The 57,145-nt window shown below is 42.8% G+C and carries 62 protein-coding genes and 8 pseudogenes (1 of these 70 cut by a window edge); 61 read left to right on the forward strand and 9 right to left on the reverse strand.

The features are described from left to right. The 22 genes from JCM19033_RS23590 to JCM19033_RS14960 form a co-directional block, all read left to right on the forward strand. The coding region (locus JCM19033_RS23590) for an LPXTG cell wall anchor domain-containing protein (RefSeq protein WP_157049904.1) at nt 1-392 on the forward strand (392 nt) is incomplete at its 5' end. Between the two features lie 167 nt (nt 393-559). Beyond that, complete coding sequence (locus JCM19033_RS14875) at nt 560-1,249, forward strand: class D sortase (protein WP_269758257.1); 690 nt, start codon at nt 560-562, stop codon at nt 1,247-1,249. Between the two features lie 406 nt (nt 1,250-1,655). Beyond that, the gene (locus tag JCM19033_RS14880) at nt 1,656-3,065 is read left to right on the forward strand and encodes a hypothetical protein (protein ID WP_054636863.1); all 1,410 of its coding nucleotides are present in this window, start codon (nt 1,656-1,658) and stop codon (nt 3,063-3,065) included. 322 nt (nt 3,066-3,387) lie between these two features. Further along, on the forward strand, nt 3,388-3,762 hold the full coding sequence (locus JCM19033_RS14890) for a response regulator transcription factor (protein WP_083465484.1): 375 nt from the start codon (nt 3,388-3,390) through the stop codon (nt 3,760-3,762). A 328-nt stretch (nt 3,763-4,090) separates the two neighbouring features. Then, entirely contained in the window at nt 4,091-4,492 is a 402-nt protein-coding gene (locus JCM19033_RS14895; RefSeq protein ID WP_083465485.1) for a DUF192 domain-containing protein, read from the forward strand. A 17-nt stretch (nt 4,493-4,509) separates the two neighbouring features. Next, nucleotides 4,510-4,623, forward strand: coding sequence for a Flp family type IVb pilin (locus JCM19033_RS28310; RefSeq protein ID WP_374701255.1), 114 nt, complete (start codon nt 4,510-4,512; stop codon nt 4,621-4,623). A 154-nt stretch (nt 4,624-4,777) separates the two neighbouring features. Next, the gene (locus JCM19033_RS14905) at nt 4,778-5,296 is read left to right on the forward strand and encodes a prepilin peptidase (RefSeq protein WP_054636866.1); all 519 of its coding nucleotides are present in this window, start codon (nt 4,778-4,780) and stop codon (nt 5,294-5,296) included. Further along, entirely contained in the window at nt 5,290-5,661 is a 372-nt protein-coding gene (locus JCM19033_RS14910; protein WP_054636867.1) for a TadE/TadG family type IV pilus assembly protein, read from the forward strand. The genes JCM19033_RS14905 and JCM19033_RS14910 overlap by 7 nt, the downstream gene beginning before the upstream one ends. Nucleotides 5,662-5,769: 108 nt before the next feature. Continuing rightward, nucleotides 5,770-6,054: a pilus assembly protein TadG-related protein gene (locus JCM19033_RS26075; protein WP_269758258.1), complete on the forward strand. Its 285-nt coding sequence runs from the start codon at nt 5,770-5,772 to the stop codon at nt 6,052-6,054. Nucleotides 6,055-6,057: 3 nt separating this feature from the next. Further along, entirely contained in the window at nt 6,058-6,582 is a 525-nt protein-coding gene (locus JCM19033_RS26080; protein ID WP_269758259.1) for a hypothetical protein, read from the forward strand. An 8-nt stretch (nt 6,583-6,590) separates the two neighbouring features. Further along, entirely contained in the window at nt 6,591-7,433 is an 843-nt protein-coding gene (cpaB, locus tag JCM19033_RS14920) for a Flp pilus assembly protein CpaB (RefSeq protein ID WP_054636868.1), read from the forward strand. After that, complete coding sequence (locus tag JCM19033_RS28315; RefSeq protein WP_198153530.1) at nt 7,381-7,518, forward strand: SH3 domain-containing protein; 138 nt, start codon at nt 7,381-7,383, stop codon at nt 7,516-7,518. The genes cpaB and JCM19033_RS28315 overlap by 53 nt, the downstream gene beginning before the upstream one ends. Nucleotides 7,519-7,530: 12 nt before the next feature. Then, complete coding sequence (locus tag JCM19033_RS14925) at nt 7,531-8,112, forward strand: AAA family ATPase (RefSeq protein ID WP_054636869.1); 582 nt, start codon at nt 7,531-7,533, stop codon at nt 8,110-8,112. Nucleotides 8,113-8,182: 70 nt separating this feature from the next. Further along, complete coding sequence (locus JCM19033_RS28320) at nt 8,183-9,007, forward strand: ATPase, T2SS/T4P/T4SS family (RefSeq protein ID WP_374701256.1); 825 nt, start codon at nt 8,183-8,185, stop codon at nt 9,005-9,007. Further along, nucleotides 8,961-9,503, forward strand: coding sequence for a CpaF family protein (locus JCM19033_RS27585; RefSeq protein ID WP_374701257.1), 543 nt, complete (start codon nt 8,961-8,963; stop codon nt 9,501-9,503). Before JCM19033_RS28320 ends, JCM19033_RS27585 begins: the two co-directional genes overlap by 47 nt. Continuing rightward, nucleotides 9,461-9,787, forward strand: a complete 327-nt coding sequence (locus JCM19033_RS27590) for a hypothetical protein (protein ID WP_306301364.1) — start codon at nt 9,461-9,463, stop codon at nt 9,785-9,787. The genes JCM19033_RS27585 and JCM19033_RS27590 overlap by 43 nt, the downstream gene beginning before the upstream one ends. A 3-nt stretch (nt 9,788-9,790) precedes the next feature. Then, nucleotides 9,791-10,723 carry a type II secretion system F family protein gene (locus JCM19033_RS14935; RefSeq protein WP_054636870.1) on the forward strand — a complete coding sequence of 311 codons (933 nt, stop codon included), beginning with the start codon at nt 9,791-9,793 and terminating at the stop codon, nt 10,721-10,723. A gap of 82 nt (nt 10,724-10,805) precedes the next feature. Then, nucleotides 10,806-11,024, forward strand: coding sequence for a hypothetical protein (locus tag JCM19033_RS14940; protein WP_054636871.1), 219 nt, complete (start codon nt 10,806-10,808; stop codon nt 11,022-11,024). 31 nt (nt 11,025-11,055) lie between these two features. Beyond that, entirely contained in the window at nt 11,056-11,709 is a 654-nt protein-coding gene (locus JCM19033_RS14945; protein WP_054636872.1) for a type II secretion system F family protein, read from the forward strand. A 425-nt stretch (nt 11,710-12,134) separates the two neighbouring features. Next, on the forward strand, nt 12,135-12,884 hold the full coding sequence (gene chbG / locus JCM19033_RS14950) for a chitin disaccharide deacetylase (RefSeq protein ID WP_083465487.1): 750 nt from the start codon (nt 12,135-12,137) through the stop codon (nt 12,882-12,884). A gap of 285 nt (nt 12,885-13,169) precedes the next feature. Then, on the forward strand, nt 13,170-13,457 hold the full coding sequence (locus JCM19033_RS14955; protein WP_054636873.1) for a hypothetical protein: 288 nt from the start codon (nt 13,170-13,172) through the stop codon (nt 13,455-13,457). A gap of 122 nt (nt 13,458-13,579) precedes the next feature. Beyond that, a complete protein-coding gene (locus JCM19033_RS14960) occupies nt 13,580-14,791 on the forward strand; it encodes a hypothetical protein (RefSeq protein ID WP_157049905.1) in 1,212 nt (403 codons plus the stop codon). 70 nt (nt 14,792-14,861) lie between these two features. Here the strand turns inward: JCM19033_RS14960 and JCM19033_RS14965 are convergent. Next, nucleotides 14,862-16,156, reverse strand: a pseudogene (locus tag JCM19033_RS14965) (D-serine ammonia-lyase). A 126-nt stretch (nt 16,157-16,282) separates the two neighbouring features. On the opposite strand from JCM19033_RS14965, the gene JCM19033_RS28325 reads away from it, so the two are divergent. The 7 genes from JCM19033_RS28325 (at nt 16,283) to sda (ending at nt 22,752) form a co-directional block, all read left to right on the forward strand. Continuing rightward, nucleotides 16,283-16,462, forward strand: coding sequence for a glycerol-3-phosphate responsive antiterminator (locus JCM19033_RS28325; protein WP_054636875.1), 180 nt, complete (start codon nt 16,283-16,285; stop codon nt 16,460-16,462). Nucleotides 16,463-16,464: 2 nt separating this feature from the next. Beyond that, a complete protein-coding gene (locus JCM19033_RS14975) occupies nt 16,465-16,863 on the forward strand; it encodes a glycerol-3-phosphate responsive antiterminator (RefSeq protein ID WP_054636876.1) in 399 nt (132 codons plus the stop codon). A gap of 277 nt (nt 16,864-17,140) precedes the next feature. Then, on the forward strand, nt 17,141-18,628 hold the full coding sequence (locus JCM19033_RS14980) for a PTS mannitol transporter subunit IICB (protein WP_054636877.1): 1,488 nt from the start codon (nt 17,141-17,143) through the stop codon (nt 18,626-18,628). 27 nt (nt 18,629-18,655) lie between these two features. Then, nucleotides 18,656-20,758, forward strand: coding sequence for a BglG family transcription antiterminator (locus tag JCM19033_RS14985; protein WP_054636878.1), 2,103 nt, complete (start codon nt 18,656-18,658; stop codon nt 20,756-20,758). A 17-nt stretch (nt 20,759-20,775) separates the two neighbouring features. Next, complete coding sequence (locus JCM19033_RS14990; RefSeq protein ID WP_054636879.1) at nt 20,776-21,210, forward strand: PTS sugar transporter subunit IIA; 435 nt, start codon at nt 20,776-20,778, stop codon at nt 21,208-21,210. A 1-nt stretch (nt 21,211) separates the two neighbouring features. Continuing rightward, a complete protein-coding gene (locus JCM19033_RS14995) occupies nt 21,212-22,354 on the forward strand; it encodes a mannitol-1-phosphate 5-dehydrogenase (RefSeq protein ID WP_054636880.1) in 1,143 nt (380 codons plus the stop codon). Between the two features lie 221 nt (nt 22,355-22,575). After that, on the forward strand, nt 22,576-22,752 hold the full coding sequence (sda, locus tag JCM19033_RS22460) for a sporulation histidine kinase inhibitor Sda (RefSeq protein WP_083465489.1): 177 nt from the start codon (nt 22,576-22,578) through the stop codon (nt 22,750-22,752). A 65-nt stretch (nt 22,753-22,817) separates the two neighbouring features. On the opposite strand, the gene JCM19033_RS15000 is transcribed toward sda, so the two are convergent. Next, nucleotides 22,818-23,327 carry a sigma-70 family RNA polymerase sigma factor gene (locus JCM19033_RS15000; protein ID WP_054636881.1) on the reverse strand — a complete coding sequence of 170 codons (510 nt, stop codon included), beginning with the start codon at nt 23,325-23,327 and terminating at the stop codon, nt 22,818-22,820. Between the two features lie 462 nt (nt 23,328-23,789). On the opposite strand from JCM19033_RS15000, the gene JCM19033_RS15005 reads away from it, so the two are divergent. The 6 genes from JCM19033_RS15005 (at nt 23,790) to JCM19033_RS15020 (ending at nt 27,154) form a co-directional block, all read left to right on the forward strand. After that, a complete protein-coding gene (locus JCM19033_RS15005) occupies nt 23,790-24,854 on the forward strand; it encodes an ATP-grasp domain-containing protein (RefSeq protein ID WP_054636925.1) in 1,065 nt (354 codons plus the stop codon). Between the two features lie 244 nt (nt 24,855-25,098). Beyond that, nucleotides 25,099-25,362 carry a Bax inhibitor-1/YccA family protein gene (locus tag JCM19033_RS26085; RefSeq protein WP_269758260.1) on the forward strand — a complete coding sequence of 88 codons (264 nt, stop codon included), beginning with the start codon at nt 25,099-25,101 and terminating at the stop codon, nt 25,360-25,362. Nucleotides 25,363-25,379: 17 nt separating this feature from the next. Further along, complete coding sequence (locus tag JCM19033_RS15010) at nt 25,380-25,898, forward strand: Bax inhibitor-1/YccA family protein (RefSeq protein WP_269758270.1); 519 nt, start codon at nt 25,380-25,382, stop codon at nt 25,896-25,898. A 154-nt stretch (nt 25,899-26,052) separates the two neighbouring features. Then, entirely contained in the window at nt 26,053-26,193 is a 141-nt protein-coding gene (locus tag JCM19033_RS23595) for a hypothetical protein (protein ID WP_157049906.1), read from the forward strand. Nucleotides 26,194-26,318: 125 nt separating this feature from the next. After that, entirely contained in the window at nt 26,319-26,618 is a 300-nt protein-coding gene (locus tag JCM19033_RS15015) for a hypothetical protein (RefSeq protein WP_054636882.1), read from the forward strand. Nucleotides 26,619-26,695: 77 nt separating this feature from the next. After that, on the forward strand, nt 26,696-27,154 hold the full coding sequence (locus tag JCM19033_RS15020; RefSeq protein WP_054636883.1) for an SGNH/GDSL hydrolase family protein: 459 nt from the start codon (nt 26,696-26,698) through the stop codon (nt 27,152-27,154). Between the two features lie 50 nt (nt 27,155-27,204). Here the strand turns inward: JCM19033_RS15020 and JCM19033_RS15025 are convergent, their stop codons facing one another. Next, entirely contained in the window at nt 27,205-27,753 is a 549-nt protein-coding gene (locus JCM19033_RS15025) for a hypothetical protein (RefSeq protein ID WP_157049907.1), read from the reverse strand. 160 nt (nt 27,754-27,913) lie between these two features. Here JCM19033_RS15025 and JCM19033_RS15030 point away from each other — a divergent pair, with 160 nt between their 5' ends. Next, nucleotides 27,914-28,456 (forward strand): YdcF family protein, encoded by a 543-nt coding sequence (locus JCM19033_RS15030; protein ID WP_054636885.1) that lies wholly within the window; start codon nt 27,914-27,916, stop codon nt 28,454-28,456. A 436-nt stretch (nt 28,457-28,892) separates the two neighbouring features. Here JCM19033_RS15030 and JCM19033_RS15035 read toward each other — a convergent pair whose 3' ends face one another. Continuing rightward, complete coding sequence (locus JCM19033_RS15035; RefSeq protein ID WP_054636886.1) at nt 28,893-29,294, reverse strand: single-stranded DNA-binding protein; 402 nt, start codon at nt 29,292-29,294, stop codon at nt 28,893-28,895. Next, nucleotides 29,295-29,867 (reverse strand): transposase, encoded by a 573-nt coding sequence (locus JCM19033_RS15040; RefSeq protein ID WP_054636887.1) that lies wholly within the window; start codon nt 29,865-29,867, stop codon nt 29,295-29,297. It abuts the gene before it with no gap. A gap of 286 nt (nt 29,868-30,153) precedes the next feature. Here JCM19033_RS15040 and JCM19033_RS26090 point away from each other — a divergent pair. The 3 genes and pseudogenes from JCM19033_RS26090 (at nt 30,154) to JCM19033_RS15060 (ending at nt 34,858) form a co-directional block, all read left to right on the forward strand. Then, nucleotides 30,154-31,703: pseudogene (locus JCM19033_RS26090) on the forward strand (efflux RND transporter permease subunit). 8 nt (nt 31,704-31,711) lie between these two features. Beyond that, a complete protein-coding gene (locus tag JCM19033_RS15055; RefSeq protein WP_269758271.1) occupies nt 31,712-33,223 on the forward strand; it encodes an efflux RND transporter permease subunit in 1,512 nt (503 codons plus the stop codon). 368 nt (nt 33,224-33,591) lie between these two features. Then, nucleotides 33,592-34,858: pseudogene (locus JCM19033_RS15060) on the forward strand (M20 family metallo-hydrolase). Between the two features lie 196 nt (nt 34,859-35,054). On the opposite strand, the gene JCM19033_RS15065 reads toward JCM19033_RS15060, so the two are convergent. After that, nucleotides 35,055-35,300: a DUF3953 domain-containing protein gene (locus JCM19033_RS15065; RefSeq protein ID WP_054636891.1), complete on the reverse strand. Its 246-nt coding sequence runs from the start codon at nt 35,298-35,300 to the stop codon at nt 35,055-35,057. A 498-nt stretch (nt 35,301-35,798) separates the two neighbouring features. Further along, a pseudogene (locus JCM19033_RS15075) lies at nt 35,799-36,436 on the reverse strand (YigZ family protein). 248 nt (nt 36,437-36,684) lie between these two features. Between JCM19033_RS15075 and JCM19033_RS15080 the strand changes: the two are divergent. The 14 genes and pseudogenes from JCM19033_RS15080 to JCM19033_RS15145 all read left to right on the forward strand — a co-directional run bounded on the left by JCM19033_RS15080 (nt 36,685) and on the right by JCM19033_RS15145 (nt 49,931). Beyond that, complete coding sequence (locus JCM19033_RS15080) at nt 36,685-37,827, forward strand: histidine kinase (protein ID WP_054636893.1); 1,143 nt, start codon at nt 36,685-36,687, stop codon at nt 37,825-37,827. 262 nt (nt 37,828-38,089) lie between these two features. Further along, complete coding sequence (locus JCM19033_RS15085; RefSeq protein WP_054636894.1) at nt 38,090-38,848, forward strand: response regulator transcription factor; 759 nt, start codon at nt 38,090-38,092, stop codon at nt 38,846-38,848. Between the two features lie 412 nt (nt 38,849-39,260). After that, nucleotides 39,261-40,112, forward strand: a complete 852-nt coding sequence (locus JCM19033_RS15090; RefSeq protein WP_054636895.1) for a DegV family protein — start codon at nt 39,261-39,263, stop codon at nt 40,110-40,112. Nucleotides 40,113-40,402: 290 nt separating this feature from the next. Next, nucleotides 40,403-41,741, forward strand: a pseudogene (locus JCM19033_RS28330) (DEAD/DEAH box helicase). A gap of 401 nt (nt 41,742-42,142) precedes the next feature. Next, nucleotides 42,143-42,994 carry a ComF family protein gene (locus JCM19033_RS15100; protein ID WP_054636896.1) on the forward strand — a complete coding sequence of 284 codons (852 nt, stop codon included), beginning with the start codon at nt 42,143-42,145 and terminating at the stop codon, nt 42,992-42,994. 38 nt (nt 42,995-43,032) lie between these two features. Beyond that, nucleotides 43,033-43,455 carry a TIGR03826 family flagellar region protein gene (locus tag JCM19033_RS15105; RefSeq protein WP_054636897.1) on the forward strand — a complete coding sequence of 141 codons (423 nt, stop codon included), beginning with the start codon at nt 43,033-43,035 and terminating at the stop codon, nt 43,453-43,455. Nucleotides 43,456-43,549: 94 nt separating this feature from the next. Beyond that, the gene (flgM, locus tag JCM19033_RS15110) at nt 43,550-43,813 is read left to right on the forward strand and encodes a flagellar biosynthesis anti-sigma factor FlgM (protein WP_054636898.1); all 264 of its coding nucleotides are present in this window, start codon (nt 43,550-43,552) and stop codon (nt 43,811-43,813) included. Between the two features lie 166 nt (nt 43,814-43,979). Continuing rightward, nucleotides 43,980-44,477, forward strand: coding sequence for a flagellar protein FlgN (locus JCM19033_RS15115; RefSeq protein WP_054636899.1), 498 nt, complete (start codon nt 43,980-43,982; stop codon nt 44,475-44,477). A 112-nt stretch (nt 44,478-44,589) separates the two neighbouring features. Next, on the forward strand, nt 44,590-46,185 hold the full coding sequence (gene flgK, locus JCM19033_RS15120; RefSeq protein ID WP_054636900.1) for a flagellar hook-associated protein FlgK: 1,596 nt from the start codon (nt 44,590-44,592) through the stop codon (nt 46,183-46,185). Nucleotides 46,186-46,422: 237 nt separating this feature from the next. Next, nucleotides 46,423-47,581: pseudogene (gene flgL, locus JCM19033_RS28335) on the forward strand (flagellar hook-associated protein FlgL). Nucleotides 47,582-47,611: 30 nt separating this feature from the next. Beyond that, nucleotides 47,612-48,193 carry a DUF6470 family protein gene (locus JCM19033_RS15130; protein WP_054636901.1) on the forward strand — a complete coding sequence of 194 codons (582 nt, stop codon included), beginning with the start codon at nt 47,612-47,614 and terminating at the stop codon, nt 48,191-48,193. A gap of 24 nt (nt 48,194-48,217) precedes the next feature. Next, nucleotides 48,218-48,646: a flagellar assembly protein FliW gene (fliW, locus tag JCM19033_RS15135; RefSeq protein ID WP_054636902.1), complete on the forward strand. Its 429-nt coding sequence runs from the start codon at nt 48,218-48,220 to the stop codon at nt 48,644-48,646. A 19-nt stretch (nt 48,647-48,665) separates the two neighbouring features. Then, the gene (gene csrA, locus JCM19033_RS15140; protein WP_054636903.1) at nt 48,666-48,893 is read left to right on the forward strand and encodes a carbon storage regulator CsrA; all 228 of its coding nucleotides are present in this window, start codon (nt 48,666-48,668) and stop codon (nt 48,891-48,893) included. Nucleotides 48,894-49,151: 258 nt separating this feature from the next. Beyond that, nucleotides 49,152-49,931, forward strand: coding sequence for a response regulator transcription factor (locus JCM19033_RS15145; RefSeq protein ID WP_054636904.1), 780 nt, complete (start codon nt 49,152-49,154; stop codon nt 49,929-49,931). Nucleotides 49,932-49,985: 54 nt separating this feature from the next. Here JCM19033_RS15145 and JCM19033_RS23600 read toward each other — a convergent pair whose 3' ends face one another. Both JCM19033_RS23600 and JCM19033_RS15150 read right to left on the reverse strand, forming a co-directional pair. Then, nucleotides 49,986-50,138 carry a hypothetical protein gene (locus JCM19033_RS23600; RefSeq protein ID WP_198153532.1) on the reverse strand — a complete coding sequence of 51 codons (153 nt, stop codon included), beginning with the start codon at nt 50,136-50,138 and terminating at the stop codon, nt 49,986-49,988. Nucleotides 50,139-50,495: 357 nt separating this feature from the next. Beyond that, a complete protein-coding gene (locus JCM19033_RS15150) occupies nt 50,496-50,984 on the reverse strand; it encodes a competence protein ComK (RefSeq protein ID WP_054636905.1) in 489 nt (162 codons plus the stop codon). 311 nt (nt 50,985-51,295) lie between these two features. On the opposite strand from JCM19033_RS15150, the gene hag (JCM19033_RS15155) reads away from it, so the two are divergent. The 8 genes and pseudogenes from hag (JCM19033_RS15155) to JCM19033_RS26115 all read left to right on the forward strand — a co-directional run. Continuing rightward, entirely contained in the window at nt 51,296-52,216 is a 921-nt protein-coding gene (hag, locus tag JCM19033_RS15155) for a flagellin Hag (RefSeq protein ID WP_054636906.1), read from the forward strand. A gap of 71 nt (nt 52,217-52,287) precedes the next feature. After that, a pseudogene (gene hag / locus JCM19033_RS15160) lies at nt 52,288-53,151 on the forward strand (flagellin Hag). A 304-nt stretch (nt 53,152-53,455) separates the two neighbouring features. After that, nucleotides 53,456-54,730, forward strand: coding sequence for a flagellin (locus tag JCM19033_RS15165; protein WP_054636907.1), 1,275 nt, complete (start codon nt 53,456-53,458; stop codon nt 54,728-54,730). A gap of 234 nt (nt 54,731-54,964) precedes the next feature. Continuing rightward, nucleotides 54,965-55,699, forward strand: a complete 735-nt coding sequence (locus tag JCM19033_RS15170) for a hypothetical protein (RefSeq protein WP_054636908.1) — start codon at nt 54,965-54,967, stop codon at nt 55,697-55,699. After that, complete coding sequence (locus JCM19033_RS15175) at nt 55,663-55,884, forward strand: HNH endonuclease (RefSeq protein ID WP_083465492.1); 222 nt, start codon at nt 55,663-55,665, stop codon at nt 55,882-55,884. Before JCM19033_RS15170 ends, JCM19033_RS15175 begins: the two co-directional genes overlap by 37 nt. A 126-nt stretch (nt 55,885-56,010) precedes the next feature. After that, a complete protein-coding gene (locus JCM19033_RS26105; protein ID WP_269758261.1) occupies nt 56,011-56,274 on the forward strand; it encodes a LytS/YhcK type 5TM receptor domain-containing protein in 264 nt (87 codons plus the stop codon). Further along, on the forward strand, nt 56,271-56,723 hold the full coding sequence (locus tag JCM19033_RS26110; RefSeq protein WP_269758262.1) for a LytS/YhcK type 5TM receptor domain-containing protein: 453 nt from the start codon (nt 56,271-56,273) through the stop codon (nt 56,721-56,723). Before JCM19033_RS26105 ends, JCM19033_RS26110 begins: the two co-directional genes overlap by 4 nt. Before the next feature lie 335 nt (nt 56,724-57,058). Then, nucleotides 57,059-57,145, forward strand: a pseudogene (locus JCM19033_RS26115) (histidine kinase); its annotated part runs 917 nt beyond the window's last position; the annotation flags it as partial.

Below are 57,145 nucleotides of genomic sequence, written 5' to 3' on the forward strand. Positions count from 1 at the left end.
ACGACGATGACGATGATGATGATGTAGTGGACGACGACGATGACGACGATGATGATGTAGTGGACGACGATGACGATGACGATGACGATGATGATGTAGTGGACGACGATGATGATGACGATGATGATGTAGTGGACGACGACGATGATGATGACGATGATGATGTAGTGGACGACGATGACGACGATGACGACGATGATGACGATGATGATGAGTACGATGAAGACACTGACACTGATGCAGACGATGCCTACGGCGATGACGAGCATACTGGTGAAGGTGAAACACTTCCTGATACTGCAGCAGGGATCTTTAACCTAGGTGCTATTGGTATTGCAGCGCTAATGGCAAGCTGGGCTGGAAGAATCTTTGGTAAAAGAAGAGAAGAGTAAGATAAAATAAGTGATAGTAATCGCCCCCACTAGCTGCCTAGTGGGGCTTTTTTCAAAATGTATCCTACATATATTTCTATTACTCCAAGAAAGGGGAAAAGGTTATGTAATGAATGATTAGAAAACATTCTTCCTGATCAGGAGAACTGAATGTGTAAGGAGGAGAAATGATGATAAGAAAAATATCGAATTGGCTTTTTGTGATTGGCATTGTCCTTATCTCAGCCAATATCTTTTTATATTTGAACCAAAGTAACAGTACATCTGGTGCTTTAGGAGATGCTGAAGCTTTGCTGGGAGGAAGTGACAATTCCTACGAGGAAGAAGCTCAGGATGAGACTTTACAAAGACATGACGATAGTGCGACTCACACGGAAGATGAGTTTGAGGAAAATAAACCCCCTCATATGATTAACGAAGAGCCTCCTTCGATGACAAAAGAAGAATTTGAACCACAAGTAAATGAAGTGATAGGACTTTTACACATCCCTAAGCTGGATGAGTCTCTTCCCATCATCGGTGGTGTAGATGATGAACAGCTTGACAGGGGTGTCGGTCATCTTCCTAGTACAGTTCTTCCTATGGATGGGGATCAAATTTTGTTATCCGGTCATCGTGATACAGTTTTTACTAACTTTGACGAGCTGGAAAAAGGAGATAACTTTATCGTTGAGCTTCCTTATGGAAAGTTTGAATATGAAATGAAAGAAACTGAAATTGTCGACAAGGACGATACAAGCGTCATCCGTTCTATGGATGAAGAAGTATTAACTTTGTCTACTTGTTACCCTTTCAGCTATCTTGGAAATGCACCGGAAAGATACGTTATCTATGCTTATCCAGTAGAACAGGAATAACCTTTAGGGCGCTCCCTGCATTGGGAAGCGTTCTTTTATTGTTGCGGTAGTAAGCGGTGCCTGGCACCTAAAATGTAATTATATAGTAAACCCTTTGGCAACAAGGGTTCCGAGGTTGAATGTATGACAGCAGCGTTACAGCGGGTAGGGGTGCCAGGCACCCCAAAATGGGAGTAACAGGTAAATGCTTGGGTGGCAAGGGGTACGGGCCTGAATGTGTTACAACAGAGTTACAACGGGTAGAGGTGCCAGGCACCCAAATGGTATAAAAAGGATTTTTGTGATAATATAGTAATAGGTATTTTTATACAGTTTTTGGTGTAGCGATGTAATTCAGGACTTGGTATTGGTAGGGTTTCATCATGAGTTTTTGTAATTTTTAGAGAGAAGTAAGGCTGGTGAATATATGAGTACACCTATTAATCTTGTTGAAGAAACTCAAGAAGCGTTCGCAGCTAAATACGGTTTAACCATAGTTATGATGGATGAATTTGGCGAGCCCCTTACTCCGTCGAAAGGGAGTAATGAGTTATATGAAGAGCTTTCTACTCACCAAAATGTAAGAAGAATGCTTAAGGAAAGCCTAAATGAAAAGTGGCTCATTTCCAGTCCTGTCATGTTAGAGATCCTTCCAGGTATTAACGTAATTATTGCTCCTCTTCAAACTATGACTAAATCCTATTATTTAGCAATGGGTATGATTGTTGAAGAAAGAACCAGAGAGCTTGTGGCTGATCAGCTGACACCTAAATCCGGTAGCAATAAAGATAAATTAAAGTGGGAAATCATTTTAAATAAAGCTCATAAGCTCACACAAGAAAATAAAAATGAGTGGCTGGATAAAGCAAAGAACCTATCAATGATTTTGATGCTCTGTTTGGAAGAACTAGAGAAAGAAGAAGCTAGAAAGAAAGAAGCACGGTTATTTCGGGAAGCTGCTAATGAAGAAGATATAAAACGTCTGTTTCACTATTTCATAAATGTCAGCAACGAATTAGATTTCATGGGTTTTGCGGAAAAGAAAGATAATGAAGCATATGAATGTACTGCGTTAGCAGGGGAAGGAACAGAAGTGTTTAGCGAGGTGAAATTCTATCCAGGAGAAGGCCTTCTTGGTCGAGTGCTCTTAACAGGAAGAGCTGATAGCTGGGAAAACATAGAGGAGGATCCTCGGTCTTTTTTCTTTCATTCTTATAGCTTTCTTCCTAAAGCACTATACTGTTTTCCTGTCCAAAGAAGAGATGGACAATTATCACTTATGTTTGGTGGTACCCGAAAGAATAAAAAACTGTCGAAATCTGTTTTAGAGCAAGGAAGTACACTAGCTGCCTTACTGGAAAAGAATTTATTTACTCGTGATCTACATAACGAACATGAACATAAGAGTAATCAATTGGTGTCTATTATGGAAATATGTTCATTCATGAGCCCGGGTACAGAGGGAAAAGAAATATTATATATTCTTGTAGATATAGGTATAACAATGTTTCAAAATTCATTTTCCTATGTGGTCTACAAAGAGGAGAAAAGTGACAATTTTCAACTTATTTCCCGGGGAATGAGCGGGGAGAACGTAGAGAAATATGCCCAGAAAGCAGCAGAAGGGTTTTCGTGGATTGAAAAAGTAGAGTCTTCCACCCCCAGATATAGAGAAACCCAAGAAGGATATAGCTTGATCGAAGTACCCATCCTATATCAGGAAAACCTATTAGGTATTCTATGTGTTGGGTCTTCTTCAGTGGACAAGGAAACCCTTGAAAAAGAGTCTCCTTTTTTGCAAGCATTGTCCTTAGTGTCAGGAGCTTCTATTTTTTAGCAATGAATCATACTGAGAAAGCTGAGGATAAAAAAGTTTCTACCCTTCACAAAGCAGTAGAGGATTTTGATAGAGAGGCTTATTCTATATCACAGAACATGGCTGACGTGGCAACGGAATTTAGCAGGTTTGCAGGGCTTGAAAAACAAACCAGAACTGACCTCCTGCACGCTTGTCTTCTACAAAGCTATTCTGCGGACTTTATTAAAGAAACATTCCCTCACAGTAATGTTCCTGCCCTTTTAGAGGAGGCAGAGTTCATTGTTTCTTCTAAAAAAAGCCAAATGATGTCGGACAGAAGGCAGAACTTCTGGCGATTCTTATGGTCTATGGTAAAGGGGAAGAAAAGGGAGAGGCGCTTACTAAATTTCAAGATACTGATTGTGTAATCAGCCAGGAACTGATTGTTTTTCTCTCAGAAAAGAAGGTAATAGAGCAAGAAATGACTATCTCTATAAATCCTGAGGCGAAAGAGAGCAATACTCTAAAGGATTTGAAGAATACTTATCATCTCTCTCCAAGGGAGATTGAGGTATTGGAGCTTATGTCAGAAGGATGTAATAACAAGGAAATTGCCAACAAGCTGTTTATTAGTGACCATACGGTGAAAAATCACGTCACTAAAATTTTCCATAAGCTTGAAGTCTCAGACCGGGTTCAAGCGATATCAAAAGTCTACCAAATTAAGTATGAGTAGGATCCAAAAAGCTGTGCCCTGACTAACAGGGTGCAGCTTTTTTGAATGAACAGGCTGCAAAAAATCCATGGTGGAGTCAGTAGGTCTCTATTAAAAAAAGCCTCTCCTTGACGCTAAGGACGACCCAAATTAACATCTATAACCTTTTACCTAAGAGTAAAGTTGTGTGTCAATAGGAGTGGTTTCTTATAACGAACAAAAACGACAATAGGAATGATAGGGGATAGGCCGATTTGCCTAATCGTTGCATAATAAGGCTATCAAGTTGTTCTCTAGAAAGAACGAAAGGTTCTCTGGAGAATAACAAAAGGCAAGGGGTGCCAAGAACATGAAAGTGATTGATCGTCACACAAGGCAGGTGATAGCGAACGAAGGAAAGGAGGCTTCTACCTTTTGGAAAAGATTCAAAGGACTTATGTTCACTAAAAGCATCCCTGATCATTTTGCTCTTCATATCACGCCTTGTCCATCCATTCATACGTTCTTTATGAAGTATCCGATTGACGTTATCTACCTCAATCATAACAAAGAAGTAATAGGAATGGAAGAAAACCTTAAGCCAGGACGAGTAGGAAAAAGGGTTCCTGGTGCAAGGTCAGTTCTCGAACTTCCAGCAGGAAGAATAAGAAAGACAGCAGTAACAAAAGGACAGTCTTTAGTCCTGGTAAGAGACAACACTAATAAGGAAGTCGGCACACTTGCTGATGAAAAATCTATTAAAAACATTTAACTAAAGGAGAGATTACTATGATGGAAAAATTTAAAGGTCTGGTTGTTGAAGAAGAAGGTCAAGGCATGGCGGAGTACGGGTTAATTCTTGGGTTAGTTGCAGTTGCAGCAGTAGGAGCCTTACGGCATTAGGTGGTGGGATAAGTGAACAGTTGAACGACATAGTTGGAAAGCTAGGAGGAGGAGAATCTACAGAAGGTTAAATGAAATTATTTACTTTTCCAGGACCTTCCCTAGTAGGAGAGGGGTCCTGTTTTACCAAAACTATCAAAATTCGAATGAAAGGATGGCCGTTTTGGTTGATATTTTCTTACTTATCATTCTTGTCATTTGTGTCATCACTGATATAAAAAATAGAAAAATCTACAATAAAGTGATTTTTCCAGCACTTCTCGCTGCCTTTGTCTTCCACTTTGCAAGCGGCGGCTGGGAAGGGTTAAGCCATTCCTTCATTGGGTTTTTGATAGGATTGGGCTTGCTTCTTATCCCTTATCTTCTCGGGGGCATGGGAGCTGGAGATGTTAAACTTCTCGCGTTAATCGGAGCGCTTAAAGGCGGTTCCTTTGTGTTTCAATCATTTCTCTACATTGCTATCTTTGGGGCACTTATGGCGCTGGCCATTATCTTATTTCGCAAAGGTGTTCTCACATCTATTCTCTATTATTTTGCCAGCTTAAAAGGCGGAGTGAGACTCCCTGGGGGAATTTCCAAAGGATCACTAACAGCAACGTACCCATACGGCGTTCCGATCGCTGCCGGGGTGATTGCCTGTATGTTTGTGAATGGGTGGACCGTTCTATGGTAAAGAGAGAAGATGGACAGTCTCTTGTTGAATTTGCCTTAGTTCTGCCCATTCTCCTTCTCCTTGTTGTTGGTATTTTTGATTTTGGAAGAGTTATGTACACGTACCTACAGATGGAGCTGGTCACTCAGGAATCTGTAAGGATGGGAGGGCTGGGCCAGTCTGATGCTGAAATCGAGGACTTTGCCAGAAATCAGTTCAGCGGAGACAGCTCAAAGCTCATGGTATCTATTTCTCCAGGGGGAACAAGAGAAGCCGGCACGTATGTAACCGTGGAAATGTCTTATCCGGAAGAGTTACTCAAGCCATTAGGAGGGGCATCCATTTCTCATACATTAACAACCAGTTCGACGATACGTGTGGAGTGAGGGAAGGAAAATGAGAACTTTTTTAAAGCACATGAAAAAAAGTGAAAAGGGTGACGCCCTGGTGTTACTCACCCTTGCCTTTGGTGCGATGCTTACGATGACAGGCTGGTGATCGATGGAGGACACCTGTTTGCAACGAAAAGCCATCTGCAAAAGACGGCTAATGCAGCAGCTCTTTCTGGGGCCCAGGAGATTCCTAATGCAGAATCAGCCGTGTACGGTGTGGTCGATGAGGTCCTTTCTTCTCATGGGGAAACAGACAGTCTCCTTCAAGCAGCTGTCCAGGGTGACAAAGAGCTGCTGGTAAAGCTGGAGCGGGAGGTTCCTCTCTTTTTGCCGCCTTGTTCGGACAAGACTCTTTGCCAGTCAGCGTTCAGGCCAAAGCGGCTCTAAACTATGGGGGAAACGAGTGGTGTCGTGCCTCTTGGCATTGAAGAAAGCATGCTGCCACTAAACCACGGAGAAGAGTACGAGCTGAAAGTAGACAGTGGTGATTCAGAATCTGGTTTTTTTGGGGTGCTGGCTCTTGTCGGCTCTGGGGCAAATCTGTATAGAGATACGTTGACCAACGGTTACGAGGAGAACGTAAAGGTGGGAGACATTATACCTACAGACAGGAATATGGCCGGTCCAACAAGAAGTGGTGTGAATGCTCGTATTAATAACTGCCCATCCGGTGATATGGAAGATAGAAACTGTTCCAGAGTGATGCTTGTCGTTATTTATGAACCCTATGAACAATCCGGCAACCAGTTGAAAAGCATAAGGGTAACAGGGTTTGCCTACTTTTATATTTCAGAACCTATGGCAAACAATGATGATTCTATAAGAGGGACGTTTATCAAAAGAACCGGTTCCGGTACGGCTGGAACAGGAACACCGGTAGACGGCGGAGCGTATACGATCAGACTAACAGAGTAGGTGAGTGAATGAAACCAAAGAAACTAGTGGTCCTTGCGTTATTGTCAGGGATTATTACAACAATCATGTTCTATATAGTGATTAACATGGAAAGTGTAGACACGGCCGCTCAATCAACAGAGATGGTTGAGGTCATAGTGGCAAATAAGGACATTGAAAAAAATGAGCAGATTACAGAAGACAGTATCACGTACAAGGAATTGCCGGAAGACCAGGTGCATACACAGGCTGTGAAAGATCCGGATATACTTATCGGAAACTTTACTTCTGACTCCATGAAAGAAGGTGAAGTAATTATGCTTCATCGTATGTATCAAGAAGGAGAGGAATCAGAATTTATCTCGAAAAAAGTAGGGGACGGGAATCGGGCCATTTCCATTGGGGTGGACTATGTGCGTTCGGTGTCAAATTTAATTCAGCCAGAGGATATCGTGGATGTGGTGGTAAGTATTGACGAGGACCCGGTACAGACGGAAGTTGTGATAGAAAAAGTAAGAGTCCTTGCAGTAGGTGAAAGAATGATTGAGCCAGGCAATGAAGAAGGGGAGGACCAGGAATACCATGCCGTCACACTCGAGCTTGCACCGGAAGAATCCGTGGAAGTCATTAATGCAAGCGAGCGAGGAACCCTTCAGTTAGCTTTGCACAGTAAGCTTTTACAAGATGAAGAAAATGAAGATAAGGAAGACAAAAAGGAAAAAGGAAGCGGGGAAGCAGTGGGAAGATGGTTTACCACCATGCCTTCAAGCTCTATGATCCGGTCAGGTCCTTCCTTAAACCGCTTCGATCATTACAACAGTGGACGAAGGCACCACTCTTGCTTTTCTGGAAGAAGAAGAAGAGGACAATGAAGGACGTAATTGGTACCTGATTGAAACACCTGACAGTCAGGAAGGCTGGATAAGCAGCCGGATTGTGAATGAAAAAAGTGAGTAAGGGGGAGGAAACGTGGCATCTTATGGACCGGCTCAAGCATCTCCAGATCAACAGAGCAAAGGGAAAGTAATTGTAGTATGCAGCGCCTCAGGGGGAATGGGAAGAAGCTCAGTGACTTTGAACCTGGCTGCGTTGGCAGCAAGGCAAAGTGTAAAGGTTGATGTAATAGATGGAGACCTTCAGTTTGGGGATCTGGCTCTTTCTCTCAACCTGCGGCCTTCTCTTTCTATCGAAGAAGCTGCGGAAAGAAAAGATGTGAGTAATATTAGAGAGTACTGTATAGCTCATGAATCTGGATTACAGCTTCTTGCAGCACCGTCACGGCCGGAATTTGCCGACCTGGTATCTCCAGAATTTGTCACATCTGTGCTGGAAGAGCTTTCGCGTGATTCCGGGGCAGTCATTCTTGAAACACAGGCCGGGTTAAATGAGGACAACCTCCAGTTCATGGAGCTGGCAGACAGCATTATTGTCGTCGCTTCTACAGGAATGGCAGCGATAAAAAATACAAAGTTGATGATTGAAACAATCAAAGCCTTAGGCATGAAAGAAAAAGTCATAGTGGTAGTTAATAAATGCACGGACCTTCCCTGATACACAAAGGGATGATACCGGAGTTAGTAGATGAGGAAAAGGTCTTTTTTTACCAAACATAAAAAAACAAATGTCTCATTCGCTGGATTTAGGAAAGCCATTTGTCGCTGAAAAGCCAAAGCACAAGTACGCCAGACAGCTGGTAAAGGTGAGTAATGAACTATTTTTGCCAGAGTCTGCAGAGAAAATGAAAACCAACAGGTTCAGCCTGAAACAAAAGCTTTCAAAAGAGAGGGGTGGGAGCACCATGAGCTTGCTGGCGAGACTACAGTCAAAAACCCAGGAGGAAATAAAACAAGATAATCTAACTGGGGAGGAAGAGGTCGAAGTTTCACAAATCCAAAAGCTGCCCCAGGAAGATCTTCCTCGTCCCGACAGAGAATCAGAGCCTTCTCCAAAGAAAGTACATCCAAAGCAAATGAGGTCACAGGATTACGTAAAAGTAAAGAGCCTGACTCTTAAATATATTTTAAAAGAACGAAAGGATGAAGAAGTAGAAGAAATTGTGGCCGATCTGGATTCTATCATTCAAGTAATACTGGATGAAAATGAGAATTTACAAGTGATGACAGAATGGGACGCGTTAAAAGAGGAGCTGACTAATGATCTCATAGGGTACGGACCAATCAATCCTCTTCTCCACGATGAAACCGTAACTGAAATTATGGTAAATGGAGCGGAGAACGTGTACGCAGAGGTTGGAGGAAAGCTGCAGCTTACCAATATTTCATTCCGGGATAATGAACATGTAATGGCAGTTCTTGAAAAAATTGTAGCTCCTCTTGGGAGGAGAATTGATGAAAGCAGCCCGATGGTAGACGGAAGGCTGGATGATGGTTCACGTGTGAATGCCATCATCCACCCTTGCATTAGACGGTCCAACCATAACGATTAGAAAGTTTGCCAAGGACCCTTTTTCTATCCATGATTTGATTCGCTTTGGCACACTCACGCAGAAAATGGCGGACTTTGTGAAAGCCTGTGTTCAGGCAAGGCTCAATATATTTGTCAGTGGAGGGACAGGGTCTGGGAAAACTACGACTCTAAACGTGCTTTCTTCCTTTATTTCAAATGAGGAAAGAATTGTCACCATTGAGGATGCCGCCGAGCTGCAATTAGGCCAGGATCACGTGATTTCTTTAGAAACTCGCCCGGCCAATATTGAGGGAAAAGGAGAAATTACAATACGTGATCTTGTGAGAAATACACTTCGCATGCGCCCGGACAGAATTGTCGTAGGGGAAGTCAGAAGCGGGGAAGCTCTGGATATGCTACAGGCGATGAATACTGGGCACGATGGCTCTTTAGCCACCGGACATTCTAACAGCCGCGGGATATGGTGGCCCGTTTGGAAACCATGGTACTCATGGCAGGCATGGACCTTCCGGTAAAAGCGATCCGCGAGCAAGTTGCCGGCGCGATCGATGTCATTATCCAGCAATCACGCTTAAGAGACGGGACCCGGAGAATTACCAGCATTACTGAAGTGCAAGGACTCGAAGGAGACGTTATTGTGCTCCAGGACATTTTTACTTTTACACAGCAGGGTGTAGATGAAAACGGAAAAATTATTGGGAAACTGGTACCAACAGGAGTAAGACCTAAGTTTTACGAACGGATGGAATATGAAGGAATTCACCTTCCGGCTTCTATTTTTTCAGCAAAGGAGGAGTAGAAAATGATTGTGCTGCTATTGTTTGCTGTGTTTATTTCCACTTTTCTTCTCCTTTTATTGCTGAGTTTTGCTCTCCGGACGGAGACGGTAAGTGATCATTCCCGAAATGAACCTGTGACCTTTAAAGAGAATCTAAAGAATGCGAATGAAAGACTGAAGTTTCTTATTACCAGAAGGAAAAAACCGAGCAGGAAAAAAGACAGACTGGAACAAAAGCTTCAGGTAGCGGGAATTCCGATAAAAGCTGAAGAGTTTGTTGCTTTTCAGGTGTTTGCTGTGTTGATTGCCGGCGGACTTTTTCATCTTATTTTTAACCATGCAGCGATGCTTGTTCTAGGAGGACTCCTTGGGTTGATGGCGCCTGCAATCTGGCTGAAGGCAAAGCAGAAAAAGAGGATCAGGAAATTTAACGAAGGGCTTCCTGGAATGATTACCTCTGTTATAGGCTCCCTCCGCGCAGGCTTTAGTTTTCCCCAGGCCCTTCAGCTGGCTGCTGAAGAATCCTATTCGCCAATCAAAGAAGAAGTGGAGTTTGTGTTGAAAACGATGCAATATGGTACGAGCCTGGAAGAGGCTTTTATTGAGTGGAGAAGCAGGATGCCTAGTGAAGACCTGGACTTGTTAGTGGAGGCTGTCTTAATTCAGCGGCAGGTAGGTGGAAATTTGGCCTACTTGTTAGAGAAGATTGTGAATACGACCAGGGAGCGGACGAAAATGGAAGGGCAAATCAAAACATTGACAGCGCAAGGCAAGCTTTCCGGGTTAGTCATTGGGCTGCTTCCTTTTGTGCTCGGTATTATTATTTACATGATGAACCCGGATTATATCGGTACCCTCTTTGTCCACCCGGTTGGACAGATGCTCTTAGTGGCCGCAACAGTTGGCGGTTTGATTGGTTTTTTCTTCATAAGAAAAATTACAACTATTGAAGTGTAGGAAAAGGGAAGACTGAGAAGTTCTATTTACCTATGACGGTGGAAGAATGTAAAAGTATAAGTGGAATAGAGGTGAAAGGGGGATGTATCCTCTTTATATTGGTGTTTTTGCGTGTATCAGCCTGCTTGCATACTCAATGCTTGCCTGGCTGGAGGAAAGAAAGTATATGAGAAGAAGAGTGAACGTATATCTATCAACCTCTCCTGGTGAAATGATTGAGGAGGAGCTTTCATTTTCTGAAAGGGTCGTTTCCCCGTTATGGAAGAAAACAAAAAAGAAACTACCAAAAAAGGTTAAATAAGGAGAAGGAGAGCGAGCTTGAAATAAGGCTTTTGCAAGCAGGCCAGCCTTTTAACCTTAGTCCAGTAGAATTTAAGATTTATCAGCTGTTTCTGTTTCTGCTGTTACCGGCGATAGGAGCCGGTTACGGGCTGCTGATTGGGGCTGAAATGGTGCTCGTTCTTCTTTTTGCTTTTGCGGGAACGGGGGCCAGCCTTATTTTTCCAAAGCATTACTTAAAGAGAAAGGCCCAGAAAAGAAGCAAGCTCGCGTTCAAAGAGCTGCCAGATACAATTGACTTATTAACGATCAGCCTGGAAGGCGGTCTTGGCTTTGATGCAGCTCTAAGTAAGGTCGTTTCTAAAAAGAAAGGCGTATTAGCAGATGAGTTCAAAATCTGCCTTGAGGAAATCCGGTTAGGGAAGACGAGAAAAGAAGCATTAAGCAACATCAATAATCGTATCGTGCTAGATGAGCTGAAATCTCTTGTCTATAATATTGTGCAGGCAGAAAAGTTAGGCATTGGCATGGTCTCGGTGTTACGGGTGCAGACAGAGGATATCAGGGAAAAAAGAAGACAAAAAGCCGAAGAAGCAGCGATGAAAGCCCCAGTGAAGATGCTCTTTCCTCTTGTGCTGTTTATCTTCCCCACGCTCTTCATCATCCTCCTGGGCCCCGCCGTCCTTCAAATCATAGAACTCTTTTAAAGAAAGGCGCGGATGGCAGTGGTGCCTTGGGGCAGGGTGCCTGGCAGGGTGCCTGGCACCTAAAATGTAATTATATGGTAAAACCTTTGACAGCAAGGGTTTCGAGGTTTAATGTGTTACAACAGTGTTACAACGCGTAGGGGTGCCAGGCACCAACATGGGAGTCACAGGGTAAATGCTTTGGTGGCAATGGTTACAGGGTAGGGTGCATGACAGCAGTGTTACAACGCGTAGGGGTGCCAGGCACCAAAATGGGAGTAAGAGGTAAATACTTTGGTGGCAAGGGTTTCGAGGTTTAATGTATTACAGCAGCGTTACAACGCGTAGGGGTGCCAGGCACCGAAAAAAGGCACTGAAAAATGGAGCTTGGGATTGGAATCGTGGTAAGATGAACGCATGATTCAGAAAGACGTTCAGGAGGAACCATGATTACATTAATTATAAATGCTGATGATTTCGGTTTGACTCAAGGAGTTAATGATGGAATCATCAAAGCCCATACAGATGGTATCGTCAACTCTACCACTTTGCTTGTGAACATGCCTGGCACAAAGGATGCTGTAAGGAAAATGAAGGATTATCCCGACCTTGGTGTCGGCATCCATCTTACCTTGTCCTGCGGCAGTCCAGTAAGATCTGATGTTCCTTCCCTTGTTAACGAGGAAGGCAGCTTTAAACTGACAAAGACCTACCGAGAAGTTGATCCGAAAGAGATTAACGTCTCTGACGTGGAAAAAGAATGGCGGGCACAATTACAAACCTTTCTTTCTTTCGGGATCTATCCAACTCACATAGACAGCCACCACCATATTCACGGATGGGACCCTCTCTATCCGGTCATCCATAAGCTTTCCAAGGAATATTCTCTTTCGGTCCGTAATGTGTTTCAGAAAACAAAGCCACAAGGAATTCAGCTTCACACTGCTATTTTCCGTGATGATTTCTATAAAAACGGCACAGGCCTGAAGTACTTTCACGAACTTCAACAAGAATTGAGCACAGAGGAAGTGGTTGAGGTCATGGTTCACCCCGGCTTCATTGATGACGACTTAAGAAATATTTCTTCATTTCTGGAGAGACGTGAAAAAGAGCTTGAACTGTTAACTGCTATCCAGCTTCCGAAAGGCATGAGGCTCGCTGAAAGAAGAAATAGAGAGAAATTCTGTGCAACGTAACAATGCCCCTCAATGAAAATCAGGTATTCCAAAATAAATTTCATATAAAAAGAAGGCTGTCCTGCTGGTATGTACCACCTAAAGGGCAGCTTTTTTATATATTAAACCTTTATTCCTTTTTTTCTAAAACTTTAATTTCAACAAAATAGTGAATTTTCATTTCTAAAGTCGTAAAATATAAGTATGTTTTTCCATATATATAGGCTGTATTTCTCTGTTAGAGATCTGTCTTTTTTCACAGTCAGCAGGGTGGGAAGTCAAAATCATACATAAGGGGGAAGGGAAATGTCAGAGGAGCAGTCAGTAGAACCGAAAAAGGCCAATGTCTTAGGAATGCAGTTTTGGGTGGGAGCAAGCTTAGGGATAGTGCTGGGGATTGGAATGGCGTTTTTGTTTGGAATGATGGGCGGAGGAATGGAAGCAAGCGGAGCAGATCGAAGCGAGGTGTTAAAACAGTCCCAGGAGTTTTATGAGGAGGAGCTGATTGCCCCGTCCACAGCTGTATGGGCACCCATGAATGAATCAGAAGTTGAGTATTTGGGCGGCGACCGTTACCGGGTGGAAAGCATGTAGATGCACAAAACGAAAATGGTGCACAAATACGAGAAAGATATGAAATGTGGATGCTTTATGACCCGGACAAAGAAGAGTGGGAAATGGAAGTTTACTATAACAACTAAAAGGAGGGAAGAGCTGTGGGCGCACTAACGACAATGGAACTTATCTTAATAGGAATCTTTTTACTTGCATGTGCAAGCTTTGCCTCCTTTATTTATTCATTAATTAAAAAACGGTCTTCCATGGGCATCTTTTTATTTGCCACCGTCCTGACAGGAGCGGCGGTTGTCTTCATGTTTTTCCATGAAGATACCTTTCAACCGAGAGTCACTCAAACAGCCGCAGAGGAAACAGCAGAGGAGATAGAAGAAGAGGAGACTGCAGAAGAGGAATCGACTGCACAGGAAGAAGAGGATGAGCCGTCAGAAAATGAAGATGATGAAAAAGCTGAGGAAAAAGCTCCTGAAAACACTAAGAACGAAAGCCGCACATTGGAAGATAACAAAAAAGCAGCCGAGATTAAATATGAAAGACAGATCGCTGAACATATCGATGAGATCACATTCGCTTTTGATTTAGTGGATGCGGAAGTCAAGAAGCTGGAAGGAAATGAGTCTGACGCAAACATTCAATCCTTATTAAACAGGCTGAAAGAAGCGGTTGACGTTCTTGGTGATCATGCATTGATCACAAACCCGCCTGCAGGCTATGTGTCCTTTGATGATCAGTACATGAATGGGGTTTGGTATCTTCAGGAAGCCTGCCAATCCATGCATACGATAATCAGTGATTATTACTATGATTACTATGAAAACCATCTAGCATTGGAATTACTGTGGGATAATTTGTATTATGCAGAGTTGCACTTGCAGGAAGCATACGACCGTTCGACTGTTATTTTTGCCAGTCCCCTTGCTGGTCTTGAAAATCTGGGTACAATAGAAGAAATTGATTTAGATGGTTCCTACCTTCAGGCTCATGAAATAGAAACTCCTTCAAAGGAAGAAAGAATTCAAAGTTTAGTAGCAAACTATCAATATCACTTTGTGGATGCTGTTAACGCTGGTAATTATAATATCGTAGCTCCATATATTTATCCTGGAAGCAACCTTCAAGATGCCCAGGAAAGCTTAATTAGTAATCTAGCAGAACAAGGGACAAAAGAAGAGTTAGTAGAATACGTGATAGAAGATATATATGAAGAAAATGGAGTAACCTACGTACAGGTCTTTGAGGTTCACTTAATTATCAGCAGTGACGGTGATGTAAAAGAGGTAGAAAATCTTTGGAAATACGAAGTGAAATCCTATGACGGAGGATTTAGGCTCGCAGATATTGAAAAGCCGTAATAAAAACAGAAGCTGACCCAGACCTAGGGCCAGCTTTTTCTTCTTATCTACGTAGAAGAGCTGTAGACACTCAGCTCTTTTTCCCTTTATCATACCCATCCGTTCTTACTTCTTCCGGTACAAGGGCTCCCCCTGTTCCCCACACAATATGAATAGCGTTAGATTTATCCTGGTTGTTTGTCCGGTATGGCCCGGCCATGCCGGCAAGGGCAGAAGGCTCGAGATAGGTGCCTTCTGTATCCTTAAGAATACGTAAATAGTGGTAGAGCACGTCATCTCTTATCGTGTAAATCCCGGAAAGCAGAGGATCCATAACTTTTCCTACAAAGGAAGACGGTGTGCCGACAGCAAGGCCATCCGCTTCTGTAATATTATCCAGTCCGACGTCTTGAACAGAAATGTCAGCATGCTTTCCTGTTAACAGCCCAAGGAGCATACAAGGAGATTGCACCGGTTCAGCAAAATAACAACGGACATGTTCACCAAAGACATGCTTCAAGCCAAATGCCACCCCGCCCGGTCCTCCGCCGACACCGCATGGAAGATAGACATAAAGTGGCCGCTCTTTACTAACCGTGATTCCCTGTTCTTCTAATTGTTCCTTTACTTCAAGGGCAGCAGCAGAGTACCCGGCAAATAAATGAACAGAATTTTCATCATCTACGAAGTGACAGCGTGGATCTGCTTCGCATTGCTTCCGGCCTTGCGCCACGGCAGCACTATAGTCTGTTTCATATTCATGAACATTGACTCCTTTTTCACGAAGGAGCTCCTTCTTCCACTCTTTGGCGTCCTGCGACATATGCACATCTATGGTAAACCCTAATTCAGCACTCATGATTCCAATGCTTAAACCCAGGTTTCCAGTCGATCCGACTGCAATAGAATAACGTGAGAAGATCTTTCTGCTTTCTTCATGTAAAAGCTTTGAATAATCATCTTCTTTGCTTGTAAGAATGCCTGCTTGTAAAGCCAGCTTCTCCGCCCAGGTGAAAATTTCGTGAAAGCCACCGCGCGCTTTAATAGAGCCTGCGACCGGCAATTCATTGTCACATTTTAAAAACAATCTCCCTTTGATAGATTCTCCAGTATCCTGCTCTAACGAAGCTTTCATGTGGGGATTTCTTCTAAGGAAGAAGAAATGATCCCATTAGGAGAAGAGTCAGGAAATGCTTTTGCCATCAACGGTTCAAATCTCTTAAAACGTTTTACCGTTTCATAGATAATAGATTCATCAAGACCTTGAACAGGCAAAGGCGCATCGGGCTCACAGTTTGGGTTGGTCCAGTAGACTTCTTTGGCATCTATGATGTTTTGGAATACAGGGTATTTTTCTATGTAGAATTGCAGCTCAGATTGATTCATAACAGTCACCTCACTTACTTGTATTGTAGCATTCTGACACGAGGAGAGAGACGAGAAATTGACAACCATGCTTGAAATCCATACGATAACACCATAACCATAACACGTGATAAAGAGGGGTAATAAATGGCGGAAAAGAAGAAACAGTCATTTACAGATATGATGAAATCACCGATTATTGCGGCAATCAGCTCCCCAAAAAGGCTGGATGAAGCAATGGATAGCAAGTGCAGCATCGCGTTTCTCATGATGGGGGATGTCATGAGCCTCCCTAATTATGTAAAAGCCTGCAACAGGCGGGAATGAAGGTGTTTGTCCACTTGGATTTTGTAGAGGGAGTCGCCAATGATCGAAGCGGCGTTCGCTATGTTGCCAGACAAGCTAAGCCAGAGGGAATTATTTCAACAAAGAATCAAGTGATTCGCTACGGAAAAGAAGAAGGAATGCTGACTATTCAACGGTTCTTCTTAATTGATAAATCTGCGATTGACAAAGGGATCCAAATGGTAGAATCATCAAGGCCCGATGCTGTTGAAATTTTACCTGGCGTGATACCAAAGGTCATAAACAGGCTGTCAGAACAGACCTCACTTCCCCTTATCGCCGGTGGATTAATAGAAACATTGGATGAGATCCAGGAAGCATTGGATGCTGGAGCAGTAGCGGCTTCCTGCGGCAGTAAGAAACTATGGAATTCTGAAGTATAATAGATTGTTGTGTTTTACCCGTGTTCGTTTCAGAATACGGGTTTTTTTGATAGAAGAAAGTCCCTTTTCCTCATTTGAAAGCTTCTTTCTAAACCTAGCAAGCAATTCTATCTTTCAGAAATCACTTTCAACACTAGGGCGGCTGACATTTGGCAAATGCTGTTTTCAATTTTGTCAACAAGCGTGGTGACGAAATCACAATTAGATTAGATTGAGAACCATGATGAGAGCGCTTTATTATTAGAGTATAAGTCAAAGGGAAGTAGGAGGAGCAAAAATGGCTAATACTAATACAGCGCCAGAGCAAAGCGGAACAGGGTTAAAAGCGAAAGTTCAGCGTTTTGGCAGTTATTTAAGTGGCATGATTATGCCGAATATAGGAGCGTTTATTGCATGGGGTCTGATTACGGCTCTCTTTATTGAAACGGGCTGGACACCAAATGAGAATTTAGCAGAACTGGTTGACCCTATGATCATTTATTTGCTTCCGCTTTTGATTGCGTTTACAGGCGGACGTATGGTTTATGATTTGCGTGGAGGAGTCGTTGGAGCCACAGCTACGATGGGTGTTATCGTCGGGGCGGATATCCCAATGTTTATTGGGGCTATGATTATGGGGCCTCTTGGCGGTTACCTCATTAAAAAGATTGACCAGTTTTTTGAAGGGAAAGTCAGATCAGGATTTGAAATGCTGGTCAACAACTTTACCGCAGGATTTCTTGCCTTTGGTCTGGTTCTGGTTGCTTATCAAGGAGTAGGACCGGTTGTTGTTGCCTTGAACCAGGTATTGGCTGCAGGTGTTCGTGTGATCGTTGATGCAGGTCTTCTTCCATTAGCGAGTATTTTTATTGAACCTGCTAAGGTGCTTTTCTTAAACAATGCGATTAACCATGGAATCTTAAGCCCTCTTGGAATGCAGGAGGCTACGGAGACCGGGAAATCAATCCTGTTTATGCTTGAATCAAACCCAGGACCTGGTCTTGGAGTATTGCTTGCCTTTATGCTGTTTGGAAAAGGGGCGGCAAAAATGTCTGCAGGAGGCGCAGGGATTATTCATTTCTTTGGGGGGATCCATGAAATTTACTTCCCATACATCCTCATGAAGCCAATTCTGATTCTTGCTGTTATTGCTGGCGGCATGAGTGGAGTGTTTACTTTCGGATTGTTTAATGTCGGACTCGTAGCGGTGCCATCGCCAGGAAGTATCTTTGCATATCTTGCTATGACGCCTCAGGGAGATCACATTGGCATGCTGGCTGGTGTTATTGTTTCCACTACTGTATCCTTTGTTGTCGGTGCAATCATTCTTAAAACAGTAAAGGACAAATCAGAAGAAGGGCTTGAAGAAGCAACGTCCAAGATGGAAACAATGAAAGGAAAGAAAAGCAGTGTTTCTGGAAGCCTTGTTGGAGAAGAGCAAATGGAAAAGCAGGCAGCAGACGGTGAAGAAACTGAAGTTCATGCTTCAGACCTGTCTCCTGACAAGATTAACAAAATTATTTTTGCCTGCGATGCCGGCATGGGTTCAAGCGCCATGGGTGCTTCTATACTCCGGAACAAAGTAAACAAAGCTGGCCTTGATATTGAAGTTACAAATAAAGCGATTAACCAGATTCCAGATGACGCTGATTTAATCATTACTCATAAAGATTTAACAGATCGTGCACGGGCCAAACAGCCGGATAAGCTGCACATTTCTGTAGACAACTTTATGAATGGTGCAAAATACGATGAAATTGTAAGTGACTTAAAAGAGAACGAGTAACGCGCACCTATGAAGCGGGGTGAAATCATGTATGTATCGGCACGAGAACGTAACATTTTAGAGCTTTTACTAGCCAGTCAAGATGGGATTACAGTAAAAGGTATCGCCGAGGCATTGAAAGTCAGTACCCGTACCATTCACCGCGATTTACAATCAATTGAAGATATTTTAGCAGAGTATGACCTTATGTTAGAAAAACAGGCAGGAATTGGAGTGAAGCTTGCAGGACCAGAGGAAAAAATCACTCAGTTACAAAGCTTCATTCACGGGGTGGAACCTGTAGAGTACACTCCGGAGGAGCGGCAGCAGCTGCTCCTCTCCATCCTTTTGCAGGAAGGAGAGCCTGTTAAGCTGTATACACTGGCTAAGGAATTAAGTGTCACCATTTCTACGATAAGCAATGATTTAAATAAAATGAATAGCTGGCTTCAGCCTTTGGATTTAAAGATAGTGAGACGCAGAAGCTACGGCATCGAAATTCAAGGGGATGAAAAACAGAAACGACGAGCGCTCCGCCGTTTGATTACAGAACAAATAGGAGAGGAGAAGCTCCTTTCTTTACTGGAAGCTCATCGCAATAGGGACATCATACAGGAACAGGCTTCCCACAAGCTCCTTCATCTTTTAGATACAAAGGTTATTCAAGAGGTGCTTGCGATTCTTCATGAATTACGTGAAGAAGGGGAGTACATTGCTGATGCATCCTTCACAGGCCTGGTTGTACACTTGAGTCTGGCTGTTGACCGGATACAAAAAGGAGAAAGTATTGAAAAGAATGAGGCTTATTTAGAAAGAGTCCGGAAAGAAAATGAGTACGACACAGCAGAGAAAATTGTAAAACGGCTGGAAGAGCGGTTAAACATTGAAATACCTGAAGTCGAGATCGGCTATGTAGCTATGCACTTGCTGGGAGCAAAGCAAGGGGACGAGGGCTTGAACCTTCTGCAGGAGGATGCGCTGGATCTTACACTGAAAGCAAAAAGGTTAATTGAGGAAGTGGAAGAAGAGGTTGGAATGCCCCTTGCAAAGGATACGTCACTGCTTGAAGGACTGGTAAGCCATCTAAAGCCTGCTTTGTTTCGAATCGAACAAGGTATGAAGATCTATAACACTCTCCTTGCAGATATAAAAAAAGGGTATGGACCTTTATTTTCTATCCTGCAGGTGAAAATCGAAAAGGTGTTTCCTGAATATGAAATGCCAGAAGAAGAAATCGGGTATTTGGTCATGCACTTTGGATCGGCCATGGAGAGGGCCAGGAATAAACAGCATATAGAGGCTGTCGTTGTATGCTCCAGTGGAATCGGCACATCAAAGCTGCTGGCCACAAGGCTGGAACGAGAGATCCCTCAGATCAGCAAGGTAAGCCACATGTCTGCTTTTGACATCAACCAGGACGCTATATCATCAGGTGCTATTGTTATATCAACCGTTCCTTTGCAATCGGTGGATCCTTATTTTCTTGTGAATCCATTTTTATCAGATAAAGAGGTTGAACGGATCAGAAGTTTTATTAGTAAGAAGGAATGGAAAACAAAGAATAACAACCTAGAGAATGATGAACCTAACTCCCGTGATTCGGAAGAAACGTGGAACAAAGAGGAAGTGCTGACGGATTTTCAAGGGATTCAGCAGGTAAGCAGTCTCATTAACTCTTTGTTGGAGACGTTTGAGTTTAATGAAGTGCCAGCCAATGAAACCGTGCGTGAGATTGTGAAGCATATAAGCAGCCACCAGGAAGACAAAGGATGGGTGAAAGATAAGGATTCGATTACAGAAGCCTTGCTGGATAGAGAGAAAAAAGGCGGCCTGGCCATTCCCGGGACAAGTCTCGCTTTATTTCACACCCGTTCAGAAGATGTGTTGAGGCCTTCCTTTACCGTACATCCAATGAAACTTCCGGTCATTCTCAGGGGGATGGACAACAAGGATACGGAAGTCACCCGTATTCTCCTCATGCTTGCTCCTGAAAACTGGAGCTCACAGGGTATTGAGTTAATGAGTTATATTAGCACATTGATTATTGAGAATGAATCTTCAATTGATATATTTGAAAATGGAAATGAACAAACACTGTTTTCTTTTTTAGAAAAAAAGCTTAAAGCGTATTTAATGGAAAAATTACAATAATAAGGAGTGGAGAAACCATGGCAAAACAAGTATTAACGGAAGAGAATATCATTATTGGAGAGAACGTTTCATCAAAGGAGGATGCCATCAAGCGCGTTGGCGGCCTTCTTAAGGATCATGGGTATGTGAATGATGAGTATGTAAATAAAATGTTTGAAAGAGAAGAAGTTACCTCCACGTATATGGGGAACTATCTTGCCATCCCTCATGGTACGGAAGAAGGGAAAAAAGAAGTATTGGAATCCGGTATTACGATCCTTCTGCTAGAAGAGCCTATTGAGTGGGACGGCAACGAGGTGAAGCTTGTAATTGGAATTGCAGGGAAAGGCGATGAGCACCTTAACATCCTTTCAAACATTGCTATTACTTGCTCTGAGGAAGATACCCTTCAGGAAATCTTATCTGCAACAACAAAGGAAGAGCTGATGAACCACTTTGGAGAGGTACAGTAACATGCTGGCTGTCCATTTTGGTGCAGGAAATATTGGAAGAGGCTTCGTTGGTGAAGTGTTAAATAACAATGGGTACAAGATTTGTTTTGTTGACGTGCAGCAATCATTAATTGATGAAATCAATAAAAAAAATAGCTATCAGATTGAACTTGCCCAGGAAAAAGAAGAAAGTATCGAAATTAACGATGTGTACGCCCTTAACAGCCAGGAAAACAAAGCAGAAGTTGTTGATACGATTGCCAGAGCTGACCTGGTTACAGTATCGGTGGGTGTTTCGATCCTTCCCTTTATTGCACCAGTTCTGGCTGCAGGGCTGGAACAGAGGGTAAAGGCAGAAGGCGGCCCTCTCCACGTCATTGCATGTGAAAATGCCGTTGGGGCCAGCACGACTCTTAAGCATGCGGTAAAAGAGGAATTATCAGAAAGCAGCTGGGCAAGTATCGCTGAGATGACAGGTTTTCCAGATGCCGCAGTGGACCGCATTGTTCCTAATCAAAGAACGGATGGCTCTCTTGATGTGAAAGTAGAACCATTTTTTGAATGGATTGTGGAACAGCAAGGAATGGTAAAGGAAGAGAACCTTACAGGTATAAAGTATGTAAAAAATCTCACGCCTTATATTGAAAGAAAACTCTTTACTGTAAACACAGGACACGCCTGTATTGCTTACCTTGGTTTTATCAATGGACAAGCGTCCGTTGCGGAAGCTCTTGCTGATGAAAGCATCCGCGCCCAAGTAGAGGGAGCTTTAAACGAAACAGGTCGACTGTTAGAGGAAAAATACCAATTCAGCAATGAAGAAATAGAACTCTATCATAATAAGATTATTGAGAGGTTTGAGAACACACACCTTTCTGATCCAGTAGAAAGAGTGGGGCGAAATCCGTTAAGGAAACTGAAAAGCACCGACCGCTTAATTAGCCCGCTCTATCAGCTCCACCAACGAGGGATAGAAGCGCCTCATCTGATAACGGTAGCAGCTGCCGCCTTCTTGTTTGACGTTCAAGAAGACGAAGAGAGTGTGAAGCTTCAAGAAATGGTGGATGAACTAGGGATAGAGAAAACGATTCAACAGGTTACTGACCTGCCTGAGGAACTAGTAAGTAAAATTGAACAAGAATACATGACCTTAAAAAGCCGGTGATTCATCGGCTTTTTTGATAATAAGGGCACACAAAACAATCAGGTTTGGCTGGGTAATGTCTTGATTAGAATCTTAGTTGTTTTATCCTGGGTCATAAATAAAAGAATATAAAATTTTTCCATTTTTTATTGAATGACTATTTTATTTACTATAAAATGGTTAAAAAGACTTAGGGAAAGCCGATATAGAAAATAACATAGTAAGGATGGAGGGATACGGCAGTGCACACTATTTCTGACGATTGTTTAGTAGATGCGTTGCAAAAAGCGGTTACGTTTGACCTGGAAATAAATTTTATCTGTTTATTGAAAGAAGAGATTGAACGACGTGAAATAGTGTTAGACAAAGAACTTCTCCAGCAGATAAAAGTCAGGAAGGAGCTTGAAAGAGCTTCCTGAACCGGCTTCTACATAAGATGGGACAAAAAACGATGCCTTGCTGGCATCGTTTTGTTTTACCAAGTTTACAGCATCTTTGGAAGACGCTCTCTTAATTTATGAAGGGCGTTTCGTCGCCATGTTTTTACCGTTGTCGAAGACACACCATGCATAGCTGCTATTTCTCTAATTGAGTAGCCATGGATCACATAAGCTTTAACCCACGTTTTTTCCCGGTCTGACAACATGGAAATGTATGGCTCGATGGAGGCTTCTTCCCCTCCCGGCTCCAGACTATGGGGATCAATCATATCAAGCTCTCTTTCTTCCCCTGTTACGGTATGCTTCTCGGTAAACCTTGCTTCTTTCCTTAACAGCATAAGCATTTCTCCTCTTACGTATGAAAAGGCCAGGGAGGAAAAGGTGCCTTTGTCAGCATCAAAAGAGTGATAAGCCTTCCATAAAGCAATCTTTCCTACATGAATAAATTCCTCTTGATTCTTATAAATCCGAAGCCTCTTTATCATGTTGTGTAAGAGGGGAGTGTATTGATCTACAATCACTTCAAAGGACTCTATCGTTTTATCCTTCTCCATTTGCAATTCCTTTTTGGAACGGCGCGCCTTCCTGTAATTCCAATTGGTACATTCACTTTAATAGATTGAGTGGAAGAGGACATCTTGCCATAATTTAATAACTTACGAGTGTTTCCTTTCTTATAATCTATAATCTAGTAAAAAACAAAAGCCAGGAAAATCAATTATGATAGTTTCCAGGTGGCACTCTTGTGCATATGTTGGGGTAGGGAAAGAAAAGTCGAAAAAACAGGGAATTTCCCGGGAAATAGGACTACAGTCCATACTTTACTTTCCTAAATTTTAAAAGGTTAAAATCGGTAAAAGACGGGGAAGAAGAAGAAGGAAGAGGTACAAATGAGTTTAAGAAAGCTTCCCTTAAAAGGTAATGAATTTGTAACATTATTTGGTTTTAGAATCTATTTAAACGGGGCATATAAAGATTACCTATTGGAGTGGCAATATATACTAGGAGGAATATACATGAATATTCTATTAACATCAGGAGCAAGACGAATAGATTTTGTAGAATTTTTCCAGCAGGCATTAAAAGAGTCAGGAACATTAGGGAATGTGATCGTAGCCGATCCTGACGATAACGCACCTTCTCTGCAAGTGGCGGATCTTGCATATGTGATCCCTGCTCAGACTGACGATAATTATATGGATGCAATTTACAATATTTGTGAGGAACATGATATTGATGTATTAATTCCTCTGAACGATCTTGAGGTTCCAAAGATCTCAGAAAATAAGAAAAAGCTTGAGGAAAAAGGGATTACCGTGATTTGTTCAGATCCCGATGTAGTCCTGCAAATAAGAGATAAAGCGTATTATCGAGAGCTGCTAGGAAAATTTGGAGTAAAAGCTCCCCTTACGTATATGAAAGTGGAGGAAGCAAAGGAAGCGATAGAAAGTGGAGAAGTGGAATTCCCCCTCATCGTGAAGCCAAGAAATGGATCTGCTTCCATTGGAATTGAAATCGTGAACACAATAGAAGACTTGGATTCAGCATACAAGCTTGCTATACAAAAGGTTAAGGAGTCACCGCTGGATGATGCCACGGCAGAAAAAGCAGAAGATAATATTATTATTCAGGACGTTGTGGACGGGGAAAAATACAGCCTGGATATTGTAAATGACCTGGATGGCAACTATTTAACAGCATTTGCAAGAAAACAGCTGGAAATGAGAGCTGGAGATGTTGACCGTACGCTTGTAACAGACGAAGATGAAGTGTTAAATCTGGGAAGAGCAATCGGAAACAACTTAAAGCATGTGGGTTACCTTAATACAGATGTCTTCTATGATGGGAAAGACTACTACGTCATCGACATGAATCCTCGTTTTGGAGGCGGATATTCATTTTCTCATGCCGCCGGAGCCAATATCCCGGCAGCATTTGTAGCCCTGGGAACAGGAAAAAAACTGAAAAGTGAATGGTTGAATTCCACGCCGAACATGGAACTTGCAAGACATGATGCCGTAGTGCAAATTCGGAAAGAACAAATTCGGGATGCATCCAGAGGTTCTTCCAAAGCGAAGTAGAAAAGATGACTTTACTATGATAAAAGCGCCAGGAGCCATCGAGGAAGCTGGCAATGCCCGCCGCCTGGAAGTTCCTGTGAATGGAATTGAAGGGAAACATGAATGGGTGTCGCCCTAGCATTTTAGTGGTAAGCGAGGAACGAGAATCTACCACTAAATGTAACAAAGCCTTTCTTTAAAACTAGTAAGAGAGTCTGCTAGTTTAATAGAAGAGAAAACAGCTCTTTTTTGAGCTTTTAAATAAATGGCCTCTGGGTATTTTATCCAGGGGCTTTATAATGTAAGTAAGGTTAGTAGAAAGAGGGACGAGAACATGAGAGGCATTTCGAATCCAGTATTAAACCACAAAGTATTTGCTCAACATACAGGCGGTCAGGCAATGACCATCACAGGGACGATAAATAAGACGTTCTTCTTTCTTATTTTAGTCACGTTATCAGCGTTTTACGTCTGGCAGCTTTATGCCGCCGGGGAAAACATTCAGCCATACATGGTGATAGGCTTTTAGGCGCCCTGATTTTAGGGCTGGTTGCCAGCTTTAAACCTGCTACTGTACCTTTCACCGGACCGCTCTATGCCTTGCTGAAAGGAATGTTGATAGGAGGATTGTCCGCCAGACTGGAACATGAATTTGGCGGAATTGTGATTCAGGCGGCAGCGGGAACCATTGCTGTTTTCTTTGCGATGCTGATTCTTTACCGGCTTCGATTAATCAAAGCGACAAAGAGATTTCGGTCTGTGGTACTTACGGCAACCGCAGGCATTTTTCTGCTCTATCTTATCCACATCATTTTGCGTTTTTTTGATTTAGGAGTTCCTATCATTAGAGACGCTACTCCTTTGGGGATTATTTTCAGCTTATTTGTCATCGTGATTGCAGCATTAAATTTAATCATAGATTTTGACTTTATCGAAAAAGGAGTACAAAGAAGATCCTCTAAAAAGATGGAATGGTACGGGGCTTTTGGCCTGACTGTTACACTGATCTGGCTTTATATTGAAATTTTGAGGCTTTTGGCTAAAATCAGGAGAATGAAAAACTGAGTTTACACCAAGGAAGGAAGCGGGTAAGAAAGAAAAATAAGAACAAAAATGCGAATATAATATGGAAAAAGTACAAATTTTTTGAAAAGTAATTGTTTTAAAAGACAAATATTGCTATATTTTATACGTCTAACGTAAGTAAAGGATGGTGCACATGGCAAAGTCTAAGCTTGATCAGGAGTCACTGCTTAAGATCATGGAGTACATATACGAACAGGAAAATGCAGAAAAGAATGAAGTGGAGCTGACAAAAGAAATCGCAGACAAATTAAAACCATACTATGCAACAACGTGAGCCTTGTAGAAGGCTCTTTTTTATGGGTGAGTTCAGGAAGGGAAAATTTTGTCGTAATTCCTGTACTCTGGAAAAAACTAAGTATATAATAACAGAAGATGACTTATATATAGGAGTTTTCGATCATGAAGTTGTTTTCTTTATTATTTTTCACAGTCGTTTGTCTTGGTATTATTATAGCTGGAAACATTCATTATGATAATAAAGTAGCTTCCAGCGTTCAACCAGAAACCGAATCTGACCAAGGGCAAACGGAACAAGACATTACAGATAACGTAGAACATGTGAGTGCGGGCGAAGGGGAAGGCGTGACAGGTAGTGAGGAGAGTACTTTACCAGAAAGCCCGGCAGAGGCAGCAAGTGAACCATTTGCCACAAGGATGGAAGAAGCCTCGGGGATGGAAGAGATCTGCGAATCGTTGTAGCGGGTTCCAACGCAGTCCTCGCTGAAGAAGAAGCGGATAAAGGCTGGCCGCAGATCGTCGAAGAGCAGCTGAGGGAGATGTATTCTACCAGTCTGATAGAAATCGAGGTAGTTTCTTTTGACCAGAAAAGTACGTTTGAAGTAATAGAAGGTGACGGAGACGAGAAACTTGCCGAACTGGCTCCGGATGTTCTTTTATTTGAACCTTTAATTTTGAATGATAATGCAAGAGTAAGCATAGACGATACTCTCTTTAATATTAATAGAATCTTACAGACAGTCAAAAGTTCTAATGACGAAGTGGCTGCTTATATTGTTCCTACCAATCCCATACATCAAGCAGGCTACTACTTAACTCAAATTGAGAGATTAGAAGATTTCGCAGAAGAGGAAGAGTGGCCGTATATTGACCATTGGGGTAACTGGCCTGATGTAGAGGATGACGATATTTTAACGTATTTGCAAGAATCTGTCCCGAGCCAGGATGGACACGAGGCCTGGGCAAAAGCCGTTGTATCCGAATTGACAGGAAGATAATCAAAACCCCGCACCATTGGAAAGTGGTACGGGGTTTTTTGGGTGCTATTTCAGTCATTTCCAAACGTCTCTGTCACTCCGAAATAGTTTGTATCTCCACTATAATCATTTATCACTATATCAAGGTCGTGGAAGATGCGATGCACCATTCTTAGTTCTTCTGGATTATTGTCTTCGATGGCGGCACTGATATGAGAGTCTGCTGTTTTGAAATCTTCTTTTAAGGAATCAGTAGCAATTGGCAGAAGTCTGTCTTGTATTTTTTCCTGCTGTTCTTCAAGAGAAGAAGCCGCCTCATCCATTGATAGACTATCTAATCCGCCGTACCCTGTTAGGTCATTCCAGTATGTATGCTGTCTTGCGATTTCCTCTTTAATTTCTGATTCTATTTCCTCAGAAGTTCTTTCCTCAGAATCATCTGTTTCTTCTTCTATCAGATCGCTCATTTCCTGCTCGCTAATAGCCCCTGCATCCTGGGCCTCGCTTAAAGTTGTTTCACCGCTGTCTCCAAAGGAACCTGCCAAAAAGGAGTAGGACCCCCATCCGCCTGCTATTAACACTCCTAAAACAATGACTATAATAATTGCTGTTTTTTTCATGGTACCATCCTTTTCCATTATTGGGTCTGTTAGGCTTATGTACTATGATAAAAGTTATAAAGAGGTCTGTAAAGACAAGAGGGAAAAGCTGATGTTTTATATGCACGAGTATAAAGTGTAGGATAAAGGGAAGAACCGTGTAGACGGGAAGGAAGAAACTATGAGATTAGGGTGTACGATTGGTGTGTTACTAACCTTTTTGTTTTTTGTATATTTGACAATTATCGCTTTGCTGCCAAGAAGTATTTTAACTGATCTGCTCTTATACGAAGATGAGCCAGTGAAAAGTGATGTAATTATAGTATTAAGCGGGGATCAGGATAGATTAGAAAAAGCGGAACACTTATATAGCGAGGGTTATGGGGAGAAAGTGCTGATTTCGAACGCTCTGGATGGCAGTATGACACCTGAAGCAGCAAGGGAGTTTGGGATTGCTGCTGATGATATTATTGTCGAGGATGAGGCAGGCAGCACTTATGAAAATGCCGAGTATACAAAAGAAATAGTTGAAGAAAAAGGATTTTCATCAGCCTTGGTTGTTACCAGTGATTATCATATGAGAAGAACAAAAGTAGTGTTTGACCGTGTATACGGAGATACAGGCGTAAGATTAACTTATGTGCCTATTACCATGAGTATGAAGATTGGAGCAAAAGGGATAATGAGCTGGCCTGGGAGTATTATAAATGGATCGGAAGCTTAGTTGCCGTTTGGTAAGTTGTGCTGCTGACGAGGAAAAATCAATGTCTATTTGCTATACTTGTACTATGGAAAAGAGCCACATGGCATCAAAGGAGGGTGTTTTGCGTGAGAAGTCAGTTTGGCTGGGGAATGGTTTTAGTCATTGGGGGCTTTATTGCTACCATGGTGTCTACCTTCATTGAAGGAAAGTATTAATAGAGACAGGAAAAAAGTCTGGAAGCTTATGCTTTCAGACTTTCTTTAATGAGGAGGGGTTTAGAGGGGATGGCCTCCTTTCATATTCTGAAAAACAGAGGGGCGAAGGAAGGGAAGTGCCCCTGGAACGAGGAAGGGTGAACAGAGGAGGGTAGAAGGAAAATAAATAAGTAGAAGGAATATTGTTCACTAAAATGAACAAAAGAGGAAGAGCGGGTTAGGAATTAGGTAAACAAGGGAATCTATAGATTTATAGAGAGGGGTTCTTCCGATGGAGCTTTCTCATGAGGAAGGGGAGGAACATGATTGACGGTTGTATTGCCTGGATTTAGCTTGAGAAACCGTACTTGATCTGTAATGACCTCAATGACAAAGACAGTCCGCTGGTCTTTGTTTTCATAGGTTCTGCTTCGGATTCTTCCGCTTACACCGACAAGTGCACCTTTGTGACAATAAAGAGCAGTATTTTCGGCCTGCTTTCTCCATACAGTACAAGGGACAAAGTCGGCATCAAAATCCCCTTCACCGTTTCGGAAAGTACGCTGAACCGCAAGAGTGAAATTACATACAGCAGTACCTTCTTTCGTGTAAGCAAGTTCCGGGTCCTTTGTCAGGCGTCCTACAAGAGTCACTTGGTTAAACAATTAAAATTCCTCCTTTGTGGTTAAGGTTTCACGGTTCATAAACATAGAATAGTTTTCCTGACTAGGCTGGGGAAAGGCATCTAGTGTGCGTGTAAAGGTGAGGAATGGATGCTGGGGATGCAAGTAGGCCGGAGTTTCTTCATAGTCCCTGCCGCTGCTCCATCTGTACTCTGCGACAGTTCCCGTAAGTCCCGCTTCTACGGGATTTCGGTGAATATATTTACTCACCTGGAAAAAGTGTGCCTGATCCCGAATAGGATCGGAATAGAAACGCTTTTCAAAAACGTGGCCTTCTTTCTTGTACCGGTGATTGTAATACTTTGCATAGTTGGTCTGGAGCTGGTGCATCGATTTAGATAAAGGGGTTTGGTTAGTCTCAAGGAGAAGATGAAGGTGATTTGGAAGCAGACAATACGCGTGGAGTAAAAAGTGATGGCTGTCTTTTAAGAGGGATAGATTTAAGAGGTACCGCTTGTAATCATGGGAGTCGTGAAATAAGGTTCCGCGCCTATTCCCTCGTGCAGTGATATGATACATCATACCCGGAGACCAAACTCTAAGGCGCCTTGGCATATATGCTTTCAACCCTCCTTTCGCGGGAATGAGTCAAATATACCATGAATAAAGTTGTGCAAACATTACATTGCTGTAACATTTCCTGGCGGTGCCTGGCACCCCTGAAGGGGGAAATGGAAGAAAGCTAGTAAGAACAGGGGTTACATAAATAATTAGATTACAAAACTGTTACATTCTGTTGGGGTGCCAGGCACCGAAAAAGGCACCCGTAGAAAAAGAGGGGGAGTAGTACATGATTGAGTGGCTTGTGAAAAAGAAAAAGATTACGTTGTTGTTCTTTTCGATGCTGTTTCTCGTTGGGGTGCTGTCGTTTTTTCAGCTGCCTCAACGTGAAATCCCTGAAATTGAACCTCAAGTTGCGCAGGTGAGTGTGATCTATCCAGGGGCTTCTGCTGAGCAGGTGGAAGCGAATATAACCGACCTGATTGAAGAGGAGCTTATGGCGGTTCAGGAACTTGCGGAGGTCACTTCGGTTTCCAGTCCGGGATTTTCTTCAATTTCCCTTGAGCTGGAGGAGGGAGTCAATGAGGACAGGGCCTGGAATAACATTCGCCAGCTGGTGAATGATGCTGCGGCTGAATTTCCCGAAGGAGCAGAGACACCAATTTTTGACGACGATTTAAGTGTGCAGGGTTTAGCTACATACCAGATTACCTTAGAAAATGAAGAGATTTTACCGGAAGTTGATGAGGTGCTTGACCGGTGGAGAAGTGATTTTGTTCAAATACCGGAAATCTCGGATATGGGTGTCCAGGGTGCTCTAGAAGAAGAACTGCGCATCGTACTGGATCTGGAAGCCCTTGAAGAAAATGATATGTCAGCTTCTCAGGTCATGGGAGCAATTTCCGGAGAAACATCACCGACTCCTCCAGGAGAGTGGGAGGCAGATGGAGAAATTCAAAGGATTACTCTGGATACCTACGAAACGGCTGAGGATCTGGAAGGTCTTCCTGTAGGAGCAGATGAAGAAGGTGAGTCTCTTCTCATCAGTGATGTAGGAGAGATCACTGAGACATATCAGCCGGTGGAAGAACTCGTGTATTATGAGGGCGAGCCGGCGTTATCTCTCACTTTTTATCTTGCTGAAGGAACGAGTGTCCCCCAAGCTCAAAGCGCTCTTGATCCCTATGTGGAAGAAATGATTGCTGAATTACCGGACGGCGCAGAAGTGGAATTGCTGTATACCCAGGCTGACTTGGTATCAGAGCTTTTCCAGGAGCTTGCCATCGCGTTTCTATTAGCCGTAGCTGCTGTGTTGATCGTTTGTTCTTTAGGGCTAAACATTTCAACGGCACTGTCGGTGGCATTAGCAATCCCTGTATCCTTAAGTTTAGGATGATTACATTACCTTTTATAGATGTTGGGCTTAACCAGATTTCTTTAATAGCATTTATTATTTCCTTAGGGATTCTCGTAGACGACGCCATCGTGGTAAATGAAAACATAGAAAGACGGCTGCGGATAGGGGAGGACCCTTTCACCGCATCGATTAGAGGTGTCCGCCAGGTAGCTGTTTCCGTATTGACATCTACGTTGACCGTCGTGTTTACGTTTATGCCTTTGCTGCTGCTACCGGGCTCAGCGGGAGCTTTTATTCGCCCGCTGCCTGCAGTATTAATTGCTACCATTATCGCGTCAACACTTGTTGCCTTGTTTCTGATCCCAATTTATAGGTCAGTCAGGGAAAAAAGAGTGAACAAAAAGCAAAAGAGAAAAGGAACAGAAAGAAAAGCTCCTGGGCTGGCTGGCGGTCTTATTGATAAAGCCGCAAGGGGCTATGGAAACAAGTTTCTTACTCGCGTGGTAAAAAGACCAGGACTGACAGCATCATAGGCTTAGGAATAGGAACAGCTGCCTATGGTTTGATTCCTTTTATTCCTCTTGAATTTTTCCCGGATACTGACAGGGAGGAAATCTTTATTGAAACGTCTCTTGAGCCGGGAACATTGATTGATGAAACGGAGGAAATGGCTGACGAAATTGAAGCCTGGTTATATGAACAGGAAGAAGTCCGGTCTGTGTCTACGTATATCGGAACGGAAATCCCTCGTATATTTGGAGCAGACGGCGGAGGGGGAAGCGCGGAGCAAAATGATGGAAACTTTTTGGTATTTATCCATGGAGATGGTCCCCCATCCCGTGAAGTAATGAATGCCTGGAATGAAGAATTTATTGAAGAGTTTCCAGAGCTTGAAAGAGCAAACCTTTCGATTATTGAGTCAGGTCCCCCGGTAGGCGCACCGATTGCCATTGAAATCAGCGGGGAAGACATGGACGTTCTTTTTGATATGGCAGAAAGTGTAGAGGAGTTGCTGGAAGCTGAAGACGGAGTAGGCGGCGTAGAAGTGGATGCCGGCCGCAATTTATCGGGAGTTTCCTTTTCACCGGATCGGGAAGCTCTTGAGGAATACGGAATAGCAAGTGATGAAATCAGCCAGCAGCTAAGGCTGCTTGGAGATGGGATGCCTCTTGGACAGCTTCAGCAGGGAAACCGGCTTCTGGATATGAGAATGGTCTATGATACAGAAGGAAGTGTCGAGACGGAGGATTTAGAAAGAGTATTCGTTTCAGGAGGCATGACGCAAGGAGCAGGAATGCCAGGAGCACAGGGAGACGGAGCACCTGAAGAGGAAGGCGGTCCTGGAGGCCCTGGAGAAGAGGAAATTCCTGAGGAAGCCGGCGTGGAAGAAGCCGATATGGGAACCACCCTTGATCAGCTCGTGACATGGGAGGAAGGAACCAGTATCGAAGCAATCCCTCATCAAGATATGGTCAGAACAGTAACCGTAAGAGCTTATCCTGGGGAACGTGATGTCGATGAGGTTGTAGCTGATCTTGAAGGTGAGATTGCAGCTGTTGAAGCTAGTGTAGACGGCTATGACATTAACGTTGGCGGTGAAACAGAAGCAAGAACAGATGTCTTTATTGATATCGGGCAGATCTTCGTCATCGTTGTCTTTTTAATTTTGATTATTATTGCCGTTCAATTTTATTCGCTGGTGATGCCTTTCTTAGTACTCAGCGCGGTTTATCTTGCGATCTCAGGAACATTAATTGGTTTGTTCCTTACGCAGACGGGGCTTGGGTTTATGTCGATGATGGGTGCGGTGAGTTTGGCTGGAATTGTGGTACGAAACGGCATCGTTATGATTGAGTTTTTCGAACAGCGGCGAAACGAAGGGAAAGACCTGATCGAAGCGGTCGTTGAAGTGGGAGAAGAGCGGTTCAGGCCCATTGTGTTAACCAGCTTAACCTCCATAGGGGGGCTTTTGCCGATAGCTCTTGGAGATAACCCCTTATTTCAGCCACTCGGAGTCGCCATTGTATCAGGCTTATCTTCTCGACAGTGTTAACGCTTCTCATCGTGCCGGCATTATATGTGCTTCAGGCAAGATGGAAACAGCGAAGAGCTGAAAAAAAGGGAAGAATTCAGGAACAAAGCTAAAGTTAGATTACAAACATGTTACAAATGAGAATGGTGCCAGGCACCATTATGAAGGTGGGGGGCGAATGTCCCTCACTTTTTTCGTGGAAAAATTCCTTGTGAGGTATGTTTACTAACTCGTTGATAGGTTTTGAAGTAACGTAGTAAAGTGACTAGTACATAAAATTTTCTAAGGGACAGGAACAGAAGGCGAAAGTTGTGAAAAAACTTTGTAAAAGGAAGAGTATGAGATTTTAAGTCTGAATATTCTGTATTAAATAAATAAGGGAGGTATTTATGCAAATAAACAAAGGCAGGCTTAAGGGGACATTTGAGGAGTTAAGCAAGGTTGGGAAGATTGAGGAAACAGGGGTGTGCCGACCTGCCTTATCCTCCTAGATAAAGAAGCTTCTTTATTGGTGGCAGGATGGATGGAAGAGGCCGGAATGAATACACGGTTCGACCACTTTGGAAACCTGATTGGCCGTTTTGAAGGAAAGAACCCGGACGCACCTATTTTAATGGTCGGTTCTCATATTGACTCTCAGCCTAACGGAGGACGGTTTGACGGAACGGCAGGGGTTCTTTCTGCCCTGGAAGCAGTGACTGTTATGAATGAAACAGGAGTGAAACCATACAGGCCTATTGAAGTTATTGCATTTTCTGATGAAGAAGGATGGCGTTTCAACAAAGGCCTCTTCGGCTCCCGAGGGATTATTGGCGAACTGGAAGAAGGAGAGCTTGGGAGAAAGGACAAGGATGGGATCACCAGAGAGGAGGCTTTACGGGCGTATGGCTGCCAACCTGAGAGATTTGCAGAATCTGAATATGATACGAATCACATTCATTCATTTTTAGAGCTTCATATCGAACAAGGACCTGTTTTAGAAGAAAAAGGAGTGCCTGTTGGGGTGGTAAAAGGTATTTCGGGACCCCTGTGGCGACCCTAAAGCTGAAGGGAACAGCGGGACACGCTGGTTCTGTTCCTATGAAGCTTCGCCAGGATGCGCTGGCTGGGGCTGCCGAAGTCATAACGGCACTAAATACGATTGTACAAGACGATCCTGACCAGGTAACAGTTGGAACTGTCGGATCTCTGGAGGTCTCACCTAACTCGAGGAACGTCATTGCAGATGAGGTCGTTCTTACCATTGATTTGCGCGATATTGACAAGGCTCAGCGGGAAAAATGTGAGGAAAAGCTGAGGAGGAGAATTGAGGAAATCTGTGAAAAACACAACCTTACTTATGAATTAAGGGAGGATTTTAAAAATGAACCGAGTTATTGCTCAGATTGGATTAAAGAAATTATTCATGAAGCATGCAAGACAACAATGGATACCAATGCCCCGGAAGTAATGAGCGGGCCATTTCACGATGCACTCACAATGTCTAAGGTATGTGATTACGGCATGATATTTGTCCGTTGTAAGAAGGGAATCAGCCATAACCCGGCGGAATTTGCTTCTTTTGATGACTTGGCTGCAGGGGCAGAAGTCTTGTATCAATCTATGATCGAGATGGCTAAGAAGGAAGTGAAAGGAGAAGACCTGGTTAGGCAGTAAACTTTAAAAATAAGATTCTAGTTAAAAAAGTGGTAAGAAAGAACAGAGGATATTTACTCTGGAAAAAATATCTTTCTATAAGCCTCTGTAAAAGCTGATGTTTTTTAAAATGAACTTCCAAATTTATGGATGTTCATTTTGTTAAATTCCTTATCGAAATAACGGACCCGTTAGTGTAATAAAATCAGGAACATTCTCAACCTATAACAAGTTGGGTTATAACTCCAATGGCAAAAAACATAGCTGTAGCAATAAATATATAGCCCATCCAATCTTTTTTATTTTCTTTAACTTCTTCAATTCCATTTAGCAAAAACATCACCGACAAAAAGAGAAAAATTGCAATTGTCGGTACCGGGATTTCTTCAACAAGAAAATGATAGATGCCACCACTCAGACCTATAAATGCAATAATGATATTCACTATTCTCAGTAACTTCAAGTTCTCAACCCCTTTATGGTGATATGAATATTATTCAAATTTTTCGAATTTACATTTCGGAAAAAAAAGCCTGCTTACATTAGTAGCTGGCTATCTTCATCACCTCGTGCATCAGTGTTTCTTCTTAATTATTTACCGTGACGTAAACTCTTGAAACGAAAGAAATATTGCTATTTATCATTCACACCCGTTAGCATAACAAGATTTTATATTTTGATTACGTAACTTATTCATTATTAGAGGTATTTCCTTCAAATCCTCCCCTATGAAATCTGCTTTACCGTCACCCCAGTGAAATAGAGTGATTCTAGGATCCCGGAGGGTAAGGATGCCGGTGGCATAGAAGACAGCGTGTAAAGCATATTTGGATGTTAGTGCATGGGAGCCACTCTTTAAAATGGAACAATGAAGAAAAGGACCTACCATAGATTGTAGGTCCTTTTCTTCATTTCCTAGGAAATATTGTCGAATGTAAAAATAGAGAAGGAAATTTCTACCCTATGCCGAAACATCTTCTTCAAGGTATATTTTATCACCTTGTGTAATGGCAGCCTGCCCATTAGTCAGGTTTGTCATCCAGCCTTCAAATTGTTCGGACTCGCTAACTGGTACATAAGTGTTGATTTGAACCATTTCGCCATAGTCAATATTCTTTAGAAGGTAGGAAGATTGGTGAAGTTCGTTTTCTACTTTGCCAAGCCACGTATAGTCAACCGTTGTATTGTACTCTTGCATTAGCTTGCGTTCAACGACCCCAGTGGCATTTATCCCTTCAGTGGTGGCGTTTCCGTAGGCACGAATTAAGCCTCCTGCACCAAGTTTGATACCTCCAAAATAGCGTGTGACCACAACGACAGTATCTTTCAATTGGCGTTTCTTTAATACTTCCAGTATAGGCACTCCAGCTGTTCCACTTGGTTCACCATCATCATTTGCTTTTTGGATCTGGTCGTGTTCACCAATCATGTAGCAGAGCAGTTATGGGTAGCGTTCCAATGCTCTTTTTTTATTTTATTAATAAAATCCTGGGCTTCTTCCTCTGTCTCTGCCCTTTGCACGAATGCAATAAATCTTGACTTTTGTATGACTATTTCCTTCTCTCCGGATGGTTTGACTGTATAATATGAAGTGAGCATGAAAGACCCTCTTTCTCTCCTAGAATTCAATGTAATTATCCTATAATGTAAGCGTAAAAAATGAAATACCTCTGACATGTTCCCCTGTTTTATGACAGAGCCTGTCATAGTATTGACGTATAATTATGTAATTTCTTGAGAGTTCTCCTTTTTATAGGATAGGTCTACAACCATGTGATAAAATAATCATACTGGATCAGGAGAGTGTGTCAAACGATCTGATTCGTAATTAGGTTGGTGAATACTTGGTGTCAAATAATAATAATCTTGATTTAGTTATTGAGAAGGTATTAAATACAGTAAGTCAAAGTAAAGAACAGATATTTGAAATCAATGAATGTTCTCGGCAGGAATATGAATCTCTTGCTAAAGAATTGCAAGATGTGAGAAAAAAAGTAGGACACATTATAGAGGAAACCGATAAGACTGAAGTCCAGGCTCGTCTAAGCCGGAATCGCTTGGCTGAGGTAAGCAAGCAATTCCAACAGTTCTCTAGCGAAGAAGTTCGTTCGGCTTATGAACAAGCTAACGAATATCAGGTGAACTTAGCTGTTCTTCAACAAAAAGAAAAACAATTGCGTAAGCGAAGGGATCAAATTGAGCTTCGGTTAACGCACCTGAGGGAGACAATGGATCGGGCTGAAACTCTTGTTGGGCAAGTGTCTGTTGTATATAACTTTCTTACTGGTGACCTGAAAGAAATGGGAGAATTAGTGGAAGACGCTAAGGAAAAGCAGAAATTTGGCTTAAAGATTATCGAAGCCCAGGAAAAAGAGCGTAAAAGAGTGGCCAGGGAAATCCATGATGGTCCCGCTCAAATGATTGCAAACGTTCTGCTTCGATCTGATCTCGTTGAAAGAGTATACAATGATCAAGGAATAGAAGCAGCTTTAGCTGAAATCAGAGACCTTAAAGGTATGATCAAGAGCAGCCTGTCAGAAGTCAGACGCATTATATATGATCTGCGTCCAATGGCACTGGATGACTTAGGTCTCATCCCTACTTTAAACAAATACTTGAAAACATTTGAAGAACATTCGGGCATGAACATTACGTTTATGCATTTTGGGAAGGAAATCAGGCTGTCACCTAATCTGGAAGTCGGTTTATTCCGTCTCGTACAGGAAGCCGTTCAAAATGCATACAAGCATGCTGAACCTACTGAAGTAAAAGTGAAAGTGGAAGTAAAAGCCTCTGATATTTCTATTGTAGTAAAAGACGATGGCAAAGGCTTTGACAAAAGCGCCAAAACTGAAAATTCCTTTGGGATTATGGGAATGAAAGAGAGAATTAATGTCCTGAAAGGGAGAATGTCTATTGACTCCGCACCTAACAAAGGGACCACAGTCATGATTAAGGTACCTAATCATTACAAAGTCGAGCAGGAGTAACAGGCATTTTTGCGACTACTCACTCTAGTTAACTTATAGAAGTAGGAGTTTCACCGATCCTAATTTTTAGCTGACAAATGGATACGAGTTCCGATTGTAAGAGAATAAAGCCAGCTGTTACGCATGCTTATCAACCGAAAACCTTTGTAAGGAACATTGGTGATTTATCAATAGATAAAATCTACTTCAATTGTAACTACTAATATAGAACATTCAACATACTGATCAATCACAATTGTAAGATTTGGAAAGGATGAGGTTTATGCAGGAACGAGTAGTAGAAAAGATTAAATTGTTACTAATAGATGACCATCAACTTTTTCGTGAAGGGGTAAAGCGAATTCTGGCCATGGAGCCAGGATTTGAAATCGTAGCAGAAGGCGATGACGGCCAGTATGCGGTTGAACTGGTCGAGAAACATGAACCGGATGTTGTGTTGATGGACATTAATATGCCGGGTGTGAATGGTGTCGAAGCAACGAAAAACCTGGTTAATCAGTATCCTGATATCAAGGTTCTTATCCTTTCAATCCACGATGACGAGTCCTACGTAACCCACGTGTTAAAGACTGGAGCAGCAGGCTATCTATTAAAAGAAATGGATGCCGAAGCGTTAATAGAAGCCGTGAAAGTAGTAGGGGCCGGAGGAGCGTACATTCATCCAAAAGTCACTCATAATCTTATCAACGAATATCGACGCCTTGCTACTGGCGGAGATGGCGGTGAAGAGGAGGGAGAAGTGGGCTTTAAGGAAGTGGAGTACCGGAAGCCCCTTCACATTCTGACACGTCGCGAGTGTGAAGTTCTCCAGCTTATGACTGATGGCTACAGTAACCGGATGATAGGGGAAGCTCTCTACATCAGTGAGAAGACAGTCAAGAACCATGTCAGCAACATATTACAGAAAATGAATGTAAATGACCGGACTCAAGCCGTCGTAGAATCGATCAAAAAAGGCTGGGTAAAAAGTAAGATAAGCATAGAAAAAGTGCAAAGGAACAATCCCTTGCACTTTTTTTGATTTCGTTTTTGGAAAGGGGTGCCATTTTTTGGAGGGGTGCCTGGCACCAAAAAAGGGAGAATGTAAGAAATCCTTTGCTACCAAGGGTTAGAGCTGAAATAAGGTTACAGTCCTGTTACAGCGGGGTAGGGTGCCAGGCACCGTACATGGGGAGTGTAAGAGAAATCCTTTGCTGCCAGGGGATAGGGATGGAGTAGGGTTACAGTCTTGTTACAACGGGAAGCGGTGCCAGGCACCGTAGTGATGTACCGCAGCAGTGCCGTAGTGAGGTGAAGGGGAAAAGCGTTGACGTGCCTTGCTCCGAGGGAATCTTACCTTGCAGAAACGGTCAAGAAAAACTATCATTAAAGAGAGAACAGAAAAGAGAGAACAGAGGTTTTAACGAAAATAAAAGAAAAAGCGGGGATAACCTATGCCGAATATTGCGGTCGTAACAGACAGTACAGCCTATTTAAGCCAGGAAACATTGGATAAATACGGCATTACCGTAGTGCCGCTTAGTGTGGTTTTTGGTGAAGAGGCGTACGAAGAAGAAATCGATATAACGACTGATGAATTTTATAAGAAAATGAGTGAAAGTCAAGAGCTGCCTACGACGTCACAGCCAGTAATGGGGACGTTTTTAGAAACGTTCGAAAAGCTTGGAGAGAACCATGATGCGATCATTTCCATCCATCTTTCCAGCGGGATCAGCGGCACGTATTCCACTGCTGTAACTGTGGGCGAAACGGTTGAAGAAGTGGATGTGCATTGTTTTGATTCAGAGGTTAGCTGTGCCCCACAAGGCTATTATGTTATTGAAGCAGCAAAAATGGCCCAGGATGGGCACTCTGTGGATGACATTATGACTCGGTTATCTGAAATGAGAGAAAGCATGCGTGCTTATTTTGTCGTAGATAACTTAAATCATCTCCACCGTGGAGGCCGATTAAACGGCGCGCAAGCAATTGTTGGAAGTCTTTTGAAAATTAAGCCTGTTCTTCACTTTGAAGATAAGCTGATTGTCCCTTTTGAAAAAGTCAGAACAGCTAAAAAAGCCGTGAACCGAGTATATGAGCTCCTAGATGAAGATGCAGCAAAAGGAGAGCCAATCCGCGCTACAGTGATTCATGCCCAAAGGCCGGAAAAAGCTGAGGAAATCAGAAATCATTTGGACCAAAAGTATGATAACCTTGAAATAGATATCAGTTATTTCGGGCCTGTTATTGGTACCCATCTTGGGGAAGGCAGCATTGGAATCGGCTGGTATAAACAGAAAGACTAATTAACATTTTACCTTCAGAAGCTGTCTGCTTTCCTTCAAAAAGAGGCAGCTTTGTTTTACCCTCAAATCCCCTCACATTAAAACTCTTCAAAAAGGAGGCTTTTTTATTGAAATTTGCCCTCGTTGAATGGCCTGACCCCTTTGGCCGAAATCACCCCTATTTCCTCCCGGAAGCCTGGATACCTTCTTCAGCAGTGTTGAAAAGCGATCCTAAATCCATTAGTTTTTACAGTGAAACTCCTTCTATTGAAATAAACCGTGCTTTTACCCCTCAAAAAGATATTCGGTCTTTGTTAGCCGGCAAAGAACTCCTCCCGGATGAACTTCCTTTCTCATTCCAGATTCTTCGAGACTCTTACTTCAATGGATATATTTATTTTAATAAAGGTATCGAAAAAAGCGCTAAAGGATATTACTGTCATCGCTGTGGCAATCACGGAAAGACAACTACCTTTGCCCAAGTTCCTTGTGCCCGTTGTGAAAGACTTTGTGTTTATTGCAGGAACTGCATCACGATGGGAAGAGTGGCAGAGTGCACTCCTTTGATCGGATGGAAAGGAGCCCCGCCACAGGAAAGCGAAAAGTGTGACTCTCTCTTAGCATGGGAAGGAGAATTTTCAGCAGGACAAAAAATAGCTGTTACGGAGATGGAAAGCAGAATAGGGACAGAGCAGGAGTTGTTACTTTGGGCAGTCTGCGGAGCAGGGAAAACAGAAATTCTGTTTCCGGGTCTAGAGAAGGCTTTGCTGCTTGGGCAGCGTGTACTCCTTGCCACTCCTAGAACAGATGTAGTGTTGGAGCTTCTTCCCCGTATGAAAAAAGCTTTTCCAGACGTTCAGGTAACAGGGCTTTACGGAGGCAGTGAGGACCGTGATGGCTGGGGCCAGCTGGTGATTGCTACAACTCATCAGGTTAGGAGGTTTAAGGATGCCTTTGATCTGGTGATCGTAGATGAAGTGGATGCCTTTCCGTACACATTTGATAAAAGCCTGGCCTTTGGCATTCAGAAAGCGAAGAAGAAGACAGCGGCTCTATTCTATTTAACGGCCACGCCTCTACTGACTTAAAAAAACGAGTCCAGCAGAAGAAATTATACGCTGTCAAGATTCCCCGCCGCTATCATGGTCACCCTCTGCCTGAGCCTCGTTTTGCCTGGACAGGAAACTGGAAGAAGACTTTAGGAAAAAAGAAGCTTCCCCATGCTCTGCGGGAATGGTGCAGGAAGCGTCTGAATTCGGGGACACAGACTTTCGTGTTTGTGCCCACAGTAAAGGTACTACATCAAATAACGCCGCTGCTGCAAAAGATAAACTCCAACATACAAGGGTTCATGCGGAGGATACCGAGCGCCGCGGGAAGGTTCAGGACTTTCGTGAAGGAAAGATCCCCCTGTTAGTGACGACTACGATCCTGGAGAGGGGAGTCACGGTGAAAGGAATAGAGGTAGCGGTGTTAGGAGCGGAAGAGACCATCTTCGATGAAAGTGCCCTCGTGCAAATCGCCGGCCGGGCAGGGAGAAGTGCCGATCATCCAACAGGTGACGTAGTCTATTTTCACTACGGCAAGAGCAATGCCATGCTGGCTGCCCGCCGGCATATCAAACAAATGAACAAAGCGAACATACAGTGACGGTGCCAGGCACCGAAAAAGGGTGGTGGCGGACGAAGCCCGTTGTAACGGGATTCTCTATGACAAATGTTACAGATTAGGTAGGGGTGCCAGGCACCGAAAAAGGGTGGTGGCGGACGAAGTCCGTTGTAACGGTATTTTCTATGACAAATGTTACAGGTTAGGTAGGGGTGCCAGGCACCGAAAAAGGGTGGTGGCGGACGAAGCCCGTCGTAACGGGATTGTCTATGACAAATGTTACAGATTGGATAGGGGTGCCAGGCACCGAAAGGAGTGTTTGCGGCCAAAGCCCGTTGTAACGGGATTGTCTATGACAAATGTTACAGATTGGGTAGGGGTGCCAGGCACCCCCCCCCAGGAGGCACCCTCAAAACCGGCACACTAAAAAAGGAGGAGTAGTATTGTCTGTTCTGACGTATCGAAACCTTGGTGATATGCCTAATTGTTTGTGGTGCGGGGCTCCACATCCCGTCCACGTCACCTGGAGCAATCTATTATATGAGAAAGAAAAGCCCTTGCTATGTGAGGAGTGTTCAAACCAGCTGGAAAAGATGGAAGGGAGGCTATGCCACCTATGTGGCCGCTCCTTGGAAACTCTGGATGAAAAATATATTTCCAATAATGATAGGTGTCACGACTGTACGAGGTGGGAGACCTCAACTCACTGGAGCGGACTCCTCGACAAGAACCGCTCTCTTTATCACTACAATGATTTTCTTCAAGAGATCATCGGGCGCTATAAGTTTCGCGGTGATGCCATCTTAAGCTCCCTTTTCCTAAGGAGACTCAACGACTATTACCACCAGGAATTTTCCGGTTATCATATTGTCCCAATTCCTTTAAGTAAGGAGCGGCTTACAGAAAGAGGCTTCAACCAGGCTGAGCTTCTAGCCACCTCCATAACACCTGATCAACCGCCTCTGCGTTTTCTCCTGCAAAAATCCTTCTTCACGAAGCTCTTTTCCTCACTAAAGGGAAATTCTCAAGTTCTCTATCTTCCTGATCTTCTCACCCGGACCCGCCATGAAACAAAACAGAGCAAGAGGTCAAGAGTAGAACGTATGCCACACCCTCACCAAACAGGATCTTCCCCTTTTGCCATCCTTCATCCTGAATTGTTTTCGATAAAAGATAAACAATTTCTCTTAATTGACGATATATACACTACCGGCAGTACCGTTCGGAAAGCTGCAAAAATCCTCAAAGAGCACGGAGCAGCCTCTGTCTCCTCATTAACCATCGCAAGAGGATAGCGGAGAAATCTTCAGAAACCAAAGAAGAGGGTGATATAATGGCAAGTCTGGAAAATTGCCCAGAGTGCGGAAGTTTATTCGTGAAAAACCTTCGTAGTGTGTGCGATGCCTGTCATCAAGAAGTTGAAAAACAATTTGAGCTTGTATACAGCTATATTAAAAAAAGGGACAACCGGACAGCGACAAGAATAGAAGTCTCTGAAAACACCGGGGTAGCGGAATCACTTATCTCCCGTTTTATAAGAGAAGGACGATTGCATCTTACTCACTTCCCTAACATGACCTATCCGTGTACGTCCTGCGGAGATGAAATTCGAGATGGGAGTCTTTGCCGTTCCTGTAAGGAAAACATCAGACAGGGGCTTGAAGAAGATAGAAAAGACCGGGAACGCAAAGACAGAATAAAAGAAAGAGAAGCAGGAACATACAAAACCTATCATTCTTTCAACGCAAAACAATAGCTTTTATGAGTAGGTAAGAGAATCTGTTTGCCTTATAATTAAAAAAGGACCATCACTCACCACCGTGAAAAAGAATGAGAAAGAGGTGAACCCGATGAATATCAACCCTTTTGGACCCGTTAATCATACAAACCCTTATCAAAAACAAGCGGAAACACATAAATCTGCACAAGCATCTGAAAAAAAACACGACAAGGTTGAAATTTCAGAGGCGGCAAAAGAACTCCAGAAAAAAAGCAGCGTTGAATTGGAGCGTGAAGAAAAAATTCAAGCACTTAAGGAAAAAGTAGAGGCAGGGGAATACCAAGTAGATTCCCATGCTGTCGCGAAAAAATTCTACGAGTACTGGTCGAAATAGAAATGAAATAGGGGCTGTCCTCGAAGCCGGGTTGGCCGAAAGAATCCAAGGAAGCTGAAGCTTTTAATTAAAAGACACATCGTCACTGAGTACGAGCAGGCTGCCCTTGTTTCTGGCCCCCTTCAGCCCCCCTTGATTACATAAAAGAAAAGGAGCTTCTATAACAGTGAAAGAAATCTTTGAGTCACTGGCTGATTTGGTGAAGGTTCACCAGCAGATGAATGATATAGCCATTCAGAAAACAGAAGTTATAAAAGTAAATGATATAAAAGGCTTGCAGACTGTGATTCAGCAAGAGACAAAGCTGTTGAAAGCTCTTCAGCTGGCAGAGGGAAAAAGACAGAAAGCAGTCTCCGCCTTTCTAACGGACCACCCTGACTTTGTTAAAGAGGGTGGAGAAGGCTCAATGAATGACCTTTTTTCTGCCATACCTCAGGATTATCAAAAGCCTCTGCAGACACTTTATGTTGGACTTTTAAAAGAGGTGGACAAACTGTCAGCTCAAAATGAGCTGAACCAGCAAATGATCCGGGATTCTCTTCAATTTGTGAACCTTTCTCTGGACCTTTTACAGCCGGATCAGGAAACGTTCAGCTACCAGAATCCCCATGAGAAGGGACAAGACAGACAGCTGAACTATTCAGCTTTTGACTCCAGGGCTTAACTATGGTCCGGCCGCGTCCCTAAAAAGACAGCCCAGCCAGGAGTTCAAGGAGCCAATTTTTATTTTATATTGAAAAAAATCAATGAAGCAATTAGAACGGAGGAAGCACGGGATGACTTCAACTTTTCATGGGCTCGAAACAGCCAGGCGCGCAATGACGACCCAGCAGACGGCACTTTATACGACAGGCCATAATATAGCAAACGCCAATACACCAGGGTATACACGGCAGCGTGTGAATTTTTCTGCTACGGAGCCAATGCCTCCAGCCTCCTTGAACGCCCCGCGTATCCCAGGTCAGATAGGCACTGGAGTGGAAGCGGGCTCCGTTCAAAGGGTTCAGGAACACTTCCTGAATGTTCAGTACCACGGAGAAAGTGCAAAGGCAGGCTACTGGGATTCGGTCCATACTTCCCTTGAAAAGATGGAAGACATCATGAATGAGCCTACCGAGGACGGCATTAACCAGACCCTGGACCGTTTTTGGAACTCTTTGCAGGACTTAAATGCCAACCCTCAGGATTCCGGTGCCCGTGCTGTTGTAAGGCAAAATGGAATCGCCGTGGCAGAGGTGTTTAACTATACAGCTGATTCCTTACAAGCCATTCAGCGTGACATAAAAGCAGATATCAATACAACAACGAACCAGGTGAATTCCCTGCTGCAGCAAATTAACGAAATTAATAAGCAAGTGTCATCTATGGAGCCCCACGGCTACCTCCCAAATGACTTGTACGATGAAAGGGACCGGCTCATTGATGAGCTGTCTGCCATTGCAAATATTCAAATAGAGAAGGAACCAAGCGGTGGCCAGGCAAAAAGCAGTGCGGAAGGAAGCTTTACCATTTACCTTGCAGACGGGGATGGAAATCAGATCACAAAGCTGATAGATGGTGCAAATCATGACTTCCGCCAGATGGAGATTCAATATGACAGTGAGGACCGGACCGCTCCTGTCTCAGCTATGACGCTGGCATGGGACAACGGGGACTGGGTGGACGGTGAGGCCCTGGATGGCCCCATAAACGATTTGTCCTTTTTGGATTCTCCGGGGAAAATGAAAGGCCTGGTCGCGGCATACGGACACACGGAAAATGGTGAAGTTAGGGGAACATACCCTGATATGCTGACCGAACTCGACCTTATGGTCACTACCTTTGTAGAAGCTTTTAACGAGGTGCATGAGGCAGGCTGGACCCTTAACGACATTAGGAATGAAGAAAAGGGAGAGCCGATCAGCTTTTTCACGTTTGCTGAGCCCACTGCAAACAAAAGTGGCGCATCTCAGCTTTTACAAATTTCAGATGAAATTAAAAACAGCCTGAATCATATCGCTGCGGCTGCACCAACTGGAAATCCAGCGATCGCTTTTGCCGGAGACGGATCCAACGCCTTGGCTCTTGCAAATGTAAAAGACTTGCCTCTTGATTTTGGCGGCAACGACACAAACGTGCAAAGCTTTTACCAAAGTATCATCGGAGATATGGCTGTTGCCACAAACGAAGCCAACCGGATGAAAAATAACTCGGCAGCTCTTCGGGACAACATTGATCACCGCCGTCAATCTGTAAGCAGTGTCTCCCTAGATGAAGAAATGACCAACATGATTCAATTTCAGCACGCATACAATGCCGCTGCCCGAAACATCACCACGATCGATGAAATGCTGGACAGAATTATTAACGGCATGGGCATCGTAGGGCGGTAAATTACAAGATATCATAAACGTGAAAACGATAATTGGGTCATTTTGAGCAATAATTGGGTCAAAATGCAGATAATTGGGTCGTTTTGAACAATAATTGGGTCAAAAACGCACATAATTGGGTCAAAACCCAAATTATTGGGTCAAAGCAGCAATTATTTCAATCAACTCAAAACAGGGCCAGCTCCGGATCAAACAGCTTACCTATACTTCTGAAAAAACAAAGGCAGGTGAAATAGTATGCGTGTTACTCAGTCCATGCTTGCTCATAACTCGCTGGGCCACATCCATAAAGGCTACAACAACCTTGGTAACATCATGGACCAGCTTTCCACTGGAAAAAAGATTACAAGGGCTTCCCAGGATCCGGTTGTTGCGATGAACGGTATGCGGTACCGGACTCAGGTCACTGAGGTGGAGCAGTTCAAGCGCAATTTAAGTGAAGTCTACAACTGGATGGAGTCAGCGGACTCAGCGCTTGATACGTCCACCCAGGCGATGCATAGAATACGTGAGCTTGCTATCCAGGCTTCAAACGATACATACGAATCAGGCCAGCGGCTAACATGGCCAGTGAAATCGAGCAGCTGCTTGAGCATTTGGCATCCATTGCCAATACGAAAACAAATAACAAATATATTTTAACGGAACCAATACGACAAACCCACCGGTAGATATGGACCTGATGAACCTGGAACCGGGCGTACTGTCTGCGCCGGGAGCTAATCAGGATCTCTATGAAATTTCCTATAACGGTGAAATCTATCGCTATGACCCAGAAGCGGGAGAGCCTCTGCACTATGTAAATATCAACGAGGACGAAGACGACTATATTGTCCTGGAAGATGAGAGTTTCACGTACCATTTTCAAGGGCCTGTCATGAATGAGCAGGGGATCGTGCAGCCGGGAGAAACGGAAGAGCAGACGCAGAATTTGCGTGCAGAAGACTTCATTGTTTCCCAGCGGAACGCTGTATCAACAAATACCCAGAACGTGGACATTGAGCTCATGAAAGGCATCAATATTCCGGTCAACTCAACTCCCCAGGAAGTCTTTTCAAATGCTCTATTCGGTGACATTAAGCACCTGACTCGGGTTTTAGAAGATCCGAGCGTGAAAGGGTCTGACATCTCAAGTCTTATTGGCAGCCTGGATAAGCACATTGACAATATGGTAAACGAACGGGCGGAACTGGGAGCCCGCATTAATAGAGTGGAAATGATGGATACGAGGCTTAATGAACAAGAAGTTATAGCAAAGAGAATCCTGTCAGATAATGAAGATGCTGATTTGGAAAAAGTAATCATAGATTTACAGATGCAGGAAAATGTTCACAGAGCTGCGATGGCAGCGGGAGCAAGAATTATGCAGCCTACGTTAATGGACTTTTTACGATAGGACAATCAGTGCATGAAAAGGGAGAATGTGATGGAGATGCCAGTAATTCATATCACCCAGATCCCAGGGGAAACAGGTCGGAGCAGCCACAGACCGCATCTACAGATTCACACTCCTTTCCCAAACATGCACATTGAGCAGGAGCACCATGACCTTGTCCACATATCCACTACAGCTTCAAAGCTGTTCATCGACCAAAGTGAGGCTTTCGCCGATGCCGGCTTGAAAACACCCTTGCGTGCTGCCAATGAACATATCCAAAAAGCCTCTCAGCAGACTGCAGAATACATTGCTCTAAAAAATGCCGAAGGGGAACAGCTGAAAAAAATTGAACATGGCACCGGCGCCATACAAAGAATTGCAAGGGAAAGAACCCAGCCAGAGCAAAGTGAACTTCACTTAGAATACATGCCGAAACATGCGTTTCGCGTTTCTTTTGATTTTCAGCCATTCACGGTAAGCATCCAGGCAAATCCAAAGGAAACGACTGTTCATGTGGAAAAACGGGAACCGGAAATAAAGGTGGATCGCTGGGAAACGCAAGCTTATATGAAACAAAAGCCTTCTCTTTCCTTTCAGGTGGTTGGCAGTCACGTGAATCGCACCATGTAATAAGCCATAGAAAGGTGGACCAACATGAACATACAGTCGAAATATGTAGGGGAGATAGACATCGAGGAGCAGGACATTTTTTCTTTTGAAAAAGGATTGCCGGCATTTGAATCAGAAACACAGTTTGTTCTTCTTCCCTTCGGTCAGGACCAGGTGTTTCAAATTCTGCAATCTGTTAAAAGTCCGGAAGTTGCATTTGTGGTTGCGAGCCCATTTTCTTTGTTTCAAGATTATCAGGTGAAGCTCCCTGAAAGCCTGCAAGAACAACTTATGATTCAAAAAGAAGATGACGTGGCAATCTTTACGATTCTTACATTAAAGGAACCCTTTAAAGACACAACGGCAAATCTTCAAGCACCAGTCATATTTAATGTGAAAGAGAAGAAGGGAAAACAGCTTCTCTTAAACGACAGCCTTATGAGAGAAAGCATCGAATTTTTCCAAAGGAATTAGCTGAGGAGGGACAAAGGTAATGTTGGTGCTTACCCGGAAACCCAACCAGTCGATTCAAATTGGAGAAGACATTGAGATCAAAGTAGTAGCCGTTGATGGAGACCAGGTCAAACTAGGAATTGACGCGCCGAAGCATATTGATATTCACCGGAAAGAAATCTTTTTGGCGATTGAAGAAGAAAACAACGAAGCTGCCTCCTCGGATCTTTCATTGTTAGAAAAACTATCACAACAATTGAAAAAGTAGGAATCTAGAATTTGCTAGATTTCTACTTTTTTCGTTCTTAAGTTCTAGGTAAAGACTAGCGATATTTTTGTAAATTCGACTTTTTTTTGAAAAAAAATGAAAAAATAATACAATACTATTTCATTTTGTTAACATTTATGGGACAGACGCACCTTGTATAAATCGCGCAAGAAAGGTAATATTTACATTCATAAAGATGAATAAGAAGAGTGTTGCTTTCACAATACGTAGACAAAATTCAGGGGATATTGTAGAAAATTGCGGGATACACGTGAGTCTGTTGCCAAGGGAAAAGAAACAACGATGAGGATAGAACGTCAAGAGGGGGATACAGAAGTGAGAGGAATGCACGGTTCTGCAATACATGGGGGGAAGGCACCCACAGTTTTATTTAATTCCTGCAAAGCGTTTGAAATAGAAACTATTGAAGAGCAGATAGAGGGCACCATTTACAAGTGCCAGGGGGAAGAGCTTTCTACATACTTGCAATCGGGTTTGAACAAAAACTGCCTGTATTATATTGAAGTCGATCCTGAAGAGATCATAGAAAAAATTAAAGAAATAACAGATCAGGAGATTCTTTGCAGGCTTGGTGTTAATTTAGGTGAAGAACATGAGGGGAAAACAAACCATTTATTGAAACATCAGGTTTCACTACTATTGTGCGGAGATAGAGAACCCAAAGAATGGGTTGTACATTACCTACGAGCAATGGAATTTATGGTCTATATTGATCCAGTTTTCCAGCCGCGCTTTGTTAATGCCTATCGTTCACTATATAGGATAGAAACGGAATCAGAAAACAAGCGGCTTGAGCTGATCTATGAAAAAGCAATGGAGAATTTATCAGAAGCCGAATGCCGGATCTTAGAGAAAATCTTAGAAGGCAAAAGCAACCGCAAAATCGCAGAGGAATGCTACTTGGCGGTTGCAACGGTAAATAACCACGTCAGCCATTTAACGAAGAAGATGGCTGCGAATGACCGCACTCATACGATAAAACGGGCAATTGAAAGCGGCTGGGTAAAAACATCCTAAATAAATAAGTATTACAAAGAGATAGAATAATAGTTTGAGAATAAAAGTTTTGGGTTAGCGATTCGCTTTATAGGCCTCCATCTTGTCGTATTTCCACCGGTTAACCATTTTGTGAGAGCCATTAAAAAATTTAATAAAGTAAATGCCGTCGTCTGTTTTGTATAGCTTTACCCCGAGAAACTGCAAAGGGGTCCAAACTTTTCTCATGTTAAAATAAGGCAAGTGATTGTCCTCCTTTACTATTTTAATAGGTTAAATAATAAAAAAAAGTCATGTTTCAAACAATGAAAATAAGGGAATAGAAAGAGTTTAATCTTTGATTAAGAACTTATTAATATTTTATAACGAATGACGTTCGTAATCAAGAACTTTTTGGTAATTTAATACCAGAAAGTTCTTTATAGAGCAAAAAACAGAGAACGGTAGGGGTTTCGCTCTCTGTTTTGTACTATATAAAATTATTTTTATGAAAAAGTTCTCTTTAGTGAACAAAAATTCCGTCCATTGAATGCTGGCCCATGTACTTATGTAGTCTCTAAGGAAGTGCAGGAACAAAAAACAAAATTAACTGGCATCATTCTTTGGATTGAATTCTACAATACACGAGTGAGTCCTCTGCATCTGCTGTTTAATAGAATACTTACTCGCCCTTACCGTAAGCTTCTGTTGATCGGAAAAAGTGAGAACAGTCTTTCCTTTGCCTTTTGAAGGAGTTGCATGCTCAAATCCGATTAAGTGATGAATGAACACCCATTCATTATCAGTCGCCAAATAAGACATTACGGGAAAGGCATAAATCATGTGATCCAAATTTACAGGAACAGGCCGTTTCTTCTGGATATTCGTTCGTTCTCTCACTGCCTTATTTCTTCCTTCAAGAGAAGCCCCGCCAGCAATGCAGGCGTCGTCTAGGATCTTAAGAGGAGTTTTCTTCGCAAGAATTGGTTTCTTTCCTTTCTCATAAATTAACGTCTTCGCTTCTCCTTTAAAATAGGGTACCAAAGCCAGAGTGTCCTTGTTTACAATATAATTCTCCACAACATCTTGTTCCATTTCTCGTCCTCCTCTAATTTATAATTATGTGAATATTAACTTTATATTTTTATTATACTCATGAAATTCCAAATATCTACTATTTGTCAGGGAATCTGACATAGTATTTTAGTTTTGGTTACATATACCTAATTATAGGTGCGACAGAAAAGAAAATTAGAAAAATAGTAAACAGTTTGCTCCATCCTCCGATATTACTTATGTAGGTGATAGCAGCGAGCCCTGGCGGCCGACAGGGTGCTGCTGATCACTAAATAAACAGAATCCAGCCACAAGGACGTGGACGGACAACAATCAAGGAGGATTTTTAGATGATTATCAACAATAATATTCCAGCGTTGAACACACACCGTCAAATGGGTGTTAACCAAAATGCAATGCAAAACTCAATGGAGAAGCTATCTTCTGGTCTTCGTATCAACCGTGCAGGTGACGATGCAGCAGGTCTAGCAATCTCTGAAAAAATGCGCGCACAAATCAACGGTTTAGACCAAGCTAGCCGTAACGCACAAGATGGTATTTCCATGATTCAAACTGCAGAAGGTGCACTTGATGAAACTCACAGCATTCTTCAACGTATGCGAGAATTGGCTGTACAATCATCGAACGATACAAACACAAACGAAGATCGTGCTGAACTTCAAAAAGAAATGAATCAATTAATTGATGAAATAGACAGAATATCTGAAAATACAGAATTTAATACAAAGAATTTACTAGGCGAACGTACGGCTGATGGTACAGATTTTACTGGCGATCCTCAAGAATTCACTTTTCATATAGGTGCAAATACTGGACAAGATATAACTTTATCTATTAACTCTATGAATGCAGCGAGTCTAGGACATGATATTGAAGGTGACGATGAGGCATTGGTATCTGAATTAGCAGTTGACTTTGACACCATTGATTTAGACGACTTAGATGAAGATGATGGAATCCTAACACAAGCTGGAGCTGACGCTGCTATAACTACAATTAATAGCGCTATTGAACTAGTGTCAGCAGAAAGATCCAATTTAGGTGCTGTTCAGAACCGTCTAGAACATACGATATCTAATCTAGATAATGCTTCAGAAAATTTATCAGCTGCAGAATCTCGTATCCGTGATGTTGATATGGCTGCTGAAATGATGGAAATGACTCGTGCAAATATCCTTTCTCAAGCTTCTCAATCTATGTTAGCTCAAGCAAATCAACAGCCACAATCTGTATTACAACTTTTAGGATAATTTAATTTTAGACTTTTACTATTATATTCACATGGAAGTGAATAACGGAAATCTCAAGGAGGAAATAAATTATGATAATTAATAATAATATTCCAGCATTAAATACACACCGTCAGATGGCGTCAACCAAAATGCTATGCAAAATTCTATGGAGAAACTATCTTCCGGCCTTCGTATTAATCGTGCAGGTGACGATGCAGCAGGTCTTGCCATATCTGAAAAAATGCGTGCACAAATCAACGGTTTAGATCAAGCTAGCCGAAATGCACAAGATGGTATTTCTTTAATTCAAACAGCTGAAGGCGCACTAAATGAAACACATGACATCCTTCAACGTATGCGTGAATTAGCAGTTCAGTCAGCAAATGACACCAATACACAAGAAGATCGCGAGGAACTTCAAAAAAGAAGTTGACCAATTAGCAAAAGAAATTAACCGTATTTCTGAGAATACAGAATTTAATACTAAGAAACTTATCAACGGTGATGTTGATGGTGATGGAAATGCTGGATTGGTTTTCCATATAGGAGCTAACGAAGATCAAAGTATTACTTTAGAAATTGAAGATATGAGTGCTGATGCTTTAGGTGTTACAAGAGATGCCGCCGTCACTGGTGAAGATGCATTAGGAATTGATATCTCAACAACACAAGGTGCAGCTAATACTGCAATCGATACAATTAATCAGGCAATTGAAGATGTGTCTGCTGAACGATCTAACCTTGGTGCTGTACAAAACCGTTTAGAACACACTATCTCTAACTTAGACAACGCTTCTGAGAACCTATCAGCTGCAGAATCTCGTATTCGTGACGTTGATATGGCGGCAGAGATGATGGAAATGACCCGTGCAAACATCCTTTCTCAAGCTTCTCAGTCAATGTTAGCTCAAGCTAACCAACAACCACAATCAGTACTACAATTACTAGGATAATTTTATTATCAAGAGAAGGAGGCTCTAGCTTAAGTTGGAGTCTCTTTTATGTTCTTATATGAATTTATTAAATTTTACCCTGGAACGAATTTACAATATATTTTAAAAGGCAGGCCGCTAGCGCTTAGCTTTTTAACCTAAAGCGTTCTAATCGAAATTAGTAAATTTCCTTAAATTATATGCTTAAACTATATTAGTTAAAAATACCTGATAAAATGCCGATACATAGGAAGAACCTAAAAATATAGAGGGGTTACCTTCTTCCAGTTAAATATTATTTTGAATAAGAAAAAAGGAGTTTATCATGTCGGTCATTGCTAGTAATATTGCTGCATTGAATTCTTTAAATAGATATCAAGATAACCAAGGAAGTGTAGCGAAAGCTCATGAGCGTCTTTCGTCTGGATTAAAAATAAACCGAGCAGCAGACGATGCTGCAGGATTAGCAATATCAGAGAAAATGCGTGGTCAAATACGAGGGTTAACGCAAGCTCAAAGAAATGTCCAGGACGGTATTTCTTTAACTCAAACAGCAGACAGTGGTCTTGAAGAAATTCAAAGTATGGTGCATCGACAACGTGAGTTAACGGTGCAAGCTGCGAATGATACGTTGACAGCAGAAGATCGTGAAAAAATCCAAGAAGAAATAGATGAGCTTAAGCATGGGATTAACGATATTGCAAACAATACTCATTTTAACGAAATTAACTTATTAAATAGAACAAGTGACGGTCAAACCGTCACAAGAACAGTCGAAGAGGAAGTTACGAGGACAGAAACTAGTGTAATTGACTTTGTTAGTTGTTATAGCAATAGTTATATAGTAAAAAGCCCTGGTAATGATTTATATGGTTATAACTTTGATTATGAGCAAAGTCAGGATTTGAACAGCCCATTAGCCGCAGAGATTAACACATCGACAAATAGAGTAACCATAACGTGGGGAGCTAATAATGAGCCTTCTAGCATAACAGATATTAATGACGTGATTACTGAAGCAGTTAGAGGAGCAAACATAGATACTGAGGTAATCTATGAAACAAGGTCAGGCAACAGTTTTTCTTTTACGACCTTTCTTAGTGAACAAGGACAATTTGCAGCCCTACATGATCGTGGGATCACTGAAGAATATACACGAGAAATAACAGAAACGGTAACAAGTGAGATTGAAGAAATTGTCGAAGGGCATAATGTTATTTTACAAGTAGGTCCCAACTCGCAAAATCATTTTAAGGTAGAATTAACGGATGCAAGAACTGGTTCATTAGGAATTGATGAGATTGAAGTTGATCCTTTTGAAAGAGCAATGGAAGCAATTGAAAAGTTAGATGAGGGGCTAAAAAAAGTTTCTTCTGAACGAGGGAAATATGGAGCTTACCAAAATGCCCTACAACATATCCATTATAATCTTTCAAACAGTGAGGAAAACCTATCAGCTGCAGAATCCCGTATCCGTGATGTAGACATGGCTCGTGAAATGATGGAAATGACGCGTGCAAACATCCTTTCTCAAGCATCTCAATCTATGCTTGCTCAAGCGAATCAGCAGCCACAATCGGTACTCCAATTACTAGGATAATATCCTCTGTAAAAGCGACTCCAGTTTTCAAGCTGGGGTCTTTTTTCTGCCATTTATTCCAATCGGTACCCACTGCTTTAAAGGTGGTGATATCATTCATGTTTCCAAAAGAGTAGATCCAATCAGTGAGATCGGTGACTCCAACCGGATAAGTCTATATAACTAGTAAAATATAACTACATACTGTATTATTATAAATAACAGTTGTTGCTTTTTTTGAAGGGGGAGGAATAAATGGGTGTGTTCAGGTCTGTTGGAAAAGGAATCGGCATGGTTGGCGGTGGAGTGATTGGCGGAGCGGTCAAAATTGCCGGGAAGGGTGTTGGAACGAAATTCCCAAAGACCGGGGAATGGATGGGTGAGGTTGGAAATGGCGTCTATACAGCATCCAAAACGATCATGGACAATACCGGACAATTTGTAGACGGGGTTGCCCGGGGCGGATACGGGATTGTGAAAGGGGATGCGTATCACAAAGAGGAAGCATGGTCCGATGTGAAAGATTCCACCGGGCGTACAGTAAAAGGAATCGGAAAGACGGTTAAATATACAGCAGATGGGGCAAAAGGCGCCTATACTGGATACCGTGATGGTGACAAAGAGCAGGCTCTGGAAGGGCTGAAACAGGTTGGTACGGTCGCGGCTGTTTCAACGATGGCTTTTGGCGTGATTGATGTGCTGGATATTGGTGAGGCAGATGCAGCTGCAATGGTTGAGATTGACACCCAGAACTCTCACTTGGAGGGCAAGGTTCATGAAGTGACGGGTGTTCCCTTTGAGCGCAGTGTCATTGATCTTGGGAATGGAGAAACGGGCACCGGAGTGTATCCAGTGTTTGACTATGACTATGCAGCTACGATTCCAGTAGATCAGTATACAGAAAGTAATGGGTACATATTTCAATTTCTAATGAACAGCTTTACAACGATATTATGGCGAATCCTCAGCTCGCAGAGGATATTGGTTTGACAGCGGAGGAGGTAGATCGTCTGGGCCAGGGGGAGACGCCTGAAGGATATGTGTGGCATCACCATGAACAGCCTGGAAGAATGGAAATGATGGACCGTGAAATCCACGATACCACCGGTCACTCAGGAGGATCGAGCCTGTGGGGACCAGACAGTGAAGGCTCTCCGTTTCACCATGCTGAATAACCTTTACTTAGCCGCATTTTCAGCTCATACCACATAAAATTGCTATCCACTAAGCTAACCACTACACTAGGAGGGGTTAGCTTATTTTTATGGACACACTACATAGCAGAAGGAGGAGGTCATCGGATGTGGGAGTTACTGTTGTTAATGTTAGAGCGGCTCGGGATTATTGTAACTCTTGCTTTCATTATGACGAGGCTTCCTTTCTTTCGGCAGCTGCTGGATCAGCGGCAGTTGACAACCGTTCAGGCGTTTAGTATCACGGTGATCTTTGGCTTGTTTGGCATCGTGGGAACCTACACAGGCTTGACTTTCTCTCCGGAAGAGGGAGTGTTTTCGAGCTGGGCTGTTTCTGTGGGCGAGGATGAGGCGATTGCAACTCAAGAGTGATTGGCGTTGTAGCGGCCGGTCTTCTTGGCGGGGTAAAAGTAGGGCTTGGCGCTGGTTTGATCGCGGGGCTTCACCGCTACTCGTTAGGCGGCTTTACGGATTTTGCCTGCGGGCTTTCCTCGGTCATTGCCGGTCTTCTCGCCGGACTGATTCATTCTAAGCTCAAAAAGCAGCGAATTATTTCTGTGCCGGTTGCTCTTTTTGCCGGGGCGGCGGCTGAGGCCATTCAGATGGCTGTGATCTTAGGGGTGGCACGGCCCTTTGATCTGGCGTTAGCGTTAGTGCAGGATATTGGTGTGCCGATGATTGTGGCCAATGGGGCCGGAACGGCTATTTTTATTTTGATCATTCAAAACGTCATTAATGAAGAAGAGAGAATGGGGGCTCTTCAATCGCAGAAGGCGCTAAGAATTGCTGACCGGACGATTAATGATCTCCGCCAGGGTTAACACCAGATTCAGCCAAGTCTGCCTGCGATATTTTATTAAAAGAAGTAGAAGTGAGCGGGGTTGCCATCACCAATAAAGAAAGCATTTTGGCACATAGCGGCTTGGGGGCTGACCACCACGCAGGGAGCAGCCCTATTAAAACAAAGGCAACCCAAGAGGTGATTCAGTCAGGAAAAATGAAGATAGCAAAGGATGGAGAAATTGAATGCCGCGTTAAGGACTGTCCTATCAAAGCGGCCATTATTGCACCTCTTAAGCAAAAAGGAGAAACGATCGGGACGTTAAAGTTTTATTTTGAATCCGAAAAAGAAGTGACACCGTTAAACGTGGAACTCATGAGCGGCCTTTCTCTTCTTCTCAGCAGCCAGCTTGAGCTTGCTGAAGTGGAACATCAGCAGAAATTGGCCAGGGAGGCTGAAATT

The organism is Thalassobacillus sp. C254, from assembly GCF_001310615.1.

Coding starts and splice junctions, on each gene's coding strand:
- JCM19033_RS28325 (WP_054636875.1), top strand. CDS start 16,283: ATGGCGGAAAAGAAGAAACAGTCATTTACAGATATGATGAAATCACCG.
- JCM19033_RS14980 (WP_054636877.1), top strand. CDS start 17,141: ATGGCTAATACTAATACAGCGCCAGAGCAAAGCGGAACAGGGTTAAAA.
- JCM19033_RS15025 (WP_157049907.1), bottom strand. CDS start 27,753: ATGAAAAAAACAGCAATTATTATAGTCATTGTTTTAGGAGTGTTAATA.
- JCM19033_RS15150 (WP_054636905.1), bottom strand. CDS start 50,984: ATGGAACAAGATGTTGTGGAGAATTATATTGTAAACAAGGACACTCTG.
- JCM19033_RS14955 (WP_054636873.1), top strand. CDS start 13,170: ATGTCAGAGGAGCAGTCAGTAGAACCGAAAAAGGCCAATGTCTTAGGA.
- chbG (WP_083465487.1), top strand. CDS start 12,135: ATGATTACATTAATTATAAATGCTGATGATTTCGGTTTGACTCAAGGA.
- JCM19033_RS28320 (WP_374701256.1), top strand. CDS start 8,183: ATGTCTCATTCGCTGGATTTAGGAAAGCCATTTGTCGCTGAAAAGCCA.
- JCM19033_RS15170 (WP_054636908.1), top strand. CDS start 54,965: ATGGGTGTGTTCAGGTCTGTTGGAAAAGGAATCGGCATGGTTGGCGGT.
- JCM19033_RS23600 (WP_198153532.1), bottom strand. CDS start 50,138: ATGAGAAAAGTTTGGACCCCTTTGCAGTTTCTCGGGGTAAAGCTATAC.
- flgM (WP_054636898.1), top strand. CDS start 43,550: ATGAATATCAACCCTTTTGGACCCGTTAATCATACAAACCCTTATCAA.
- JCM19033_RS15175 (WP_083465492.1), top strand. CDS start 55,663: ATGGCGAATCCTCAGCTCGCAGAGGATATTGGTTTGACAGCGGAGGAG.
- JCM19033_RS15020 (WP_054636883.1), top strand. CDS start 26,696: ATGTATTCTACCAGTCTGATAGAAATCGAGGTAGTTTCTTTTGACCAG.
- JCM19033_RS15105 (WP_054636897.1), top strand. CDS start 43,033: ATGGCAAGTCTGGAAAATTGCCCAGAGTGCGGAAGTTTATTCGTGAAA.
- JCM19033_RS14995 (WP_054636880.1), top strand. CDS start 21,212: ATGCTGGCTGTCCATTTTGGTGCAGGAAATATTGGAAGAGGCTTCGTT.
- JCM19033_RS15030 (WP_054636885.1), top strand. CDS start 27,914: ATGAGATTAGGGTGTACGATTGGTGTGTTACTAACCTTTTTGTTTTTT.
- fliW (WP_054636902.1), top strand. CDS start 48,218: ATGAACATACAGTCGAAATATGTAGGGGAGATAGACATCGAGGAGCAG.
- JCM19033_RS15085 (WP_054636894.1), top strand. CDS start 38,090: ATGCAGGAACGAGTAGTAGAAAAGATTAAATTGTTACTAATAGATGAC.
- cpaB (WP_054636868.1), top strand. CDS start 6,591: ATGAAACCAAAGAAACTAGTGGTCCTTGCGTTATTGTCAGGGATTATT.
- JCM19033_RS15130 (WP_054636901.1), top strand. CDS start 47,612: ATGGAGATGCCAGTAATTCATATCACCCAGATCCCAGGGGAAACAGGT.
- JCM19033_RS14990 (WP_054636879.1), top strand. CDS start 20,776: ATGGCAAAACAAGTATTAACGGAAGAGAATATCATTATTGGAGAGAAC.
- flgK (WP_054636900.1), top strand. CDS start 44,590: ATGACTTCAACTTTTCATGGGCTCGAAACAGCCAGGCGCGCAATGACG.
- JCM19033_RS15005 (WP_054636925.1), top strand. CDS start 23,790: ATGAATATTCTATTAACATCAGGAGCAAGACGAATAGATTTTGTAGAA.
- JCM19033_RS14895 (WP_083465485.1), top strand. CDS start 4,091: ATGAAAGTGATTGATCGTCACACAAGGCAGGTGATAGCGAACGAAGGA.
- hag (WP_054636906.1), top strand. CDS start 51,296: ATGATTATCAACAATAATATTCCAGCGTTGAACACACACCGTCAAATG.
- JCM19033_RS15090 (WP_054636895.1), top strand. CDS start 39,261: ATGCCGAATATTGCGGTCGTAACAGACAGTACAGCCTATTTAAGCCAG.
- JCM19033_RS14935 (WP_054636870.1), top strand. CDS start 9,791: ATGATTGTGCTGCTATTGTTTGCTGTGTTTATTTCCACTTTTCTTCTC.
- JCM19033_RS14880 (WP_054636863.1), top strand. CDS start 1,656: ATGAGTACACCTATTAATCTTGTTGAAGAAACTCAAGAAGCGTTCGCA.
- JCM19033_RS14890 (WP_083465484.1), top strand. CDS start 3,388: ATGGTCTATGGTAAAGGGGAAGAAAAGGGAGAGGCGCTTACTAAATTT.
- JCM19033_RS26080 (WP_269758259.1), top strand. CDS start 6,058: ATGGGGGAAACGAGTGGTGTCGTGCCTCTTGGCATTGAAGAAAGCATG.
- csrA (WP_054636903.1), top strand. CDS start 48,666: ATGTTGGTGCTTACCCGGAAACCCAACCAGTCGATTCAAATTGGAGAA.
- JCM19033_RS15000 (WP_054636881.1), bottom strand. CDS start 23,327: ATGGAGAAGGATAAAACGATAGAGTCCTTTGAAGTGATTGTAGATCAA.
- JCM19033_RS14905 (WP_054636866.1), top strand. CDS start 4,778: ATGGCCGTTTTGGTTGATATTTTCTTACTTATCATTCTTGTCATTTGT.
- JCM19033_RS14875 (WP_269758257.1), top strand. CDS start 560: ATGATGATAAGAAAAATATCGAATTGGCTTTTTGTGATTGGCATTGTC.
- JCM19033_RS14940 (WP_054636871.1), top strand. CDS start 10,806: ATGTATCCTCTTTATATTGGTGTTTTTGCGTGTATCAGCCTGCTTGCA.
- JCM19033_RS15040 (WP_054636887.1), bottom strand. CDS start 29,867: ATGCCAAGGCGCCTTAGAGTTTGGTCTCCGGGTATGATGTATCATATC.
- JCM19033_RS26085 (WP_269758260.1), top strand. CDS start 25,099: ATGGCCTCTGGGTATTTTATCCAGGGGCTTTATAATGTAAGTAAGGTT.
- JCM19033_RS15015 (WP_054636882.1), top strand. CDS start 26,319: ATGAAGTTGTTTTCTTTATTATTTTTCACAGTCGTTTGTCTTGGTATT.
- JCM19033_RS14910 (WP_054636867.1), top strand. CDS start 5,290: ATGGTAAAGAGAGAAGATGGACAGTCTCTTGTTGAATTTGCCTTAGTT.
- JCM19033_RS15165 (WP_054636907.1), top strand. CDS start 53,456: ATGTCGGTCATTGCTAGTAATATTGCTGCATTGAATTCTTTAAATAGA.
- JCM19033_RS26105 (WP_269758261.1), top strand. CDS start 56,011: ATGTGGGAGTTACTGTTGTTAATGTTAGAGCGGCTCGGGATTATTGTA.
- JCM19033_RS23595 (WP_157049906.1), top strand. CDS start 26,053: ATGGCAAAGTCTAAGCTTGATCAGGAGTCACTGCTTAAGATCATGGAG.
- JCM19033_RS28310 (WP_374701255.1), top strand. CDS start 4,510: ATGATGGAAAAATTTAAAGGTCTGGTTGTTGAAGAAGAAGGTCAAGGC.
- JCM19033_RS14985 (WP_054636878.1), top strand. CDS start 18,656: ATGTATGTATCGGCACGAGAACGTAACATTTTAGAGCTTTTACTAGCC.
- JCM19033_RS27585 (WP_374701257.1), top strand. CDS start 8,961: ATGCCATCATCCACCCTTGCATTAGACGGTCCAACCATAACGATTAGA.